This is a genomic window from Streptomyces montanus (assembly GCF_005786655.1).
Taxonomy (GTDB): domain Bacteria; phylum Actinomycetota; class Actinomycetes; order Streptomycetales; family Streptomycetaceae; genus Streptomyces; species Streptomyces sporangiiformans.
Map to the genome: position 1 here is coordinate 222,009 of NZ_VBZC01000004.1, position 42,984 is coordinate 264,992.

39 protein-coding genes and 1 pseudogene (1 of these 40 cut by a window edge) are annotated in these 42,984 nt (G+C 70.8%); 15 read left to right on the forward strand and 25 right to left on the reverse strand.

What is annotated here, in order from left to right; translation table 11 throughout:
- On the forward strand, positions 1-1,362 hold the 3' portion of the coding sequence (locus FE633_RS04980) for a family 43 glycosylhydrolase (protein WP_138043826.1). It extends 84 nt beyond the left edge of the window; 1,362 of the gene's 1,446 nt are visible here — the last part of the coding sequence; its start codon lies off the left edge, out of view; its stop codon occupies positions 1,360-1,362.
- Between the two features lie 130 nt (positions 1,363-1,492).
- Here the strand turns inward: FE633_RS04980 and FE633_RS04985 are convergent, their stop codons facing one another.
- From FE633_RS04985 to FE633_RS05065, 17 genes are all read right to left on the reverse strand, one after another.
- Positions 1,493-2,395 carry an LLM class F420-dependent oxidoreductase gene (locus tag FE633_RS04985; protein ID WP_138043827.1) on the reverse strand — a complete coding sequence of 301 codons (903 nt, stop codon included), beginning with the start codon at positions 2,393-2,395 and terminating at the stop codon, positions 1,493-1,495.
- A 155-nt stretch (positions 2,396-2,550) separates the two neighbouring features.
- The gene (locus FE633_RS04990) at positions 2,551-5,535 is read right to left on the reverse strand and encodes an esterase-like activity of phytase family protein (protein ID WP_171059803.1); all 2,985 of its coding nucleotides are present in this window, start codon (positions 5,533-5,535) and stop codon (positions 2,551-2,553) included.
- A gap of 207 nt (positions 5,536-5,742) precedes the next feature.
- On the reverse strand, positions 5,743-6,669 hold the full coding sequence (locus FE633_RS04995) for an ABC transporter permease (RefSeq protein ID WP_246113416.1): 927 nt from the start codon (positions 6,667-6,669) through the stop codon (positions 5,743-5,745).
- 5 nt (positions 6,670-6,674) lie between these two features.
- Positions 6,675-7,796 (reverse strand): ABC transporter permease, encoded by a 1,122-nt coding sequence (locus FE633_RS05000; RefSeq protein ID WP_138043830.1) that lies wholly within the window; start codon positions 7,794-7,796, stop codon positions 6,675-6,677.
- Positions 7,793-9,442: an ABC transporter ATP-binding protein gene (locus tag FE633_RS05005; RefSeq protein ID WP_138043831.1), complete on the reverse strand. Its 1,650-nt coding sequence runs from the start codon at positions 9,440-9,442 to the stop codon at positions 7,793-7,795. Before FE633_RS05005 ends, FE633_RS05000 begins: the two co-directional genes overlap by 4 nt.
- A 19-nt stretch (positions 9,443-9,461) precedes the next feature.
- Entirely contained in the window at positions 9,462-10,556 is a 1,095-nt protein-coding gene (locus FE633_RS05010; RefSeq protein ID WP_246113417.1) for a BMP family lipoprotein, read from the reverse strand.
- A gap of 142 nt (positions 10,557-10,698) precedes the next feature.
- Complete coding sequence (deoD, locus tag FE633_RS05015) at positions 10,699-11,439, reverse strand: purine-nucleoside phosphorylase (RefSeq protein WP_138043833.1); 741 nt, start codon at positions 11,437-11,439, stop codon at positions 10,699-10,701.
- Positions 11,440-11,462: 23 nt separating this feature from the next.
- Positions 11,463-12,212 (reverse strand): glutamine amidotransferase, encoded by a 750-nt coding sequence (locus FE633_RS05020; protein WP_138043834.1) that lies wholly within the window; start codon positions 12,210-12,212, stop codon positions 11,463-11,465.
- Between the two features lie 114 nt (positions 12,213-12,326).
- On the reverse strand, positions 12,327-13,370 hold the full coding sequence (locus FE633_RS05025) for a LacI family DNA-binding transcriptional regulator (protein ID WP_138043835.1): 1,044 nt from the start codon (positions 13,368-13,370) through the stop codon (positions 12,327-12,329).
- Positions 13,360-14,757 carry an amidohydrolase gene (locus tag FE633_RS05030; protein WP_138043836.1) on the reverse strand — a complete coding sequence of 466 codons (1,398 nt, stop codon included), beginning with the start codon at positions 14,755-14,757 and terminating at the stop codon, positions 13,360-13,362. The genes FE633_RS05025 and FE633_RS05030 overlap by 11 nt, the downstream gene beginning before the upstream one ends.
- Before the next feature lie 78 nt (positions 14,758-14,835).
- Entirely contained in the window at positions 14,836-16,203 is a 1,368-nt protein-coding gene (locus FE633_RS05035; RefSeq protein ID WP_138043837.1) for an NAD(P)H-dependent oxidoreductase, read from the reverse strand.
- Positions 16,204-16,294: 91 nt separating this feature from the next.
- Positions 16,295-16,750: a transcriptional regulator GutM gene (locus FE633_RS05040; RefSeq protein WP_138043838.1), complete on the reverse strand. Its 456-nt coding sequence runs from the start codon at positions 16,748-16,750 to the stop codon at positions 16,295-16,297.
- A gap of 13 nt (positions 16,751-16,763) precedes the next feature.
- Positions 16,764-17,054 (reverse strand): hypothetical protein, encoded by a 291-nt coding sequence (locus FE633_RS05045; RefSeq protein ID WP_138043839.1) that lies wholly within the window; start codon positions 17,052-17,054, stop codon positions 16,764-16,766.
- Between the two features lie 40 nt (positions 17,055-17,094).
- Positions 17,095-17,466: a PTS glucitol/sorbitol transporter subunit IIA gene (locus FE633_RS05050; protein WP_138043840.1), complete on the reverse strand. Its 372-nt coding sequence runs from the start codon at positions 17,464-17,466 to the stop codon at positions 17,095-17,097.
- Positions 17,466-18,524 carry a PTS glucitol/sorbitol transporter subunit IIB gene (srlE, locus tag FE633_RS05055; RefSeq protein ID WP_138043841.1) on the reverse strand — a complete coding sequence of 353 codons (1,059 nt, stop codon included), beginning with the start codon at positions 18,522-18,524 and terminating at the stop codon, positions 17,466-17,468. Before srlE ends, FE633_RS05050 begins: the two co-directional genes overlap by 1 nt.
- Positions 18,521-19,189, reverse strand: a complete 669-nt coding sequence (gene srlA, locus FE633_RS05060) for a PTS glucitol/sorbitol transporter subunit IIC (protein WP_138043842.1) — start codon at positions 19,187-19,189, stop codon at positions 18,521-18,523. The genes srlE and srlA overlap by 4 nt, the downstream gene beginning before the upstream one ends.
- Before the next feature lie 730 nt (positions 19,190-19,919).
- Positions 19,920-20,870: a sugar-binding transcriptional regulator gene (locus FE633_RS05065; protein WP_138043843.1), complete on the reverse strand. Its 951-nt coding sequence runs from the start codon at positions 20,868-20,870 to the stop codon at positions 19,920-19,922.
- Between the two features lie 228 nt (positions 20,871-21,098).
- On the opposite strand from FE633_RS05065, the gene FE633_RS05070 reads away from it, so the two are divergent.
- The 5 genes and pseudogenes from FE633_RS05070 to FE633_RS48085 all read left to right on the forward strand — a co-directional run.
- Entirely contained in the window at positions 21,099-22,097 is a 999-nt protein-coding gene (locus tag FE633_RS05070) for a thiamine pyrophosphate-dependent dehydrogenase E1 component subunit alpha (protein ID WP_246113418.1), read from the forward strand.
- A complete protein-coding gene (locus FE633_RS05075) occupies positions 22,094-23,110 on the forward strand; it encodes an alpha-ketoacid dehydrogenase subunit beta (protein ID WP_138043845.1) in 1,017 nt (338 codons plus the stop codon). Before FE633_RS05070 ends, FE633_RS05075 begins: the two co-directional genes overlap by 4 nt.
- A 14-nt stretch (positions 23,111-23,124) precedes the next feature.
- Positions 23,125-24,354, forward strand: coding sequence for a dihydrolipoamide acetyltransferase family protein (locus FE633_RS05080; RefSeq protein ID WP_138043846.1), 1,230 nt, complete (start codon positions 23,125-23,127; stop codon positions 24,352-24,354).
- Positions 24,351-24,665, forward strand: coding sequence for a hypothetical protein (locus FE633_RS05085; protein WP_138043847.1), 315 nt, complete (start codon positions 24,351-24,353; stop codon positions 24,663-24,665). The genes FE633_RS05080 and FE633_RS05085 overlap by 4 nt, the downstream gene beginning before the upstream one ends.
- A gap of 45 nt (positions 24,666-24,710) precedes the next feature.
- Positions 24,711-24,884 (forward strand): annotated as a pseudogene (locus tag FE633_RS48085) (AraC family transcriptional regulator); the annotation flags it as partial.
- On the opposite strand, the gene FE633_RS05090 reads toward FE633_RS48085, so the two are convergent.
- The 4 genes from FE633_RS05090 to FE633_RS05105 all read right to left on the reverse strand — a co-directional run bounded on the left by FE633_RS05090 (position 24,845) and on the right by FE633_RS05105 (position 28,584).
- On the reverse strand, positions 24,845-25,798 hold the full coding sequence (locus FE633_RS05090) for a hypothetical protein (RefSeq protein WP_138043848.1): 954 nt from the start codon (positions 25,796-25,798) through the stop codon (positions 24,845-24,847). The pseudogene FE633_RS48085 and the gene FE633_RS05090 overlap by 40 nt on opposite strands.
- A 72-nt stretch (positions 25,799-25,870) precedes the next feature.
- Positions 25,871-26,086 carry a YbdD/YjiX family protein gene (locus FE633_RS05095; protein WP_246113419.1) on the reverse strand — a complete coding sequence of 72 codons (216 nt, stop codon included), beginning with the start codon at positions 26,084-26,086 and terminating at the stop codon, positions 25,871-25,873.
- The gene (locus FE633_RS05100; RefSeq protein ID WP_138043849.1) at positions 26,083-28,254 is read right to left on the reverse strand and encodes a carbon starvation CstA family protein; all 2,172 of its coding nucleotides are present in this window, start codon (positions 28,252-28,254) and stop codon (positions 26,083-26,085) included. Before FE633_RS05100 ends, FE633_RS05095 begins: the two co-directional genes overlap by 4 nt.
- A 108-nt stretch (positions 28,255-28,362) precedes the next feature.
- On the reverse strand, positions 28,363-28,584 hold the full coding sequence (locus tag FE633_RS05105; RefSeq protein WP_138043850.1) for a DUF3311 domain-containing protein: 222 nt from the start codon (positions 28,582-28,584) through the stop codon (positions 28,363-28,365).
- Positions 28,585-28,761: 177 nt separating this feature from the next.
- Here FE633_RS05105 and FE633_RS05110 point away from each other — a divergent pair, with 177 nt between their 5' ends.
- The 4 genes from FE633_RS05110 to lpdA all read left to right on the forward strand — a co-directional run bounded on the left by FE633_RS05110 (position 28,762) and on the right by lpdA (position 32,921).
- On the forward strand, positions 28,762-30,324 hold the full coding sequence (locus FE633_RS05110) for a sodium:solute symporter family protein (RefSeq protein ID WP_138043851.1): 1,563 nt from the start codon (positions 28,762-28,764) through the stop codon (positions 30,322-30,324).
- The gene (locus tag FE633_RS05115; RefSeq protein ID WP_138043852.1) at positions 30,321-30,965 is read left to right on the forward strand and encodes a SigE family RNA polymerase sigma factor; all 645 of its coding nucleotides are present in this window, start codon (positions 30,321-30,323) and stop codon (positions 30,963-30,965) included. Before FE633_RS05110 ends, FE633_RS05115 begins: the two co-directional genes overlap by 4 nt.
- The gene (locus tag FE633_RS05120) at positions 30,962-31,276 is read left to right on the forward strand and encodes a hypothetical protein (protein WP_138043853.1); all 315 of its coding nucleotides are present in this window, start codon (positions 30,962-30,964) and stop codon (positions 31,274-31,276) included. Before FE633_RS05115 ends, FE633_RS05120 begins: the two co-directional genes overlap by 4 nt.
- 220 nt (positions 31,277-31,496) lie before the next feature.
- Positions 31,497-32,921, forward strand: a complete 1,425-nt coding sequence (gene lpdA / locus FE633_RS05125) for a dihydrolipoyl dehydrogenase (protein WP_138043854.1) — start codon at positions 31,497-31,499, stop codon at positions 32,919-32,921.
- 1 nt (position 32,922) lies between these two features.
- On the opposite strand, the gene FE633_RS05130 is transcribed toward lpdA, so the two are convergent.
- A complete protein-coding gene (locus FE633_RS05130) occupies positions 32,923-33,309 on the reverse strand; it encodes a MazG-like family protein (RefSeq protein ID WP_138043855.1) in 387 nt (128 codons plus the stop codon).
- Positions 33,310-33,341: 32 nt separating this feature from the next.
- Positions 33,342-33,914, reverse strand: a complete 573-nt coding sequence (locus FE633_RS05135) for a DoxX family protein (RefSeq protein ID WP_138043856.1) — start codon at positions 33,912-33,914, stop codon at positions 33,342-33,344.
- Between the two features lie 213 nt (positions 33,915-34,127).
- On the opposite strand from FE633_RS05135, the gene FE633_RS05140 reads away from it, so the two are divergent.
- The gene (locus FE633_RS05140; RefSeq protein ID WP_138043857.1) at positions 34,128-35,120 is read left to right on the forward strand and encodes an aldo/keto reductase; all 993 of its coding nucleotides are present in this window, start codon (positions 34,128-34,130) and stop codon (positions 35,118-35,120) included.
- Positions 35,121-35,361: 241 nt separating this feature from the next.
- Here FE633_RS05140 and FE633_RS05145 read toward each other — a convergent pair whose 3' ends face one another.
- Positions 35,362-36,120, reverse strand: a complete 759-nt coding sequence (locus FE633_RS05145) for an SDR family oxidoreductase (RefSeq protein ID WP_138043858.1) — start codon at positions 36,118-36,120, stop codon at positions 35,362-35,364.
- A gap of 133 nt (positions 36,121-36,253) precedes the next feature.
- Between FE633_RS05145 and FE633_RS05150 the strand changes: the two genes are divergently transcribed.
- Entirely contained in the window at positions 36,254-37,963 is a 1,710-nt protein-coding gene (locus FE633_RS05150; RefSeq protein WP_138043859.1) for an alkaline phosphatase D family protein, read from the forward strand.
- On the opposite strand, the gene FE633_RS05155 is transcribed toward FE633_RS05150, so the two are convergent.
- Positions 37,950-39,095 (reverse strand): Gfo/Idh/MocA family protein, encoded by a 1,146-nt coding sequence (locus tag FE633_RS05155; protein ID WP_246113420.1) that lies wholly within the window; start codon positions 39,093-39,095, stop codon positions 37,950-37,952. The genes FE633_RS05150 and FE633_RS05155 overlap by 14 nt on opposite strands.
- Positions 39,096-39,190: 95 nt before the next feature.
- Between FE633_RS05155 and FE633_RS05160 the strand changes: the two genes are divergently transcribed.
- The 3 genes from FE633_RS05160 to FE633_RS05170 all read left to right on the forward strand — a co-directional run bounded on the left by FE633_RS05160 (position 39,191) and on the right by FE633_RS05170 (position 42,825).
- A complete protein-coding gene (locus tag FE633_RS05160; protein WP_138043860.1) occupies positions 39,191-40,597 on the forward strand; it encodes a Bcr/CflA family multidrug efflux MFS transporter in 1,407 nt (468 codons plus the stop codon).
- The gene (locus FE633_RS05165) at positions 40,549-41,727 is read left to right on the forward strand and encodes a serine hydrolase domain-containing protein (protein ID WP_138043861.1); all 1,179 of its coding nucleotides are present in this window, start codon (positions 40,549-40,551) and stop codon (positions 41,725-41,727) included. The genes FE633_RS05160 and FE633_RS05165 overlap by 49 nt, the downstream gene beginning before the upstream one ends.
- 108 nt (positions 41,728-41,835) lie before the next feature.
- A complete protein-coding gene (locus tag FE633_RS05170; RefSeq protein ID WP_138043862.1) occupies positions 41,836-42,825 on the forward strand; it encodes a small ribosomal subunit Rsm22 family protein in 990 nt (329 codons plus the stop codon).
- The last annotated feature ends 159 nt before the right edge of the window (positions 42,826-42,984 follow it).

Genomic DNA, 42,984 nt, shown 5'->3' on the forward strand with positions numbered 1-42,984 from the left:
GCCCCCGCCTCGCCCGCCGTGACCTTCACCAACCCGATCGCCGCACAGCGCGCCGACCCGCACATCTACAAGCACACCGACGGCTACTACTACTTCACCGCCACGGTGCCCGCGTACGACAAGATCGTGATGCGCCGGGCCACCACCCTCCAGGGACTGTCGACCGCTCCCGAGACGACGATCTGGACCAAGCACGCCAGCGGTGAGATGGGTGCCCACATCTGGGCCCCGGAGGTCCACTTCATCAACGGCAAGTGGTACGTCTACTTCGCCGCCGGTGCCTCCAACGACATCTGGAAGATCCGTCCGTACGTCCTGGAGAGCAGCTCCGCCAACCCGCTGACCGGCACCTGGACCGAGAAGGGCCGCATCTCCCTGCCGCTGGACACCTTCTCGCTCGACGCGACGACGTTCGTCGTGGGCAGCACCCGCTACCTCAGCTGGGCGCAGAACGACCCTGCCGTCGGCGACGGCACCAACATCTACCTCGCCAAGATGTCCAGCCCGTGGACCATCAGCGGCGCTCCCGTCATGATCTCGCGGCCCACCAACGCCTGGGAGAAGGTCGGCCACACCGTCAACGAGGGCCCGGCCGTCATCCAGCGGGGCGGCAAGGTCTTCATGACCTTCTCGGCCTCCGCCACCGACGCCAACTACTGCCTCGGACTGCTGACGGCGAACGCCTCCGCCGACCTGATGAACCCGGCGTCCTGGACGAAGAACCCGAACCCGGTCTTCACGAGCAACGCCGCGACCGGTCAGTACGGCCCGGGCCACAACACCTTCACCACGTCCGAGGACGGCAAGTCGGACATCCTTGTCTACCACGACCGCAACTACAAGGACATCAGCGGCGACCCGCTCAACGACCCCAACCGCCGTACCCGGTACCAGAAGCTGTACTGGAACGCCGACGGCACGCCCAACTTCGGCATCCCGGTCGCCGACGGCGTGACCCCGGTCCGCTTCTCCTCGTACAACTTCCCCGACCGCTACATCCGCCACTGGGAGTACCGGGCGAAGCTCGAGGCGAACGTCACCAACCTCGCGGACTCCCAGTTCCGCGTCGTCACCGGCCTGGCCGGCAGCGGCACCGTCTCCCTCGAATCGGCGAACTTCCCCGGCTACTACCTGCGCCACAAGAACTTCGAGGTGTGGGTGGAGAAGAACGACGGCTCGACCGCCTTCAAGAACGACGCGTCGTTCAACCAGCGGGCGGGCCTGGCGGACTCCGCTTCCGGCGTCTCCTTCGAATCGCTCAACTACCCCGGCCGTTACATCCGGCACTACAACAACCTGCTCTACGTCCAGCCGGTCAGCACCACCCTGGACCGGCAGGACGCGACCTACTACGCGGAATGAGGCAACGGCGGAGCAGCCGCTGACCGAACGGGCCCGGGCCCCCGGCCGTCCATACGGCCGGGGGCCCGGAGCCGGTGCGGGGCGTCCGCCGCCGCACCCGGTGAGGGGGGCGAGTACGGTGCCGCCGCTGTCAGGCCAACAGCCCGGCCAGGCGGCGCCATTCGGGGCGCGTGAGGGCCGACGGGCCCTGGTCGGTGACCACTTGGAAGGCCACGTGGTCCGCGCCTGCGGTGTAAAAGGCGTCGATCCGTGCGCGGATCCGGTCGTCGTCGCCCCAGGCGTAGAGCGTGTCGATGAGTCGGTCGCTGCCGCCGTCCGCGAAGTCGTCCTCGGTGAAGCCGAACCGCAGGAAGCTGTTGGTGTAGTTCGGCAGGGAGAGATACATGGCGAGGCTGTCACGGGCGAGCGAGCGGGCGCGATCCGGGTCTGTCTCCAGGACGACCTTCAACTCCGGTGCGAGCAGCGGGCCTTCACCCAGGATCTCGCGGGCCTCCGCGGTGTGCTCGGGAGTCACGAGGTACGGGTGTGAGCCGGCGGCGCGATCGCGTGACAGCTTCAGCATCTTCGGGCCGAGAGCGGCCAGGACCCGGCGCTCGGCGGGCACCCCGGCGGTGCCCGGGGCGTCCAAGGCGTCCAGATAGTCGACCATGGACGAATAGGGGCGCCGGTACTGGTCCGTCAGCTTGGCGTGACTCACCCCGAGACCGAGCAGGAACCGGCCGGGATGGGCCGATTCCAGCTCGGCGAAACGCGCCGCGGTGTCGGCGGCCTCGTACTGCCAGATGCTCTGGATGCCGGTCGCCACGGTGAGCCGCGACGTCGCCTCGATGAGCGGCACGGCGTGCTGCACCCCTGTGCTGCCGCCCAACCAGACGGCACCGAAGCCGAGTTGTTCGAGCTCGGCGGCGGTCTCGGCGAGTTCGCCGCGCTGTGACGGATCCTCCGAACGCAGCCCGACACTCCAGATGCCGTACCGTCCGACCGCCTCCTTGGGTGACCTGTCGCGAACCCCGCTCGTGATGTCGTCCACCATCGACTCCGACTCCCTCCGAAGGCTGTGCACTGTCGTACGAACGTGTCGCAGCAGCCCCAACCGATGACTGCTTTCGGATATTCCGTGACCGCGAGCGTGGCGAGGCTCCGCCCCTGGTGTCCGAGGACGGAGCGGAGCCTCAACAGGAGCCGTTCTCAGGGGAGTTCGGTCATGCGGTCCGTGCCCGGAGGGGCTACCGGGCTCTGGGCGGTGAGATAGTCGGTCAGTGCCGCGATGTCGTCGCCGCCGCCGACGGGGTTGGTGCCCTTGGCGAAAGTGGTGAACCCGTCGCCGCCCGCCGCGAGGAAGGTGTTGGCGGCCACCCGGTAGGTGGCGTCGGGCTGCAGCGTCCCGCCGTTGAGCTTGATCGACTCGGGATCGATGCGGTCGCCGACGGGGGCGCTGCCGGAGTACGAGTACGTCAGCCCCCTCGAGACGCCGAGGATGAGGGTGGGCGCCCTGGTTCCGGAGTCGTTGAACTGCTCTTCCAGGATCTTCTCGATCTGCGCCCCCGTCAGGTCGACGGTCACCAGCGTCCCGGCGAAGGGCTGGACGGCGAAGGCCTCCGCGTACGTGATCTCGCCGGGTGCCTCGCCGCCCGTCGACGAGGCGTACACCAGGTCCGCCCGCACCCCACCGGGGTTCATCAGGGCGATCTGTGCCCCGCCCTTCTCCGGAGCCGCGGTCGCCGCCAGCTGGGCGTCGGCGACCAGGTTCGCCAGGTCGGATTCGGCGTCGCGCGTCTCGGAGCGGGTGATGTCGGCGGTGACCTCGCCGACGATCCGGTTGGCCAGGGGCGCCGACAGCTCCTTCCACTTGTCGATGACCGTCGTCTGTTCGGCGTCCTTGGCGCCGGTGCGGGTGACGAGGTGGTTCATCGCGGCGACCTGGTCACGTACGACGTCCCCGGTGCGGCGGTCGACGGGCAGCCGGGTCTCGGTGACCACCCGGCCGAAGGACGAGGCCGAGGTGACCATGCGCGGCTCGCCGTCCGGGTCGGGCAGCGAGCAGATGTACGGCTGGTGGGTGTGGCCGGTGACAACCGCGTCGATCGCGGGGTCCAGATGCTTGGCGATGTCGACGATCGGGCCCGAGATCCCGTCGCACTGGCCGTAGCTGCCGGCCTGGATGCCGCCCTCGTGCAGCAGGACCACGATCGCCTCGACGCCCTGCTCGCGCAGTTTGCCCGCGGCGGCGTTGGCGGTCTCCACCTCGTCCAGGAAGCGCACCGACTTGATTCCGGACTGGCCGGTGACCTCCGGGGTGCCTTCCAGGGTCATCCCGATGAAGCCGAGCTTGACCCCGTCCACCTTCTTGATCCAGGTGGGGGCCAGGAGGGGCTCACCGGTGGTGCGGTCGGTGACGTTGGCGGCGAGCCAGGGGAACTCGGCGCCGTCGTACGGCTCGTCCTTGATGTAGCAGCCGTCCTTCGGGTGGCAGCCGCCGTTCTGCATGCGCAGCAGTTCGTCGGTGCCCTCGTCGAACTCGTGGTTGCCGACGCTGGTGACGTCAAGGTGCAGTTTCTCCATGGACTCGACGGTCGGTTCGTCGTGGAAGAGACCGGAGAGGAAGGGGCTGGCGCCGATGATGTCGCCCGCCGCGACGGTCAGCGAGGCATCGGTGCCCTCCCGGAGCTGGCCCAGCCTGGCGGCGAGGTACTCCGCGCCGCCGACCGTGGTCGACTTCGGGTCCAGCTTGGACCCGAGGTTGGCGTCACGGCCGGTGGGCGGTTCCAGGTTGCCGTGGAAGTCGTTGAAGGACAGCAGCTGGACGTCGACGGTGGACGACGTCCTCGGCTCGGTCGGGAAGTCGTGGGTGTACGAGGTCCAGAGCTTGACGTCCTTGCTGTCCGTACGGCCGTTGCCGTCGAGGTCACCGGCGGAACCGGAGGTGGGAAGGGCCTTCAGGTCCCGGGCGTTCACGGCGCCGTCGCCGTTGACGTCCGGGGTGCGGGTGGCGAGGAGCCCGGGGCGTACGGACAGCAGGTGGAACTTGGTGACGCTGCCGTTGAAGCCGAAGTTGTCGTCGGCGACGAGGACGAGGGAGCGGGAGCCGTCGGGCAGTTTCGGACCCCAGGTGATGCCCTCGACGTTGTCGGCATCGGTGCCGGAGGTGGTGAAGTCGTACAGCAGCTTCTTCGGCATCGGCTTCTCGGAGCCGGAGATCTTCTCCTTGCCGTTGACGTCGGTGGCGCCGATGGTGCTCGTCCAGTAGAGGCGGATGGAGAAGCCGACGCCGGAGGCGAAGGACCGCTCGACGGTGAGGTAGTCGGTCTCGTTGATCGCGAGGATCTCCGAGACTCCCCGGTCGGCGGAGTAGGTGCCGACGGGGGCGGGCAGCGGTGCGGTGGGCGCGTCGGAGATCGGGTCGACCTCGTAGACGTGCTCGGCCTCGGCGGCACCGGTCTCGCGGTCCATCACCAGCAACCGGGACGGGCTCTTGGCCGTCAGCCCGGCCGCGGGACCGTCCTGGACGAGGGCGTTCTCGGTGATGGTGACGGCCTTGCTGCCGTCCGGGGCGAGGGTCAGGCCTTCAAGGGCCTGGTTGTTGCGGACGCCCGCGGTGAGCGCACCGGAAGCCGACCTGACCGGTGCGTACGCCTTGGGCAGCGGCAGTTCGCGTACGTATCCGCCGGAAGCGGTGGCCTCACGGACGAAGGCGGGTTGTCCGGACGAGGAGGCGCCCTCGCTCGTCCACAGCAGGCTGTTGCCGTCCGGCGTCCAGCGGACCGCCTCGGGGTCGACGGCCTTGGCGGCGAAGGGTTCGCCGGTGGTGTCGTCGAGCACGGTCAGGGCGTCGAGGTCCGGCTTGTCGTGGGCGAAGGCAGTGCCGTTCAGTGGCAGGCGGAGGGTGTAGAAGCGCGCCTTGCCGTTCTCCGAGCGGTCGTCGCTGAGGGCGACGTACTCGCCGGAATCCCGGTCGTAGTCGATCCCGGACAGCCCACCGAACGGCATGCCGAACTCGCTCGTTCCGGCGGGCACGGCAAGGGTGTCGAGGAGTCGGATGCCGTGCTGCTCGGCGGAGTCCGGGGCGGGCTCCGCCGCGAACCCGTTGGCGAGGGTGAGCCCGCCGAGGAGTCCGGCGGCGGTGAGGGAGCCCAGGAGCGCGCGTCTGCGGCGTGTTCGGTGTCTGTGTCGCATGGGCATGGTGTCCTTCCGGGAAGGGGCGGGTTGCGGGGGGCAGGGGCAGGGGCAGGGGCAGGGGGCGGCAGGCCAAGCCCTCGGCCGTTCATCGGGGCGTGACTGTGCCGGGTCATCGGGGCGTGACTGTGCCGGGCGTGGGGGAGTGGCCACGGGTTCCTGTAGTCCAACCGGCAGGCGGGACCCGGTGGTTGAGCGGAAGCGGGGTCAGAGCGAGGGGGCGGTCTCTTGCGTCAGGCCGCGGCGCTTGCGGCGCCACGCGTACAGGGCCAGCGCCACCAGCGTCATCGCGTACGGAATCGTTGACACGAGCTGTGGCGGAACGTCCAGCGTGCCGAGCTGTACGGCCAGGGCCTCCGCCGCGCCGAAGCCGAGGGCGGCGAGGAAGACGCCCCAGGGCCGCAGTCCGCCGAGGAACACGGCGGCGAGGGCGATGAAACCGCGGCCCGCCGTCATGTCGCGTACGAAGAAGGACACGTACCCCATGCTCAGGAAGACCCCGGCGAGTCCGGCGAGCGCGCCGCTGAGGGCGAGTCCCGCGTACTGGACATGCCGGACCGGAATCCCGACCGACGCCGCCGCGTCCGGCATCTCGCCCACCGCCCGCAGATGGAAGCCGAAGCGCGTGCGGTAGAAGAGCCAGGCGACGAACGGAGCGGCGAGGAACGCCAGCCAGGTGACCATGTTCTGACCGCTCAGCACCTCGCCCACCACCGGGATGCTCTCGATGCCGGGCAGCGTCACCGTCGGCAGGCTGCCGCTCTTCAGGCCGGACGTGCCGCCCTTGTCGTCGAGGAGGGAGTAGACGGCGTACGCGGTGCCGCCGGAGGCGAGCAGGTTGAGGCCGATGCCCGCGATGATCGCGTCGGCGCCCAGCTCCAGGCGCAGCGCGGCGAGCAGCAGACCGAGGAGCACGGCCACTGCGACCCCGCACAGCGCGCCGACCGCCACCGAGCCGCTGTACCCGGCGACCAGCGCCCCGGTGCAGGCGGCGGAGAGCATCTGCCCCTCCAGGGCGATGTTGCTGATCCCGGCGCGCTCCGCGACCAGTCCGCCGAACGCGGCGAGCAGGTACGGGGTGGCGACCCGCAGCACCGCCGCGAGGAAGGCGCTGCTGAAGACGACGTCGATCATGGAGTTCACCGGACACCCGCCTGCCTGCGCGCGATACGGCGCTTGAGCAGGTCCGGCAGGGCTTGGGCGGTCACCAGCAGCACGATGACCGCCTGGATGACCACCACGATCTCGGTACCGACGTCCGTCTGCTGTTCCATGATGTCTCCCCCGGCGCGGAGGTAGGAGTAGAAGAGTCCTGCGACCACGACGACCAGCGGGTTGTTGCGCGCCAGCAGGGCGACCACGATCCCTTCGAAGGCGAGGCTTCCGGCCAGGCCCGGTTCGAGCCGCCCGTACACGCCCTGCACGAGGTGCGCCCCGGCGAGGCCCGCGACGGCGCCGCCGATGACGAAGCTCCACTCGATGGCGCGGGGCACACGGATGCCGCCGTACTCGGCGAAGTCGGGGTTGGAGCCGGTCATCCGGATGCGGTAGCCGAGCGGGGTGCGGGTGATGAGCAGCCACAGCGCCATGGCGGTGAGCAGCATCAGGAAGAGGCCGATGTTGGCGCGGCCCAGCGGGATGCCGAACCAGTTGCTCAGCGGTGTGAGGGCGGAGTCCTGCTGGATGGACCTGGAGTGCACCGCGCTGCTGCCGGGCTCCTTCAGCGGGCCGTTGACCAGATAGTCGTAGACGCGTACGACGATGGCGTTGAGCATCAGCGTGGCCACGATCTCGTTGGCGCCGAGGCGTGCCTTCATCGCTCCCGGTACGAAGCCCATCCCGGCGCCCGCCGTGGCCGCGGCGAACAGGGGGACGAGCACGGCGGCGACCGGCGGCAGCGGCAGGAAGACCGCGACCGCCGCCGCGGCGAGCGCGCCCGCGTAGACCTGGCTCTCGGCGCCCAGGCTGATCTGCCGGGCGCGGAAGGGGATGGCCACCGACAGTCCGAGCAGGGTGAGCGTGGTGGCGTCCTCCAGCCAGCGGCCGACGCGGAAGGAGCGGTCCAACGGGCCGGTGAGCATGGCCTCGTACGCCTTCACCGGGTCGTTGCCGGTGACGAGCATGACGAGGAAACCGATGGCGAGGGCGGCCAGGATGGTGGCCAGCGTCATGCTGAGGTCGACGGCCAGGTCGCGGCGCCGGGTGACCCGGTACTCGCGGCGGTCCTCGCTCTCGATCAGCGTCATGGGCGTGGTGGTCATATGGCGGACGCCTCCCCGGAGCCGGCTTGCCCGGAGCCGGCCTGCCCGACGTCGGCCGGCTCGACGTCGGCCGGCTCGACGTCGTCCAGCCCGGCCGTCAGCTGCTCCTGGTCGTGGTGCTCGACGCCGAGCATGTAGAGACCGACCCGCTTCTCGGTGAGGCCGGCGGTGTCGTCGAACCGGCCGACCAGGCGGCCGTCCTTGAGGACCAGCAACCGGTCGGAGAGGGCGAGCAGTTCGGTCAGGTCGGCGGAGATCAGCAGCACGGCGGCGCCCGCGTCGCGCGCGGCGACCAGCCGCTCGTACATGAACCGCATCGCACCGACATCCACCCCGCGGGTGACCTGTGAGGCGATCAACAGCCTTGGCCCGGCGGAGAGCTCGCGGGCGACGATCACCTTCTGCATGTTGCCGCCGGACAGCGCGCGCACCGGGACGGACGGATCGGGGGTGCGGATCGCGTACTCCTCGATCAGCCGCTCGGCGTGCGTACGCACCGCTCCTGGGTGCAGGACTCCTCGGCGGGAGAGGGGCGGGCGGTCGTGGCGGTCGACGACGAGGTTGTCGGCGATCGACTCGTCGAGAGCGGCGCCGTTGTACAGCCGGTCCTCCGGTACGTAGGCGATGCCCGCCCTGCGGTGACCCGCCACGTCGAGCCCGGCCGTGTCGGTGCCGCCGACGCCGACCGTGCCCGTGGTGGGGCGGCGCAGTCCGGCCAGGACCTCGGCGAGCTCGCTCTGCCCGTGGCCCTCGATCCCGGCCACGCCGACGATCTCCCCGGCGGCGACGTCGAAGCCGAGTCCGTGCAGGGACTGGCCGGTCGGGGCCTCGTACGCCAAGTCCCTTACGCGCAGGGTGACTTCAGCGGGGCGGGCGGGCGCACGGTCCACGTCGAGCGACAGGTCCCGTCCGACCATCATCGCGGCCAGCGAGCGTTCGGTGGCGTCGGCGGTGGCGACCGTCCCGACCAGGGAGCCGGCCCGCATCACGCTGACCTTGTCACTGATCTCCCGTACCTCGCGCAGCTTGTGCGAGATGAACAGCACCGTCATGCCGCCGTCGCGCAGCCGGCGCACGGCGGCGAACAGGTCTTCGGTCTCCTGGGGGGTCAGGACGGCGGTCGGCTCGTCGAGGATGAGGACGCGTGCCCGGCGGTGCAGGGCCTTGAGGATCTCCGTGCGCTGACGCATCCCGACCGACACTTCGTCCACCCGGGCCTTCGGATCGACGGCGAGTCCGGACTCCTCCGCGAGCAGGGCGGTCGTCTCGACGGCCGCCCTGGGGTCGACCAGACCGCGACGCCCCGGCTCGACGCCGAGGACGACGTTCTGGGCGACGGTGAAGGACGGCACCAGCATGAGGTTCTGGTGGACCATGCCCACGCCCAGGGCGATCGCCGAGCCCGGGCCGCGCAGCACCCGCGGCCGGCCGCCGATCAGGATCTCGCCGGAGCTGGGTTGTTCGAGGCCGTAGAACATCTTCATCAGCGTGGACTTGCCGGCTCCGTTCTCGCCGACGACCGCGCGGATCTCGCCCGACGGGACCTCCAGGTCCACACCGCGTACGGCGCGCACGCCGTTGCCGTAGGTCTTGGTGACCGCGCGGGCGGCGACGGCCGGTCCGGCCTCAGCCCATGATTCGTTCATCTCGCGAGCCGCTTTTCGGCTAGAAGGCGCTGGGGACCGTGACGGAGCCGGACTTGACCTTGTCGGCGGCTTCCTGGAGTTCGGTACGGGTCTTCTCCGGCACCAACTCCTTGAAGTGGTCGTCGTCCACGTAGCCCACGGCGTCGTCTGCGAGACCGACGGTGTCGACGGCGCCGTACTTCAGGGAGTCCTTCCGGTCGTCCTGCGCTGCCTTGTAGAGGGCGTTGCCGACGTTCTTGAGTATGGAGGTGACGACGGTGTCCTTCTGGGCCTGATCGGTGAGGGTCTGGTACTGGTCCGAGTCCACGCCGAACGTGTACCGCTCGGCGCTGACGGCCGACTCGAAGGTGCCGAGCCCGGAGAGCCCGGCGACCGGCCACACCAGTGCGGCGCCCTGGCCGTACATCGCGGTGGAGATCTCCTTGCCCTTGGCCGGGTCGCCGAACGGCTTGTCGCCGCCCACGTACTGAACGAGCACGTCGGAGTTCCTTCCGCCCGCTTCCTTGAATCCCGCCTTGAAACCGACGACGAAGTCCTCGATGACCGGGATCTTCACGCCGGGCATGACGCCGACCTTCTTCTGGGATTCGGCACCCTTGAGGGATTTCTCGGCGACGAGCTTCTCGGCGAGGAATCCGGCGAGATAACCGCCCTCGTTCTGCTTGAACGTCACGGAGTAGACGTTCTCGCACTTGTTGGAACAGGTACCGTTCTTGCCGGTGTAGTCGACCGGGGCGTCGAAGAGCCAGAACTTCTTGTCCGGGAATTGCGGGGCGAGTTCACCGATGTAGTCGGTGACCTCGAAGGTGCCGGCCGCCAGGATGTCGTAGTCGTCGGCCGAGGCGGCGTCCTCGAAACCGGGCTCCCACTTCGTGCGGTCGGAGCCCAGCTCCACCACCTTGAGCTCGTAGCCGAGGTCCTTCTCGGCCTTCTTCAGCCCCTCGTAGGCGGAGTCGAAGAACGACTTGTCTCCCAGCCCGCCATTGATCACCAGTTTGATGCGCGGTTTTCCGGACGCCGCGGCTCCGGAGTCCTCGTCCCCGCCCGATCCTCCGCACGCGGTCAGTGCGATGGCCCCCGCCGCCACGAGGGCGGCGCTTCTTCCGATTCGCATCATCGATCTCCCGATCAGTGAGTCGCCGATCATTGCTGCTTGCCTTTGCTGCTTGCCTTGGTATGCGCTGCGTTGACAGTAGGAATTGCAAAACGTTTTGGCTATGCCGCCGGGTTGCGATCTCATTTCCTCCCGGAGAAATTCAGACATCGCCGAGCAGAGCCGCCGCGGCGATGCGCACGGCCCGGTCGAAGCAGGTCTCGCGCTCCTCGGCGGAGAGGGCCTCTCCCGTGCGGACGTGGTCGGAGGCGGTCAGCACGGCGAGCGCCTCGCCGCCCTCGGTGGCGGCCACGGCGTACAGTCCCGCCGCCTCCATCTCCGTGGCGAGCGTGCCCCTGTGCTCCAGCGCGTCGATGAGGGCGGGCCGGTCGAGGTAGAAGTGGTCGCTGGTGAACACCGGGCCGATGTGCACCGCACCCCTGCCCTGGTGTCCCGCACCGCCGTCCTGGTGCCCCGCCGCGTCCGCGGCCAGGCGCAGCAACCCGTAGGAGGGCGTGAGCGAGAGGGTCACGCCGTCCACGAGGACGCGGCTGATGCTGGAGTCGGTGTGCGCGGCCGAGGCGATCACCACGTCCCGCACGGACACCGTCAGCGGGATCGCCCCGGCCGTGCCGACCCGTACGATCCTGCGCACGCCGTAGTGCCGGAACAGCTCCGTCGCGTAGATCGACACGGACGGGATGCCCATGCCGGAGGCGAGGACCGACATTGGTTCGCCCCGGTGGGTGCCGGTGTAGCCGAGGACGCCCCGGACGTCGGTGACCAGCCGGGCGTCCGCCAGGAACGTCTCGGCGATGCGCCGGGCCCGGCGTGGGTCTCCGGGCATGAGGACGAGCGGGGCGAACTCGCCCGGCGCGGCGGCGATGTGGGGTGTGCCGGTCATGGGGACGCGGTGCTCCCCGGCCGTCACAGGTCCGCTCCCGCGAGCCAGCGCACCAGTCGGTCCCACAGCTCGGCGTATCCGTCCCAGGCCAGGAACGGCGGCGGTGCCCAGTGCGGGGCCACGTCGGAGGTGAAGGCAGCGGTCCTGCCGGCGCCGTGACCGCCGACGACGAGCAGCGGGTGCCCGGCGCACTCGGCCAGCAGCGTCGCCCCGTGTCGCGGCCAGACCTCGTTGAGGCCGAGCAGCGCGGGCCAGGACCGCTCCAGCCCCCGTACGATCCCGTGGTCGGCGACCACCTTGGGCACGGCACCGGACGGGAGCTCCACCCGGTCGTCCCGGTCGGCCATCGACACCGGCAGGGCCACGGCGAGCGGCGACTGCCCCCATCGGGCACGGGCGTCGATGCCGCTGAAGCTCAGGTAGCCGCCCACCATCAGCACTCCGCCGCCGCTCTCGACGAACCCGCGCACCAGCTCCGACCGGTCCGGGGCGGGAACGGAGCGGCTGAAGGTCTCGGGCGGGAGCTGGAAGCTGTTGGCGCCCACATCGCTGATGACCACGACGTCGTACGCGCCGAAGCCCTTGGCGGAGTCCGGCACCCGGCGGGAGATCTCGTGCGCGGGGACGTACGTCACCTCGTGGCCGCGTGAGCGCAGCGCGTCGAGAAAGACGCCTCCGCCCTCGGTGTACTCCGCGGTGTGGAAGGCGTCGAAGCCCTTCTGATGGACCGTGTACGTGAACCAGGACTCGCCGACGACGAGGACTCTGGGCATGGCGAACCGCCTTTCGGACAGGGCAGGTTGGGGCCGCGGGGACGGGGACACAGCCGGTCGGCACGGCGTCCTTCGTACGCGCGGCGGAGAGCGGAGGGAAGGGGTGGGGGCGGGTCAGCGGTCGGCCGGTGCCGTGCTGCCGCGCACCTTGAGTTCGACGGGCAGGGTGTGCCGGGACGCGGGCGGGACCTCGCCCCGCGAGACGTACTGGAGCAGTTGCGCGGTGGCGGTGCGGCCCACGTCGTACGCGGGCTGGTGGACGGTGGTCAGGGGCGGGTGGGCCAGCGAGGCCGCGCGGATGTCGTCGAAGCCGACCACGGAGATGTCCTCCGGCACCGACAGGCCCGCCTCCCGCAGGGCGGTGAGGGCGCCGAACGCCATGAGGTCGTTGGCCGCGAACACGGCCGTGCAGTCGAGGCCGCCCTTCTCGAGGAGTTTGGCGACGAGGCGGTATCCGGAGGCCTCCTTGAAGTCGCCGACGCGTTCGACGACTTCGCCCTGGAAGGCCCGGACAAAACCGTTCGCCCGCGCGGTGCCGCTCATCAGGGCGCGGGGACCGGTCAGCATCAGCGCCCGGCGGTGGCCGAGCGCCCGCAGGTGCTCGCCGACCAGCCGCCCGCCCGCCTCGTGGTCGGCGGTGGCGATGAGCGCGCCCTCCAGGCCCTCGACCTCCTCGTCGGCGAGCGCGATGGGGAACTTGCCCATCAGCGCCTCCAGTCTTCGCCGTGACGGCGGCGACCCCGAGGCGTACACCATGCCGTCGATGAACCGGCTGCGGATCATGCCGAGGTAGCGGTCCTCGCGGTCGGCGTCGAACTCGGTGTTGCACAGGATCAGCCCGTAGCCCAGATCGTGGGCGGCGTCCTCGGCGCCCTTGGCGAGCTCGGCGAAGAAGGTGTTGCTGATGTCGGGGATCAGCAGACCGATCACCGAGGTGGAGCCGGCCTGCAGGCTGCGGGCGAGCGATGCCGGGACGTAGCCGAGGCGGTTGACGACACCGCGCACCCGCGCGGCGGTCTCCTCGCTGACCGGCCGGTTGCCGCTGAGGACATGGGAGACGGTGGTGGGGCTGACGCCCGCGGCGGCGGCCACGTCCTTGATGGAGGCGGGCCTGCGGACGGGCGACTGGCGGTCGGCGGTGTACGGCTCAGGGGTCATAGTGCTGCACCGCCCTTCCGTGGGAGGTGTCGAGGATCCGCGCCACCCGGGCATCGGCCTCGTCCAGCAGCGTGGGCTCGTCCACGGTCAGCAGCCGTCCGTCGCACATCAGGACCCGGCCGTCCACGACGACCGTCCGTACGTCGCCGGCGCGAGCGCTGTAGACGAGTGCGGCGCGCGGGTCGTGCAGCGGACGGCAGTGCGCGCCGGACAGATCGGTGAGGACGATGTCGGCCCGCATGCCCGGCTCCAGCGCACCGATCCGGTCCTGGAGGCCGAGTGCGCGCGCCCCGCCGCGCAGGGCCAGCCGCAGGGTGTCGGAGACGGTCATCCAGGTGGCGTCCCGCACGGCCTGCTTCTGGGTGAGGGCGACGAGCCGGAGCGCCTCCCACACGTCGAGGGTGTTGTGCCCGGCAGCGCCGTCCGTGCCGACCGCCACGGTGACGCCCGCGGCGAGCAGGTCGCGGACGGGAGTCAGTGGGGACAGCGCGTGCTTGAGGTACACCTTCGGGCAGTAGGCCACGGCGGTCGTGTCCGCGTGCCCGGCGAGCAGCGGAAGGTCGTCCTCGACGATTCCGCAGCCGTGCGCGATCAGTGCGCCCGCGTCCAGCACCCCGGTCTCGTGCAGCACCCGGATCGGGGTGATGCCGCGCCGCTCCAGGCTGGACCGCGTCTGCTCCAGGTGCTCGGCGGCGTGGATGTGCATCCGCACCCCGAGCCTGCGGGCGTGCCCGGCCAGGGTCCGCAGATCGGTGTCGTCGACGGTGTACGGGGCGTGCGGGCCGAGTGAGACGCTCACCCGGCCCTCGGCACCGCCGTGCCACTCCTCCGCGAACCGCACGGTGGACTCCAGGGCCTCCTGGCCCCGGCTACTGAAGTACGTGGGCGCGATGTCGGCGCGCAGGCCGGTCTCGGCGACCGCCTCGGCGATCTGCTCGGGGAAGAAGTAGTGGTCGGCGAAGGTCGTGACACCGGAGCGGATCATCTCGGCGCAGGCCAGCCGGGCGCCGGTCCGTACGTCGGTGGGGGTGAGGTTGCTCTCCATCGGCCAGACGCGGTCGTTGAACCATCCTTCGACCGTCACGTCCTCGGCCGCGCCGCGCATGAGCACCATCGGACTGTGCGTGTGTGCGTTGATCAGGCCCGGAACGGCGAGCAAGCCGCGCCCGTCGATCACGTCCGGCCGGTCATGCGCCACGGTCCCGGTCGGCCGTACGCCCTGGGTCGGCCGTACGCCCTGGGTCGGCCGTAGGTCCTGGATGACGCCGTCCGCCACCACGATGTCCCGCGCCCGCAGGATCTCGCACTCGCCCTCCGGCGGAACGCGCAGCACATCGCAGCCGGTCACCAGGAGGCGGCCCGCCGACGCGGGCGCTCTGTCGCTCATGGCGCACAAGCTAGATATCCAAAACGTTTTGCACAACAGTTCCGCCGTGGGGCCCCTGAAGCGGCCCCACGGGGCGGGTCAGGTCCCCAGTGGAGCCGCGAACGCCGACTGCGGGGCCGTGCCCGGTGCCGCGGTCGGCAGGGGCAGGAGCGCGTCCAGGGTGCTGCCCGCCAGCAGGAGGTCCTGGAGACGCCGCAGTGCGGCGATGACCGTGTCCTGCTTGATGTCGACGTCCCGCGTGGTGAGCGGGGAGCCGGCCGGTACGTCGCGGAGCACGCGTGCGCCCGCGGCCAGGCCCAGGGGGACCATGCCTTCGGCGGCCGCCGTCGCGGCGTGGTCCGTCACGCCGTACACCGTGCTGCCGCCGATGCCGTCGAGGAGTTCACCGGCGCGCAGATCGCGCTTGGCGCAGGCGACGACCTCCGCGGTCCAGGTCGTCGGGGCGAGGCTCGGCCGCCTGGTCAGGACGGCTTCGGCGATGGTCAGTGGCGCTTCGACGCTGGCGAGGTGGTACGGCCGGTAAAAGGTGTAGTAGGGGCCGGAGCCCATGCTCAGGTAGTCCATCTCCGCCACCACGACCGGGTCGTCGCACTTCGCCACGACGAACACTCCGGGTGCCACCGGGCCGGTGCAGTAGTCGACGACCCCGGCGGCGTCGAGGATGCCGCCGTCGGCCTTCGGCCGGAACACCTCGGCGAGTTCGGGCACCGTCGTCCTGGGACCGTTGAAGCCGCGGCGGCTCACCCGCAACCCGGTGGCGTTGGCGAGGGCGGCCATCTCGATCATGGTCTTCGAGCCGTCGACGAAGCTCGTCAGCATCTTCGGGTTCATGTTCTTGGCCGCGGCCTGCGCGGCAAGGCCGTCCGGTGTGGCAGTCGGGTCGAGCGGGTTGTTCTTGCCCTTGCCGGCGCAGGTGACCGTGAGGCCGAGATCGAGTGCGTAGTCCACCAGCCGCTTGCACTCGACCGGTTCGTCGCCGCGGCAGACGGTGTAGACGCGGCCCATTCTGCGGGCCAGTGCGGAGAGGAGGAGGCCGACCGTCACATCGGTCTCCACGTTGAGCAGGGCGATGTCCTTGCCGCTCAGCAGACCGTTCAGAGCCACGGCCGCACCGACCTCGGGGACCCCGCTGGCCTCGACGATGATGTCGAGGTCGAGCCTGACCAGGAGTCCGGCGTCTTCGAGGGCCACCGGCCGGCCTTCGGCGAGGGCGGCATTGAGCTTGTCGACGTCCGGGGTGGACACCACGTTCTCGCGTCCGGTGCGTCGGAACGCGGCGTCCGCCCGACCCGGGGCGATGTCGGCGATCGCCGCCACCTCCATGCCGGGGATGCGGTTGGTCTGAGCGACAAGGCCGATGCCCATCTGCCCCGCACCGACGAGTCCGACCCTGATGGGCCGTCCCAACTGCCGCTGCCTCTCGATGATCTGCGGGAGATATGCCATGGCTGTGTGTGCTCCTCAAGAGATGTGGGGTGTGCGCGACGGGCCGGGCGGCCGAGCGTGCACAGGCGGTGCCCTGTGTGGCCTGGGTGCCCTACGCACCCGGCCGGGCCCGCTGGACGAAACCGAAGAGGCCCTGCGGTCGCAGGCCGGACGGGACAGGCTCCGCGGTGCCCCCCGACCGCATCCGGCGGTAGCGGTCGCGGGCGTCCTCGAGTGCGCGGGCCGTGGCGGTGGAGGTGGCGCGGGACGGTGCGGTGCGCAGGTCTCCGGCCAGCCGTGGCCGCTCGCGGAACCGGGCGAGGACCGAGGCCCCCTCCATGACCAGGGCCCGTTCGACCGTCTCGTCGGACGTACGCACGAGCAGCAGCACCACGGCTCCGCGCAGTCCGCCGGTGGCGCGGCCGGAGACGAGGACGACACCGGTGCGGTGCTCGTCGCCCGCCACCCGGTTGACCGTCCGCATGTAGTAGCGGTGCTGCGCGATGCTGGTCAGCGTCGTCAGGACGAAGGCGCCGAGCAGCAACAGTGCCAGGGGAAGGAATTCCATGTCGTTCCTCTTCTCAACGGCTCCGGTGATCCTGGGAATTGTCAGGGCCAGGTGAGCGGCGGGAGCGGACCGCACGGGCGGCGGCCGCGTTGCGAATGCGTTCCGGGTTCCGGCCGCGCAGCCGGACGGCCCCGCAGTCCGGGCACATCGAGGCCGTCACTTCCGTGGTCACCTCGGTGGTCCCGAGGCGGTACGCGAAACGGGGGGAGCCGAGAAGGGGCAGCGCCATCGACCCTTCGACCAGTGTTCCGCCGCAGTCACCGCAGATGTCCTGGCGCTGGTCTCCGTGTTCCTGGCTGTGCATCGGTTCTGTCCCTCCACGGCTCCGCCGTCGTGTGTCGTCGTCAGGCTCGTACGAGCTTGAGCTCGGCTCCCGGTTCCGGGACGTCGAGCGGACCTTTCGCGTGCAGGGCCCCGGGCAGCAGCCCGGCGGCGGGATCGGGATCGGTGTAGACGACCAGGTGACCGAGCTGGAGCAGGTTCTCGTGGGCCCGCTCGCCCACGGCGGTCAGGGTCATCCGGGTTTTGCCGAGCCAGAGTTCGTCACCCGGCCGCATCTCCAGCACGGGATCGTCGGCGGGCCGATGGACGACGCTCAGGCTCTCCAGATCACCGGGCAACGGCTCGCCGAAGAGGATGAGGACTCCGCCGCGGATGAGTTCCTCGGCCTCGTCACCGATACGCAGGACCGTGCTCTGGTAGTAGGGCTCGTTCATCAGTACATCCCGAAGCTTGCGAGCCAGGCGAGGATCACCGCGAGCGGCGAGGTGATCAGGCGGCTGAGCAGCACCGCCGGGGTGCCCACCGCCACCGTTTCGGGTTTCGCCTCGCCGAGGGCGAGGCCGACGGGGATGAAGTCGCAGCCGACCTGGCCGTTGATGGCGAACAGGGTGGGCAGGGCGTACTCGACGGGGATCGTTCCCGCCGCGATCTGAGTTCCCATCAGTACGCCGATGATCTGGGCGATCGCCGCTCCCGGCCCGAGGATCGGGGACAGGAAGGGCAGGGCCACCACGGCGCCCAGGGCGATCAGACCGAAGGGATTGCTGGCCAGCGGCTTGAGGCCCTCACCCATCTTCTCCGCGACGCCGGTGTAGATGACGAAGCCCAGCAGCAGGCTGACGTACGCCATGAAGGGCAGGATCGTGCTGATCGTGAGAGTGATGGCCTGACGGCCGGACGACAGCAGGGTGTTCACCGCGTAGCCGATGCCGGAGCTGAATTTGATGAAGGCGTCGGACACCTTGGCGAACCGCCCGCCGCTCTCCTCCGGTGGCGCGGGCCGGGACGGCGAAGCCTTGACGTCCGCGTCGAGGGCAGCCGAATCGGCGGCGGTTGCCGTGCCGGCGGAGGGTGTCGTGCCGGCTTCGCCTTCGCCGTCCTCCTGCGCCAGTACGTCGTCCGGGGACACGGCGGAGACGAAGATGTCCTCGGTGATGAACTGTGCGAGCGGCCCGCCCGGAGCGCCCGGATAGACGTCGATCGTCGGGATGCGCTTGCGCGGGTACACACCGATCCGGGCGGTCCCTCCGCAGTTGATGACGGCGCAGACGACCTCCTCGTCCGGGACGGTGGTGCGGAAACCGTCGACGGCCTCGCCGCCGATCAGCTCGGCGATCCGTGCGGCGACCGGATGGATGCCTCCTCCCGTGACGGAGAGGACCTTGGTGCGCGTATCGGTGCGGCGCAGGGTGAGTCCCTCGCCCCAGCCGCCGGATCCTCTGCGGACGAAGACGGACGGGTACGTGCGCGGGTCGTGATCGATGGTCGTCATCGCGCTCCTCCTCCCGTCCCCGCGAAGGCGCTGCCGCCGCTGCCGGTGGTGAACTCCTCGTCGAAGGTGCGGAAGATCTCGGTGCGCCCGGTCCGCTTGATCAGGATCTGTGTGATCCGCTCGGTGACCACTCCTCTGATGAAGATGACCACGACGCCGATGACGAGGTAGTACAGCGCCAGCGGCACGGTGGACAGGCCCAGCTTCTGCACACCACTGGCGATGCCCAGCCAGACGAACAGCTCACCGGCGTTGGCGTAGGGGAAGAACGTGGTCACGGGGTGGACGAAGGAGACGGCGGAGTCGTAGAAGGCCGGCTTGTACCGCTCGGGCAGGAACCTGCCGAACGAGTAGCACATCGGGTTGGTGAGCATCAGCACCGCGAGGACGGGCATCACGCTGTAGCGGGTGATCCACCAGCGCGAGGACCACTGGACAGCCCTGGTCACCCGCTTCTCGCCGATGAACGCGACGAGCGCGTACATGAAGGTGAGCAGCACGATCAGGGTGGGGAGAATCCCTGTGACCAGCCCGGTGAACTGCTTGCCGGCCTCGTTGAACAGGCCTATGAAGTGGGAGCCGATCCAGACCGCGGCGCGAACAACGGGATTCTTCTCGTCTTCCGGCGTCGATGCGGCCAGGGTGACTGCAGCGAGGGCGATCATCTCGGTCCTCCTCTCTCTTTCTGAGCGGGTTGGGAGGCTTGAATGGGCCCAGGGCTCGTGCTGGAGCCTCGTTGGGGGGCAGCCCGTGCGGCGGTGAGGAGCGCGGACGAAAAGGGGACAGTGAGACTGGTGTGGCAGAAGGGACACCAAAGGGGTCCGAAAGCGGCGTTACGTTTGCACGCCTGTTCAAGGCTCCTCACGTCTGTTCGGTAGAGGTGTAGCACCCCGGGGCAGGCACGACAAGACATCGGATCCGTCGCCTTGCGAAAGGGCTTCGATTCGAGGGGGCCGGTCATGGGGGCGCGGGAGCCCGTACGCGCCAGGGTGAGCGGGCCCGGGCGGGAGTGTGCCCGGCGCAAAGAACCGCAGGTGGCAGGCGGTGGGGGCGTAGCCCGCCGTCGGTCGCCCGACGCGAGCGAAGGCCGGGTGGTCGCGGGCGGGCGGCGCTTCCCCGGCCTGTAGGGGCGCCAGTGCGTCGGGGGTACCTGCCGCGGACGGGAAGGCCGCTCCCGGCGCCATGTCGCCGCGACGGAAAGGGGCCCCGGGTGCCATGTCGCGATGACGGCAAGGGCCCCGGGCGCCATGTCGCCATGACGGCAAGGGGTCCGGGCGCCGTGCCGCCGCGACGGAACGGCCCTCGGTGCCGCGTCGTCACGGGAGGCCGCCTACCCGTTCGGCGACCTTCCGTGGCGAGCTGCGCCCAGGGAGCCGTGGGCCGCGCGGGGCTTCGTCAGGCGGACTGGGCCAGCAGGGCCTCGGCCAGTGGCTCGTCGCAGACCAGCGCGTCCAGGTAACGGCCGCGCAGTGCGCCGAGTACGCCCCGGGCCTTCTCCGCTCCCGCGGCCAGCCCGACGACCGTACGGATCCGGCGGAGGTCGTCGAGCGACACGGCCAGCACCCGGTCCTCGACGGCGCCGCGCACCGGGTTGCCGTCCTCGTCGAAGTAGCGGGCGCAGACATCGCCCACCGGCTTCGCCTTCTCGAATGCCGCCCGGTCGCGGCGACTCAGCCGCAGTGAGTCGATGAGTGCCTCCGACGAGCCCACGCCCGCCGCTCCCACGCCCACGAACGCCAGGGACGACTTGCGGCCGGCCTCCAGTACGGAGCTGATGGAGGGCTCGGCCATCAGTGTGTCCCGGGAGGCCTTCGCCTCCAGCAGGGCGGGCGCGTGCAGACGCCGGAAGGTCGCGCCGAGCCGGTCCGCGAGGTCTCGTACCAGCTCCTCACCCATGATCTCCGAGGCCACCGAGGACAGCCCGCCGACCAGAGGGAGTACCTCGACGGGAATGGCGCGGTCGGAGTGAACGGCCCGCACCATCGCCTGCAGGGTCCGCCCCCAGGACAGTGAGATGCCGTCGCCGGGTCGCGCCATGTCCAGCAGCCAGTCCGCGGCGAGTTCGCCCACCTTGGGCAGCACTTCCTCGTCGGAGCGGACGGCGGCCACCCGGCACGCGGTGAGCTTGAAGGTGCGGAGCAGCTCCTCCTCCAGGTCCACCTCGCGTCCGGCGGGATCGTTGATCCGGATCTCGACGATTCCCTGCTCCCGGGCGGCGGCCAGGATGCGTGAGACATTGGAGCGGCTCACGCCGAGCGCGCTGGCGACTTCCTGCTGCGAGCAGTTGTCCTGGTAGTAGAGCCGTGCGGCCTTCACCAACAGGTCGCGCTCGCGGGACGCCGGCATTCCCCCACCCCTCTCGCACAGCTGCTTCGTCACATCTGCCCAAATTCTTGCACAGCCGACCAGCGAGCGATGCCGCACATACGGACGGCCTCCGGCAACTTCCCCAACCCACCGGCGCGATGCCGCTTCCGCGTCGAGCGTCTGGACAGGGGGGACCAGCCGTGCAAACATCCTCACGTAAGTGATATCGATACGCACTTTTGTGCAGACCTCAGATCTGGAGGGCTCGTGGCCGAGAGCACGGCACCGACCGACGACGAGGATCTGGCCGCGCGCACCCTCGACACGCTGTGGAGAATCCGCCGCTTCGAGGAAGCCGTGGACGAACTCTTCGCCCGTGGGCTCATGCACGGCACGATGCATCTGTCCGTCGGCCAGGAGGCCACCGCGACGGGAGCATGTCTCGCCCTGCGACCGGACGACCTGATCTCCTCCACGCACCGAGGCCACGGTCACTGCATCGCCAAGGGCGCGGACCTGAACCGGATGATGGCGGAACTGCTGGCGAAGGAGACCGGCTACTGCGCGGGACGCGGCGGCTCCATGCACATCGCCGATGTGACCACGGGCAACCTCGGCGCCAACGGCATCGTGGCCGGCGGCATCCCCATCGCCGTCGGCGCGGCGCTCGCCCAGCGGCTGCGCGGCACCGACCGGGTCGCCGTCAGCTTCTTCGGTGACGGCGCCGCCAACGAAGGCGCCTGCCACGAGGCCATGAACATGGCCGCCATCTGGCGCCTGCCGGTCGTGTTCTTCTGCGAGAACAACCGCTACGGCATGTCCTTCTCCACCGAACGGGCCTTCGCGGTCAAGGAGATCAGCGAACGCGCCGCCGGCTACGGCATGCCCGGAGTGACCATCGACGGCAACGACGTCGACGCGGTGTACGCGGCGACCCGTGACGCCGTCACACGTGCCCGCTCCGGTGAGGGCCCCACCTTCATCGAGGCGGTCACCTATCGCTGGAAGGGCCACAGCAAGAGCGACCAGAACCTCTACCGCACCAGGGACGAGATCGAGGAGTGGCGCGCCCGCGACCCGATCAGCCGCTTCGAGCGAGCGGCCACCGCGTCCGGCGCACTCACCGAGCGGGACGTTGAGGAGATACGCGGCCACGCACGGGACGCGGTCCGCGCCGCCGTGGAGACCGGGCTGGCCGCTCCCGATGCCCGGCCCGGCTCCCTCCTCGACGCCGTGTACGCCACGCCCGCGGGGAGTGCGTCATGACCCTCGCACCAACGAGCGACGCACCGCCCGCCACCCGCGATCTCACCTACGCCGAAGCCATACGCGAGGCACTGGCCCAGGCGATGGACGACGACCCGGACGTCTTTCTGCTCGGCGAGGACATCGGCGTGTACGGCGGGGCGTTCGGCGTGACCGGCGACCTCGTGCACCGCTACGGCACGGACCGGGTGCGGGACACGCCCATCTCCGAACTGGGCATCGTCGGCGCGGCGGTCGGTGCCGCACTGGTGGGCATGCGCCCGGTCGTCGAGATCCAGTTCTCGGACTTCACGTGCCAGGCGATGGACCAGATCGTCAACCAGGCAGCGAAGATCCACTTCATGCTGGGAGGCGCCGCGCACGTACCGATGGTGCTGCGCGCCCCGGGCGGATCCGGCACCGGTGCCGCCGCCCAGCATTCGCAGAGCCTGGAGGCGTGGTTCGCCCATGTCCCGGGACTGAAGGTCGTGATGCCCGCAACTCCCGCGGACGCCAAGGGACTTCTGCTCGCAGCCGTCGACGACCCCAATCCGGTCGTCGTACTCGAACACAAACTGCTCTACAAGCGGTCCGGGCCCGTTCCGGAACGGCCGTACCGCGTCCCCCTGAGTCAGGCCGCGGTACACCGCGAGGGCAAGGACCTGACCATCGTCGCCACCGGGGTCATGGTGTCCCGGGCCCTGGCGGCGGCGGACCGTCTCGAGGCCCAGGGCGTGACGGCCACAGTGGTCGACCCGCGGACGCTCAAGCCTCTGGACAGCGACACCGTCCTGGCGGCCGTGAAGGCCACCGGCCGTGTCCTCCTGGTCCAAGAGGCCCCGAACACCTGCGGGTTCATGGCCGAGGTGGCGGCGCTCATCGCCGGCTCCGACGCTCTGTACACCCTGCTCGCGCCGATCGCGCGACTCGGCGGCCTCGACGTACCGATTCCGTACGCACCGCAGCTGGAACGTGCGGCGGTCCCTCAGACCGAGGACATCACCGCCGCCTCTCTCGAACTGATGAAGCACTGAGGGAGAGAGCACCGATGCACGACATACCTCTCGTCATGCCGAAGATGTCCATGACGATGACCGAGGGTGAACTCGTGGCCTGGCAGGTGAAGGAGGGCGACACGGTGGCGGCCGGACAGGTCGTCTGTGTCGTCGCCACCGACAAGGTCGACATGGAGGTCGAGGCACCCGGCGGCGGAGTCATCTCCCGGCTGGCCGCCGAGCCCGGCACCGTCGTCCCCGTCGGAGAGCCGCTGGCACACATCACCGGGGAGTCCGAGGACCTGCTCGCGGGGCTGCTCCCGCTGAACGGACTGACCCCGGAGAACGGACTGACGCCGGAGAACGGGCTGCCCCCGGAGAACGGACCGTCCGCGCACCGCCCCGTATCCGGGGACCCGCCACGCGAGCCGGAGGCCCCACCCCACCCCGCGCGAGTCCTGGCCCTCCCCGGCGCTCGCCGCCGTGCCGCCGAGCGCGGCCTGAGCCTCGACTCGATCACCGGGTCCGGCCCCGGCGGTGTGGTCACCGTGCGGGACGTCAACGGTGCGGACCCCATCCGCAACGAGGACCGGGTGGCACGCAGAAGACGGGCCGCCCGGGCCAAACTCACCGAGCGGTTGCTGGACGGCGCCGCGATACCGCAGTTCACCGTCTGGCGAGCCCTGGACCTCGACCTGCTCGCGCGAATGAGAGAAGGGCGGGGGCTGTCCTGGACGACGCTCCTCCTGCGCGCACTGGCCACCGCGGTGCGGGACAACCCGGTCTTCGCCCAGAACACGTACGACACCACCACCCACCCCCACGTGGTGCTCTCCCTCGCCGTGGACAGCGTCCACGGCCTGCTGACCCCGTCGTTCACCGACCCGGACCGAAGCACCGCGGACGAACTCGACGCGGAGGTCCGGCAGACCGTGGACCGCGCCCGGCGAGGCCGGATCGACCCGCCCCACCTCGTCCCCGGCTCGGTCGTCCTGGCCAATCTCGGACCCCTCGGCGCCGAACGGTTCACGGCTCCGGTCACCCCTCCTCAGGTCGCGGTCCTCACCGTGGGCGCGATCGAGGCGCGAGCCGTCGTGTCCGGCGGCGGCATCCACATCCGGACGGGGTGCACCGCGGGTCTCACCGTCGACCACCGGGTGGCCGACGGGGCGGCCGGAGCCAGGTTGCTCGGATCGCTGGCCTCCGCCGGGGCCGATCCGGAACGGCTGTTGCGGCCGTTGCCGGACAGCGAACGGGCCTCGCCGAAAAGGAGCAATGAATGATCGACACGGAAACCGAGACGTCCTATCTGGTCTGCTCGTGCGGCGGGGAGCAGCTCCATCGCCTGACGTATGTCCACGGCTGTCTGCTGACCATCACGTGCGAACAGTGCGGCAAGACCACCGAGATGCCCAGGGAGCTGGTCCTGGGACAGTACGCCCGGGACTTCCGGTGCCGCCTGTGGCGGCTGCCGGCCAAGGTGCGTTCGGGGGTGTCCGACCAGCCGGTGCACTTCCTGCTCACCCTGCCTCTGAAAATGGTCGGCAAGGTCGACCAGACGCTGAGGGAGGTCAAGCTGATCTCCCGCTCGTGACCCCTATGCCGCTCCGTACGCCGCCCATGGTCCGAGCAGGAACCCTTGTTCCGCGTCCAGGCAGACCCTTTGCCCACCGTCGCGGGCCGCGTCGGCTACTGCACCCCGTATGCCTTCTCGCACGCGTTCAGCCGGGAGTTCGGGACCCCGCCGGGGCGGTACCGGGCGGAAACTGCCTCTCACGTCGGGCGACGGTCGGCCGACCGGTCCCGCCAATAGCGGAACGTGCCCTCCGGATCCGGCAGCAGGTCCCACGGATGGTGCGTCATATGGCGGCCGATGCGGTGGAAGACGGCGGCGGCCTCGGCCTGGCGGCGGATTCGGGTCAGGGCGAAGGCGAGCACGTTGAGGTCGGCGACCGCTTCGGCGTGTGGTGCCGCGGGGGTGTGGAACCAGCCGGTCAGGGCCGCGTCGACCTCCCCGGCCGCCCGCGGCTCGTGCCAGTGGCCGCCCGCTCCGACCGCGGCGAGGGGGTCCTGCCGCAGTCGGTGGGCGACGAGTTCGACGCGGGCCGCGACGGGCAGCAGGACGAGGGGCGACCCGTACGGTGCGCGGGCGGCGCCCTGTTCGGCGAAGTCCATCATGTCGGGGACCGTTCCGTGGCCGCGCGGGGACAGATAGCGCAGCAGTCGGTGATAGGCGGTCCTGTTCCACGGGGCGCGGTCGACGGCCTCGGTCCACACCGGCACGACGTACCGGGCGGGAGCCGCGAACGCATCCAGAAGGGACAGCAGCGCCAGCCAGGGAGTGGGATCCTCGGGGCAGGCCCGCGCGGCCCGCAGACATGCCTGTTCGGCCCGGTGCGCGGCGGCCCGCCCTTCGGCCGGGGCGCGTTCCGACAGGGCGAACGCCTGCAGGACCAGCGCGTCCGCGTCGTCGGGCCGGTCGGCGATCCACCGCTGAGGGACCGCCGGGGGCAGGCTCCCCGCCAGTACGGAGATCCGGTGGACCCGACGGTCCCAGTCGCGCCCGGTGGCGCGCAGCAGTGCGGCGACCGGCTCCCAGAGGGGTCGGGTCCGGCCCGCCCCGAGGCCGTGCAGCTGCTGGGCGGGGCGCAGTTCGGTCAGGGTGACGTGCAGTGCGCGGTCGTCGAGTTCGGGCCGGGTCAGCAGGGAGGGTCGGCGTCTCAGCATCTCGGTCTCGGCAAGAGGGCGGGCAAAGGGCGCCTTTGCCCGCCCCGCGTCGGTGGTGCCGCGTGCCGTCTTTCAACAGCAGCGGCTCTGTGGGTGGTTCTCCCGGTGGTGCGTCCGCAGGACCTCGTACTCGCGACGGCTGGGCACGGGAGCGTGCGGATGCCGGCGCCGGTGCCGGTCGCAGTATCGGTCGTAATCCGCCTCGCCGGTCAGCTCGCGCAGATACCAGCGCACGGTCCGCGCCCAGTGCCGGGCGGTGCTGAGCAGGCTCCCGTGCCGGCCGTTCACGAACGAGCTCCCACCAGCGGTTCGGCGGCCTGCTCCGGGATGTCGATACGGGACTCGACGAACGGTGCCTCGGTCGTCGGCAGCGGGACGGGGGACCGTACGGCTCGTACGCACACCACCGCCGCGTTCACGATCACCACGGCGACCAGTAGCAGGAACAGGGCGATCAGCACGCCGTCGACCGTGGAGTTGGTGACGACCGTGTGCATGTCGTCGAGGGTCTTGGCGGGCGGCAGGACCTGTCCGGCGTCGATGCCGGCGGAGTACTTGTCCCGCTGGGCGAAGAAGCCGACGCGCGGGTCGTCGGAGAAGATCTTCTGCCAGCCGGCGGTGAAGGTGATCGCGACCACGAAGGCCAGCGGGATCCCCGTGACCCAGGCCCAGCGCAGCCGGCCGGACTTGATGAGCACGGTGGTGCAGACGGTGAGGGCGACGGCGGCGAGGAGCTGGTTGGCGATGCCGAAGAGCGGGAAGAGCTGGTTGATTCCGCCGAGCGGGTCGGTGGCGCCGGTGTAGAGGAAGTAGCCCCAGGCGGCCACGACGAGTCCGCTGCACAGCCAGATGCCCGGCTTCCAGTTGACCCGGCCGATCGGCTTCCAGACGTTGCCGAGCATGTCCTGGAGCATGAAGCGTCCCACCCGGGTACCCGCGTCGACCGTGGTCAGGATGAACAGCGCCTCGAACATGATCGCGAAGTGGTACCAGAAGGCCTTCATCGCCGTGCCGCCGAAGACTCCGGAGAAGATCTCCGACATGCCGACGGCCAGGGTCGGCGCCCCGCCCGAGCGGGCGATCAGCGTCTGCTCCTCCACGGCCTTGGCCGCCTGCGTCAACTGGTCGGGGCTGATGGTGAAGCCGAGGCCCGCCACCGCGTGCGACGCGGACTCGGCCGTCGTACCGAGCAGTCCGGCGGGCGCGTTCATCGCGTAGTACAGGCCGGGTTCGAGGGTGGCCGCGGCGATCAGCGCCATGATCGCGACGAACGACTCCATCTGCATGGCGCCGTAGCCGATCAGCCGGACCTGGGACTCCTTCTGGATCAGCTTCGGAGTGGTCCCGGAGGCGACCAGCGCGTGGAAGCCGGAGAGCGCGCCGCAGGCGATGGTGATGAAGAGGAAGGGGAAGAGGGATCCCGCGAAGACGGGGCCCGCTCCCGAGGAGGCGAAGTCGCTGACCGCGTCCGCGCGCATGACGGGGGCGGCCACGACGACGCCGACCGCGAGCAGCGCGATGGTGCCGATCTTCATGAAGGTGGAGAGGTAGTCGCGCGGCGCGAGCAGCATCCACACCGGCAGGACGGAGGCGACGAAGCCGTACCCGACCAGGCAGAAGACCAGGGTCGTCGGGCTGAGGGTGAAGGCGTCGGCCAGCGAGGACTCCTGGACCCAGCTGCCGCCGACGATCGCGAGCAGCAGCAGTGCCACACCGATCAGGCTGGTCTCGACGACCCGGCCCGGCCGGATCCGGTGCAGCCAGAAGCCCATGAACAGGGCGATGGGGATGGTCATGGCGACCGAGAAAGTGCCCCACGGGGAGTGGGCGAGGGCGTTGACGACGACCAGGGCCAGCACACCGAGCAGAATGATCATGATGGCGAAGACCGCGATCAGGGCAGCGGCCCCGCCCGCCCGGCCGATCTCGTCGCGAGCCATCTGCCCGAGCGAGGTGCCGTCCCGCCGCATCGACAGGAACAGCACCACCATGTCCTGCACCGCCCCGGCGAAGATCACCCCGGCCACGATCCACAACGTGCCGGGCAGATAACCCATCTGCGCCGCCAGCACGGGCCCCACCAGCGGTCCGGCTCCGGCGATCGCGGCGAAGTGGTGGCCGAGCAGCACCCGGCGGTCGGTGGGCTGGAAGTCGACGCCGTCCTCGAGCCGTTCGGCCGGGGTGGCCCGTCGGTCGTCCGGCTTCAGCACCCGGCGGACGACGAAGCGGGCGTAGAAGCGGTAGGCGATGGCGTACGAGCCGAGGGCGGCCAGCACCAGCCAGACGGCGGAGATCTCCTCGCCCCGGGCGAGCGCGAGAACACCCCAGGCGACCGCTCCCACCAGGGCGACGGCGGTCCACAGCAGGATCGACCGCGGAGTCATACGGGACGAGGCGGAGGGCGGCGGGCCCTCCGGTGTCGGGGGAGCGGATTCGGGCAGGGCTGACGTAGACATGGCGGCTCCTCACCGTGGCGGTGGTGTTGGTGGTGTCGAGCGGTACGTGCGCGTCCGCGTGCGGGGTCGGGTGAGTTCGGCGAGTTCGGGAGTGGGCGGGCGCGCGGATCAGGGATCGTGGCGGTCGTGCCTGCTCAGCGCATACGCGGCGAGCAGGCAGAGGCCGCACCCCGGCACCCAGGCGAGCTGGTACCAGTAGAAGAACGGCGTCCCCGCGAGCCGCGGGGACGCACCGGCGTACCAGGGGACCCACAGCAGTCCGGCGGCGGGCGCGAGGAGCAGTACGGCGATCGCGACGCGCCGTAGCCGGTGAAGACCAGTGGGTGCCATGCCCGGCTCTCCTCTCCCGCTTGCTGTAGGTCTGTGCAAGAGTTGCCCGCCGGCCGGAACCGGTTGACAACGAATTTCCAGAAGATTTCCCGCCGGTTTTCCGTCGTCCGTGTCATCCGGACGGGCCACCCGCGCAACTCTCCGGCGAGGGCTCAGGCACACCAAGGACGGTGACCCATGGCCGATGGCGCCATGACCGCGACGTTCCTCGCCGTGACAGGCGGAGCGTCGCTGCTCGCCGTCACCGCGCGCCGTCTGCGTCCCACCGACCGGCTGCCGTCCCTGGAGGGCTGGGCGCTGGCCGACCGGAGCCTGGGCCCCGTCTGGACCTGGATGCTGCTCGGCGGCACGATCTTCACCGCGTACACCTTCACGGCCGTACCGGGACTGGCGTACGCGAACGGGGCGCCCGCCTTCTTCGCGGTGCCGTACACGGTGATCGTCTGCCCGCTCGCCTTCGTCCTGCTGACCCGCCTGTGGGCGGTGGCCCGCCGCCACGGCTATGTCACCGTCGCCGACTTCGTGCGCGGACGGTACGGTTCGCCGCCGCTCGCCCTGGTGGTGGCGCTGACCGGGATCCTCGCGACGATGCCCTATCTGGCGCTGCAGCTGCTGGGCATCCGCGCGGTGCTCACCGCCGGGGGCGTCTACACACGGGGCGCGAGCGGCGATCTGGTGATGGTCGCGCTCTTCACGGGGCTCGCTGTGGCGACGTACCGGCACGGGCTGCGCGCGCCGACCGTCATCTCCGCGTTCAAGGCCGTGGCCGTCTTCGTCTCGCTCACCGCCGTGTGCTGGCTGGTTCTCGCACGGCTCGGCGGACCCGGCGCGGTCTTCGACCACGCGGCGCAGCGGCTCGGCGGGACGGGCGCGGCGGACTCCGCCCTGCTCCTGTCGCCCGAGCAGCAGCCCGCGTACGCCACGCTGGCCCTGGGCTCGGCACTGGCCCTGCTGATGTATCCGCATGTACTCACCGCCGGGTTCGCCGCCGACGGTCCGCGCACCCTGCGCAAGGTCTCCGTGGCCCTGCCCGCCTGGACCGGGCTGCTCGCCCTCTTCGGCTTCCTCGGCATCGCGGCACTCGCGACGGGCGTACGGGCCCCCGAGGGCGGCGCCGAGACGGCTGTACCGATGCTGGTCGACCGGCTGATGCCGGGGCCGCTGGCCGGGCTGGTGTTCGGGGCGATCACCGTGGGAGCGCTGGTTCCGGCGGCCGTGATGTCGATCGCGGCCGCGACCTGCTTCGTACGCAATGTGTACGTCGAGTACGTCCACCCCACCGCCACGCCCAAACGTCAGGTGCGCATCGCCAAGGCGGTCTCCCTCACCGCGAAGGTGGGGGCGGTCGCGTTCGTGTTCGGGCTGCGCGACCAGGACGCCATCAACCTCCAACTGCTCGGCGGCGTATGGATCCTGCAGACCTTCCCCGCCGTGGCACTCGGACTCTTCACCGGCCGGCTGCACCCCCGGGCGCTGCTGGCCGGGTGGGCCGTGGGCATGGCGGCCGGCACCTTCCTGGTGGTCCGCGAGGGGTTCTCGTCCATCGTGCCCTTCGGGAACGGCGACCAGCCGCTGGAGATCTACGCCGGACTCGCGGCCCTGCTGCTCAACCTGACCGTCGCGGTGGCCGGCACCGCGGCCCTCGAACGCTTCGGCGTCCCGCGCGGCGCCGACCTCACCGACCTACCGTCCCGCCTGACCGCCAGGCGGCGCCCCGAGACGGGAGCGAGCAACCCGTGAGACGCAGACACCACACCCCCGTGACAGTGGCGCAGGCTGCTCCGGCCGCTGTCACCGAGCCCCTCGTCCCGCAGCAGGTCACCGGCGACACGGCGATGTCCCCGCCCGCCGACGGCGAGGTGCTCTCCCCCTCGGTGAGCGATCCGGCCGAACTCGAACGGGAGGCCGCGCTGGCCCGCCTCTTCGAGCTGCACTACGCCTCGATGCTGCGCCTGGCCGTCCTGCTCGGCGCGGACGACCCGGAGAACGTGGTGGCCGAGGCGTACTACCAGATCTACCGGAAGTGGCGGCGCCTGCGGGACGAGGCGGCGGCCGAGGCGTATCTGCGCTCCACGGTGTGCAATCTGACCCGGATGCGCATCCGCCACCTCCAGGTCGCGCGCAAGCATGTCGAGAACCCGCCGAGCGAGGTCGTCGCCTCCGCCGAGAGCACGGCGCTGCTCCACGACGACCAGCGCGTACTGATCGACGCCCTGCAGCAACTGCCCGCCCGGCAGCGCGAGGCGCTGGTCCTGCGGCACTGGCTGGGGCTGAAGGAGAGCGAGATAGCCGCCGCGATGGGGATCTCCTGCGGATCGGTCAAGACACACACCGCGCGCGGCATCGCCGCCCTGACCCAGGCGATGGAGGCCCGGCGATGAACGACACCTCCCCGGACCGGACGGAACAGGACCCAACGGAACAGGACCGGACGGAACAGGCGCTGCGTGAAGCACTGGGAACGCTGGCGGGCGGGGTGCAGGCCGCGCCGGACGCCTACCGCACGGCCCGGGGCGACTGGTTGCGCCGCGAGCGCCGTCGCCGTCTCGTCCTCGCCGTCCTGATCGCCGTCGTCTTCACCCTCGCCACACTGATCGGCCTCTGGGTCCTCAACCAGACCCCGTCCCACCCGAGCGTCATCTTCTCGAACGCGGTCGCCTCCGGCGGAGGACCGGGCTCCTGGGCGCCGTGACCAGGACTGGCCGGCTGAAGATTTCAGCCCCTCCGGCGTTTGAGGAGCGGGGTCTGGGGCGGAGCCCCAGGGATGGGAATGGGTAGGGGCGGCGGGGGCGAAAACCGTGGACAGCACCCCCGGCGTGCCGGACCGGCCCGACTGATGGAGCATGCTGTGTTGAGGCCAAGGGCGGTCCGGTGACGCCGAATCGCCACCCCTCATCGGAAAGGAAGCCTCCATGGGCGAGCAGGGCAGCGAGCAGGGCGAGCGTTTCGACGTGGTCGTACTCGGAGCGGGCCCCGGCGGCTACGTCGCCGCCGTCCGCGCCGCCCAGCTGGGCATGCGCGTGGCGGTCGTCGAGGAGAAGTACTGGGGCGGCGTCTGCCTGAACGTCGGCTGCATCCCCAGCAAGGCCCTGCTGCGCAACGCCGAGCTGGCGCACCTCGTCACCCGCGAGGCCAAGACCTTCGGCATCAAGGTCGAGGGGCAGGTCTCCTTCGACTACGGCGAGGCGTTCCGGCGCAGCCGGCGGGTGGCGGACGGCCGCGTCAAGGGCGTCCACTACCTGATGAAGAAGAACAAGATCACGGAGTTCAGCGGCCGCGGCACGTTCCGCGACCCGCACACGCTCGACGTGACCCTGTCCGACGGCTCCACGCAGACGATCGGCTTCGACCACTGCATCATCGCCACCGGCGCCACCCCGAAGCTGCTGCCCGGCACCCGCCGCACCTCGCGCGTGGTGACGTACGAGGAGCAGATCCTCGCCGAGGACCTGCCCCGCTCCATCGTGATCGCCGGCGCCGGCGCCATCGGCATCGAGTTCGCGTATGTGCTGCACAACTACGGGGTGAAGGTCACCGTGGTGGAGTTCCTGGACCGCGTGGCCCCGCTGGAGGACGCCGAGGTCTCCGCCGAACTGGCCAAGCAGTACCGCAAGTTGGGCATCGACGTACTCACCTCCACCCGGGTCGACTCGATCGACGAGTCCGGCCCGCAGGTCCGCGTCACGGTCACCGGCAAGGACGGCGCCCAGCAGGTCCTGGAGGCCGACAAGGTTCTGCAGGCGATCGGCTTCGCGCCGAACGTCACCGGCTTCGGCCTGGAGAACACCGGCGTGACCGTCACCGAGCGCGGCGCCATCGACGTCGACGGCCGCTGCCGCACCTCCGTCCCGCACATCTACGCCATCGGCGACGTCACCGCGAAGCTGATGCTGGCGCATGCCGCCGAGGCGATGGGAGTCATCGCGGCCGAGACGATCGCGGACGCCGAGACCATGGAACTCGACTATGTGATGATCCCGCGCGCCACCTACTGCCAGCCGCAGATCGCCAGCTTCGGCTGGACCGAGGCGCAGGCCCGTGAGCAGGGCTTCGACGTGAAGGTGGCCAAGTTCCCGTTCACCGCGAACGGCAAGGCGCACGGCCTGGGCGATGCGACCGGCTTCGTGAAGCTGATCAGCGACGCCAAGTACGGCGAGCTCATCGGCGGCCACCTCATCGGCCCCGAGGTCACGGAACTCCTGCCCGAGCTGACCCTGGCCCAGCAGTGGGACCTGACCGTCCACGAGGTGGCCCGCAACGTCCACGCCCACCCGACCCTCGGCGAGGCGGTCAAGGAGGCGGTGCACGGACTCGCCGGGCACATGATCAACATGTGAGCTACGCCGGGTGCGGCCCCTGCCGGGGAGGCCTGCCCGGCCCCAGCGAGCGCTCCCGCACGCGGTCGAGGTGTGCCGTGAAGACCTCGCGGGCGTCGGGCGTGAGCGTGCGCAGGGCGATCGCCGCGGTGATGATCACGTCGCACAGCTCCGACTGGACGTCGTCCCAGGTGTGGCTCGTGCCCTTGCGGGGGTTCTGGCCGGTGGCGCCGATGACCGCCTGGGCGACCTCGCCGACCTCCTCCGAGAGCTTCAGCATCCGCAGGAGCATGGTCTCTTGAGGGGGACGGGCCGGTTCTGCCCGTACGAGCCACTCCTGGAGGTGGCCCGCCGCCTCCCACAGGTCGTCGTCCGTGGTGGAGGCCGCCGCCGCGTCGTGATCGCTCATGGCGGCCAGCCTGCCATGCGCCCAGGCCCCTCTTATTCGTCTTCGTCGTACGGCGTCCCCTGCTCGTCGAACAACTCTCCCTGCTCACCTTCCTGCTGCCGCTGAAGCCGCTTGTTGCGCATCCCCACCACCGTCAGAGCCGCGGCCGCCGTGGTGGCCAGCGCCGCCGGGACCATCCATCCGCGGTTGGCCGTGTGACCGAGGGCGTGGTCCAGGGAGAGTCGGCCGGGGCCCGTCACGGCGAGGCCCGCCGCCGTGAGGCCCAGGCTGGCCGCGTGCTCGTAGCCGCCGCTCTGGGCGAAGAACCCGTTGGGCACGTGTACCGCGGAGGCGCCCGCCATCGCGCCGGTCGCGGCAGCTCCGGCAGCCGGTGTCGCCAGGCCCAGGGCGAGGAGCGTGCCGCCGCCCGTCTCCGCCAGGCCCGACGCGACCGCGCTCGCCCTGCCGGGCTTGTACCCGACAGACTCCATGAACTCGCCGGTGCCCGAGATCCCGCCCCCGCCGAACCAGCCGAAGAGCTTCTGCGTCCCGTGCGCCGCCAGCACCCCGCCCACGCCGAGTCGGAGCAGCAGCAGTCCCAGATCACGTCGGTCGAAAGCCGTCACGGTTCTCGTCACTCCTCGAACGGTCCTGTACGTCGCACACATCGCACACATCGCACGCACTCGCGCACATCTCGTACGTCCCCGTGTGCCCACGGTCGCACCGAACAGTCGCCCGAGCCTCTGCCCGCCGCCGTTCGAGTGGCGGGGGGAGATCAGCAGTTTCCGCGCCCGCTCTTGCCTTCGTGTGCGCTCCAGCTCATAGCGTCCACCGGCATGGAGAACATCGAGTACAGGACACTGGGCCGCAGCAACATCGAGATCAGCGCTCTGGGTTTCGGCTGCTGGGCCATCGGGGGTGAGTGGCAGTCCACCGACGGGCAGCCCCTGGGCTGGGGCAAGGTCGACGACGAGGAGTCCGTACGGGCGATTCGGCGCGCGCTCGACCTCGGTGTGACCTTCTTCGACACGGCGGACGCCTACGGCACGGGACACAGCGAGCGCGTGCTCGGCCGAGCTCTCGGCAAGCGCCGTACGGACGTCGTCGTCGCCACGAAGTGGGGCAACCTCTTCGACGAAGCGACCCGCACGCGGGTGGGCCAGGACGACACGCCCGCGCATGCCCGCCGGGCGCTGACCGCATCGCTGAAACGCCTCGGCACCGACTACGTCGACCTCTACCAACTGCACATCTCCGAGGCCGACGTGGAGCGTGCCGCCCAACTGCGCGACTCCTGCGAGGAGTTCGTGCGCGAGGGACTCATCCGCGCGTACGCCTGGAGCACCGACGACCCGGAGCGGGCCGCCGTCTTCGCGCAGGGGCCGCACTGTACGGCCGTACAGCACCGCCTCAACGTGCTCCAGGACGCACCCGAAATGCTCGCGCTCTGCGAGGAGTCGGGGCTCGCGAGCATCAACCGCAGCCCGCTCGCGATGGGGCTGCTGACGGGCAGGCGCGCCGCCGGTCAGCCACTGGAGGCCGGGGACATCCGCAACGCCCCGCCCGCCTGGCTGCCGGGGTTCTCACGGGGTGAGGGTGCCGACCCCGAGTGGCTGGGGCGCGTCGACGGCCTGCGCTCCGTGCTCACCAGCGAGGGCCGCACGCTCGCCCAGGGCGCCCTCGCCTGGCTGTGGGCCCGCAGCCCGCGCACGATCCCCATCCCGGGCTTCCGCTCGGTCGCCCAGGCGGAGGAGAACGCCGGGGCACTCGCCCAAGGGCCGCTCACCGCTGGGCAGTTGACCGAGATCGACGACATCCTGGGGCGCTGATCCGCCCGTCCCTCGTTGTGGGGCAGCCGTTCCGGGGCCCGGGTCGTCCCGCGGTCCCACGCGGGATCCCTCCCACCCGTACGGCCCGGAACGGCTGCCGCCTTCCCCCCTCGAGTGTGGCCAAGGAAGCGCTGTGTTGTGCTCCAAGTGTGAAGTTCTCGTGGAGAGGGACTGAGCATATGCGCGCCACCGGCCGGAATGGAGCGGAAGCGAGCAATCCGCTTGTGCAGGTTGACGGAGGTCAGCCCCGGCCGATGAACGGCATCGTGGTCGCGAGCACCGTCGCGAACTGCACATTCGCCTCCAGCGGGAGTTCCGCCATGTGCCGCACGGTACGGGCCACATCGGCGACGTCCATCACGGGTTCCGGAACCACTTCCCCGTTCGCCTGCAGGGCTCCCGTCCGCATGCGCTCGGTCATATCGGTCGCCGCGTTGCCGATGTCGATCTGACCGCAGGCGATCCGATAGGGGCGGCCGTCCAGGGACAGTGACTTGGTGAGGCCCGTCAGCGCGTGCTTGGTCGCCGTGTACGCGGCCGACCGCGGGCGGGGCGTATGGGCCGAGATCGAGCCGTTGTTGATGATCCGGCCGCCCTGCGGATCCTGCTCCTTCATCTGCCGGAACGCCGCCTGCGCGCACAGGAACGCGCCGTCGAGGTTCGTGCCGACCACATGGCGCCAGGCGTCGTAGGGCAGCTCCTCGAACGGGACGCCGCCCGGCCCGAACGTGCCCGCGTTGTTGAAGAGCAGATCGAGCCGGCCGAACCGCTCGCGCACGGCGGCGAAGAGTCCGGCCACGTCATCGGGGTGTGAGACGTCGGCGCGTACACAGAGGGAGGCCCCCTCGTCCGCCAGGGCCGCCGTCTCCTCCAGCCGTTCCGCGCGCCGGCCCGCAAGCGCCACGGACCAGCCGCCGCGCAGGAGTTCCACGGCCACGGCGCGGCCGATGCCGGACCCCGCACCGGTGACCACCGCGATCTTCGTTTCCTTGTCGTTCATGGCCTCGCAGCGTACGTGAGGGCCTGCCACGCGGAACTCATCCATCCGACATCTTGCTGTTGTGTACACGACGGGCTGCCGTCGACGCCTGCCACTCCAATGCCATATACAACAACCGCCAGGGGAGGGCCAGATGACACCCGCAGCTCATCCGACACCGTCGCCGCAGCACGCCCCTTCGCAGCACGCCCCTTCGCGACCCATCCCGTCGCAGTACACCCCTTCGCGCCACGCCCCCGAACTCCGCGCCGCCGCCCGTCACCTCGGTCGCCGCCGCTTCTTCACCGTCACCGGCGCGGCCGCCGCCCTCGCCTTCGCCACGAATCTGCCGACCGCGGGCGTGGCCGCCGCCGCGGAACTCGACGCGGCGAAGATCACCGAGAATCCCTTCACCCTCGGCGTCGCTTCCGGCGACCCGCTGCCCGGCTCCGTGCTGCTGTGGACGCGCCTCGCGCCCGCCCCGTTCCAGGCCGACTCCGGCCTGCCCCGGCAACGTGTCACCGTCCAGTGGGAACTGGCCCACGACGCCAAGTTCCGCCGGATCGCCAGACGAGGCGCCACCGACGCGCACCCCGAGTTCCACCACACCGTGCACGTCGAGGTGGGCGACCTCGCCCCCGACCGCGTCTACTACTACCGCTTCCGCACGGGCAGTTGGATCAGCGAGACCGGCCGCACCCGCACCGCGCCCGCGACCGCGGCCCGCGTCGCCGACCTGACGCTGGCCGCGGTCTCCTGCCAGGCCTACCACGACGGGTACTTCACCGCGTACGGCCATCTCGCCGAGGACGACGTCGACGTGGTCTTCCACCTCGGCGACTACCTCTACGAGTACGCGGTCAACTCCGTCGGCGGCGCCCGCAACTACACCGACCGCACGCTGCCAGACCTGTTCAACCGCGAGACCGTGACCCTGGAGGAGTACCGCCTGCGGTACGCCCTCTACAAGTCCGACCCCGATCTGCGGGCCGCGCACGCCGCGCACCCCTTCGTCGTCACCTGGGACGACCACGAGACCGAGAACAACTACGCGGACGACATTCCCGAGAACGACGTGCCGCCGGAGGAGTTCCTGCTGCGCCGCGCCGCCGCGTACCGCGCCTACTGGGAGAACCAGCCGCTGCGCCGCCCCCAGCGGCCCGAGGGCCCCGACATGCAGCTCTACCGGCGGCTGCGCTGGGGCCGGCTCGCGCAGTTCGACATCCTCGACACCCGGCAGTACCGCACCGATCAGGCGAACGGCGACGGCTGGCAGACGCCCACGCCCGAGTCCGAGGCCGAGTCGCAGACGCTGCCCGGGCTCACCCAGGAGCGCTGGCTGACCGACGGCTGGAAGCAGTCGAACGCGCTGTGGAACGTCGTCCCGCAGCAGGTCGTCTTCGCCCGCCGCAACAACGCCGCCGCCGGCAACACCACCCTCAGCATGGACTCCTGGGACGGCTACCCCGCCTCCCGGGAGCGTCTCCTCGCGGGCGCCGAAGCGGCCGGTGTGGAGAACCTGATGGTGCTCACCGGCGATGTCCACGTGTCGTACGGCTTCGACATCAAGCGTGACTTCGCCGACCAGAACTCCCGCACGATGGGCACGGAGATCGTCACCACGTCGATCAGCAGCGGCAAGGACGGTGCCGCGCGGCCGGCCAACTGGGCCGGCTATCTGGCCGCCAACCCGCACATGAAGCACTACAACGGGCAGCGCGGCTATGTGACGGTCGCCCTGGGGCAGAGCGCGGCGAACGTGGACTTCAAGACGGTGGGCGCGGTGACGACGCCCGGGGCGTCGATCACCACGGCCGCGTCCTTCGTGACCGAGGTGGGGGAGCAGGGGCTCAAGCCGGCGTAGGTGCTCCGCTGAGAGAACCGGGGTGCTGCGGGTGGTTTGCCGACTGCGGGCCGGTCGTGGCTGGTCGCGCAGTTCCCCGCGGTCCTTCCGGGGCGTCGTCGACTTCGCCGGGATAGCGGACGCCGATGCGGTCCCGTACCGCGTCGAGCGTCCGCATCACGGCGAGGGTGCCGTCCAGCGGGACGAGCGGCGACTCGGTCTCGCCGGCGCGCAGACAGCGCATGACCTCCCTGGCCTCGTGCTTGAGGCTGGAGCGCGGGCCGTGTGCCGGGTCGGCCGCGAACTCCTCCGCGTCGCGGCCGTCCCGGTGCAGCACGAAGCGGTCGGGGTAGAAGAAGCCGGACGGAACGTCGATACGGCCCCCGGACCCGGTGACCGAGGCGGAGACGGACGTACCGCCGACGAGTGAGCAGTGCAACGAAGCGAGAGCGCCGCTCTCCCAGGAGAGCAGCATTCCCGTCTGGAGATCGACGCTCTCCTCGGAGAGCACCGCTCGCGCCATGATCTCCGAGGGCTCCCCGAGCAGCAGCTGCGCGAACGACACCGGATAGACGCCGAGATCGAGCAGCGCGCCGCCGCCCTGCGCCCGGTCGCGCAGCCGGTGCGTGGGAGGGAAGGGCCCGGACAGCCCGAAGTCGGCCTGCACCGAACGGACTTCACCGATCGCCCCGTCGTCGATCAGGTCCTTCATCCGCCGGATCAGCGGGTTGCAGTACATCCACATGGCCTCCATCAGGAAGCTGTCGCGCTCCTTCGCGAGGGCGACCAGTTCCCTCGCCTCGCGCGTGTTGAGCGTGAACGCCTTCTCGCACAGCACGTTGCGCCCCGCCTCCAGGCACAGGCCGGCCGCGGCCCGGTGCGCCGAGTGCGGTGTCGCGACGTACACGACATCGACGTCCTCGTCCCGCGCGAGGGCGTCCCACTCGCCGTACGCCCGGGGTATCCCGAAGCGGTCCGCGAAGTTCTTCGCCGACTCCTCGGTCCGCGAGGCCACCGCGACGACCTCGGCGTCCGGCAGATCCACCAGATCCGCCGTGAACGCCGCCGCGATACCTCCGGTCGCCAGCACACCCCAGCGCACGCGTCCCCCGTCTCGGCGCCGCTCGTCCGGGGGCACCCCCATCTCCGCCATCCCGACCCTCGCTCCCTGTTCAGGCGGTCCATCCGCCCGACCACCGTGTCCGAGCTGAGAGCATAGGTGGCGGATTCAACGGACAGGAGGGGCACATGCCCGAGCAGGGCAGCACCAGGCGGGACCAGGACGGCCTGGAAGGTCACATATCGGGTCACATATCGGGACAGGCGTCGGGGCGTCTGTCAGGCCATCTGTCGAGCGGCGCGGCGACAGCGGGGCCGGCGACTCCCGCGGCCGCACGGGACCCTTCGCCGGGCGCGAATCCACCCGGCGGCGCCCGCCGTTCGGCGGGGCTGCTCGTCACCCTCACCCTCGGCGGGCTCACCGCGGTACCCCCGCTGTCCATGGACATGTACCTCCCGGCGCTCCCGCAGGTCACCGACTCGCTGCACGCGGCCGCCGCCACCGTGCAGTTGACGCTCACCGCGTGCCTCGCCGGGATGGCACTCGGTCAGTTGGTCATCGGGCCGATGAGCGACAAATGGGGGCGAAGACGGCCGTTGATCGCCGGGCTGCTCGTCTACATCGTCGCCACCGCCGTCTGCGCGATCGCGCCCACCATCGAGCTGCTCGTCGCGTTCCGGCTGCTCCAGGGGCTCGCGGGCTCGGCCGGGATCGTCATCTCGCGGGCCGTCGTACGAGACCTGTACGACGGTACGGACATGGCGCGATTCTTCTCCACACTCATGCTGATCGCCGGGGTCGCGCCGATCGTGGCGCCGCTCATCGGCGGGCAGGTGCTGCAAGTCACCGACTGGCGGGGCGTCTTCTACATCCTGACGGGCGTCGGGATCGCGCTGACCGCCTTCGTCTGGCGGCTGCTGCCGGAGACGCTCGCGCCCGAGCGGCGGCACGGCGGCGGCGTGGCCCAGGCCCTGCGCACCATGCGCGGCCTGCTCTCGGACCGCCCCTTCACCGGCTACATGCTCACCGGCGGCTTCGCCTTCGCCGCGCTCTTCGCGTACATCTCCGCCTCGCCGTTCGTGATCCAGGAGATCTACGGCGCCTCCCCGCAGACGTACGGCATCCTCTTCGGCGTCAACTCGATCGGCCTGGTGGCCGTCAGCCAGGTCAACGGCAAGATCCTCGTCGGCCGCGTCAGCCTCGACAAGACGCTCTCCGTCGGCCTCGCCGTGATCACCTGCGCCTCGGCCGCGCTGCTCCTGATGGCCACCGGCGTCTTCGGGGAAGTGGGCCTCGTCCCCATCGCCGCCGGCCTGTTCGTCCTGATGTCCGCGATGAGCCTGTGCATGCCCAACACCAACGCGCTCGCCCTCACCCGCGCCCCGCACGCCGCGGGAAGCGCCTCCGCCCTGCTCGGCACCTCCTCCTTCCTCGTCGGCGCGATCGCCTCCCCCCTCGTGGGTATCGCCGGGGAGCACACGGCCGTCCCGATGGCCGTCGTCCAACTGGCGTGCGCACTGGTGGCCGTCGGCTGCTTCATGGGACTGTGCCGTCCGTGGCAGAGGCAGGCGGACGAGAAGGGAGCAGGCAGCTGAGCGCGCCGAGACTGCGCCCCGGCACACCGGAACGTGCCGGGCTCGACCCCGACGAACTGGCACATCTCGTACGGCAGGTCCACGAGCTCACCGACGGGGACCGGCCCTGGGCCGCGGGGGCCGTGGTGGTCGCGGGGCGCGGCCCCGTGATCGCCGCCGAGGAGGCGGCGGGCTGGGCGGTGCGGTACTCCGCGTACGACGAGGAGGCGGACCGCGGCATCGAACTGCCGCTCAAGGCCTGGGTGCCGATGAGCGTGCACACGCCCTTCGATCTGGCGTCCCTCACGAAACTCTTCACGAGCGTCGCCGCCGTGCAGCAGCTGGAGCGCGGCACGCTCGGCATCGACGCGCGCGTGGCGGCGTACCTGCCGGACTTCACCGCGGCGGCCGACCACGGCATCACCGTACGGCAGCTGCTCACCCACACCTCCGGACTGCGGCCCGAACTCCCGCTGTACGACTGTCCGAGCGGCGCGGCACGGCTCGCCCTGCTGCGGGCGGAGGAGCCCGTGACGGAGCCGGGCGGGGCGTACGGGTACTCGGACCTCAACATGCTGCTCCTCCAGCACATGCTGGAGCGGATCACCGGGCGGCCGCTCGACGTCCTCGTACGGGACGGGATCACCCGGCCGCTCGGGATGGCGGCCACCGGGTTCGGACCGAGGCCGGGCGCGGCCGCCACGGAGGACCAGCGCAAACCCTGGGCCAAGGCGGACCGCGGGATGCTGCGCGGCGAGGTCCACGACGAGAACGCGTGGGCGCTCGGCGGCGTCGCGGGCCACGCCGGCCTCTTCTCCACCGCCCGTGACCTGGCCGTCTTCTGCCGCACGCTGCTCGCGGGCGGCTCCTACGGCACCGCTCGTATCCTCGGCCCCGACATCGTCGAACTCCTCCTCGCCCCACCCGGCCTCGGCTTCATGGTCGACCAGCCGTGGTTCATGGGAGGTCTGGCCGGTCACGGTGCGGCGGGCCATGCCGGATTCACGGGTACGTCACTGGTCCTCGACCCGGCGACGGACACGTTCCTGGTGCTGCTGGCGAACGCCGTGCATCCGCGGCGCCGGGGGCCGGACAGCGGCCCGCGGGCGGCGGCGGGGACGCGACTGGCCCGGGCGGTTCGCGGTGCGTGAGCGGTGCGCGAGCGGTGCGCCGGCCGTGCGTGAGCGGTGCTCTCGTCTGTGATCGACGCTCACGTCCCGTGGCGTCTGGCGGCGTCTTGTGGCCCGTAGACTCCTCGCGTGAACGCCCCTGTTTCCCCAGCCGAGACCCTGCGGGCGGCCCTGGCGGGGCTGCTGGACGGGGTGCCGCCGAAGGCGGCCTCCCAGGCCGTCGAGCGGCTGATCTCCCACTACCGCGGCACCACCCCGACCGACGCCCCCATCCTCCGTGACCGCGCGGACGTGGCCGCGTACGCCGCGTACCGGATGCCCGCGACCTTCGAAGCGGTGTGCTCCGCGCTGGACGCCTTCGCGGACGCCGTGCCGGACTGGGCGCCCGGCAGTCACATCGACGTGGGCGGTGGGACGGGGGCGGCGACCTGGGCGGCGGCCGCGACCTGGGGCGAAGTGCGGGCGGTGACCGTGCTCGACTGGGCGGAGCCCGCGCTGGCCCTCGGGCGTGAACTCGCCGCGCAGAACCCGCTGTTGAAGTCCGCCGAGTGGCGCCGCTCTCGTATCGGAGCGGCGCTCACGCTCGAGAGCGCTGATCTGGTGACGGTGTCGTACGTCCTCGGCGAGCTGACCGATGCCGACCGTGTCTCCGTGGTCGACGCCGCCGCGGCCGCCGCCCAGGCTGTCGTGGTCGTCGAGCCCGGCACCCCCGACGGCTACGCGCGCGTCATCGCCGCCCGCGACCGCCTGATCGACGCCGGTTTCCGCGTCGCCGCCCCCTGTCCGCACAGCGCCGCCTGCCCCATCGTGCCCGGTGAGGACTGGTGCCACTTCTCCGCCCGTGTCAGCCGTTCCTCGCTGCACCGGCAGGTCAAGGGCGGCTCACTGGCGTACGAGGACGAGAAGTTCAGCTATGTCGCCGCCACGCGCTTCCCGGTGACTCCGGCCCCCGCCCGTGTGGTCCGGCGGCCGCAGATCCGCAAGGGGCAGGTACTTCTCGATCTCTGCGAGGCGGAGGAGCGCCTGCGCCGCGAAACGGTGACGAAGCGTCACGGTCCCCTCTACCGGGTGGCTCGCGACGCGGACTGGGGCGACGGGTGGCCCCCGGCGGTGGGGTAGCGCGCGTGCGGTGGGCTGGGCCGGGCTTTGTTCGCCCCCGCCGCCCCTACCCGTCCCATCCTTCTGGGGCTCCGCCCCAGACCCCGCCAGGGGGCTCTGCCCCCTGGACCCCCGCTCCTCAAACGCCGGAGGGGCTGATTTTCAGCCCGTCCGGCGTTT

Excerpts from the sequence above, each read along its gene's own strand:
- FE633_RS04985 (WP_138043827.1), bottom strand. The coding sequence starts at position 2,395 with ATGGTGGACGACATCACGAGCGGGGTTCGCGACAGGTCACCCAAGGAG.
- FE633_RS05025 (WP_138043835.1), bottom strand. The coding sequence starts at position 13,370 with ATGACCCCTGAGCCGTACACCGCCGACCGCCAGTCGCCCGTCCGCAGG.
- srlA (WP_138043842.1), bottom strand. The coding sequence starts at position 19,189 with ATGATCGCCCTCGCTGCAGTCACCCTGGCCGCATCGACGCCGGAAGAC.
- FE633_RS05005 (WP_138043831.1), bottom strand. The coding sequence starts at position 9,442 with ATGAACGAATCATGGGCTGAGGCCGGACCGGCCGTCGCCGCCCGCGCG.
- FE633_RS05035 (WP_138043837.1), bottom strand. The coding sequence starts at position 16,203 with ATGGCATATCTCCCGCAGATCATCGAGAGGCAGCGGCAGTTGGGACGG.
- srlE (WP_138043841.1), bottom strand. The coding sequence starts at position 18,524 with ATGACGACCATCGATCACGACCCGCGCACGTACCCGTCCGTCTTCGTC.
- FE633_RS05085 (WP_138043847.1), top strand. The coding sequence starts at position 24,351 with ATGATCGACACGGAAACCGAGACGTCCTATCTGGTCTGCTCGTGCGGC.
- deoD (WP_138043833.1), bottom strand. The coding sequence starts at position 11,439 with ATGACCGGCACACCCCACATCGCCGCCGCGCCGGGCGAGTTCGCCCCG.
- FE633_RS05140 (WP_138043857.1), top strand. The coding sequence starts at position 34,128 with ATGGAGAACATCGAGTACAGGACACTGGGCCGCAGCAACATCGAGATC.
- FE633_RS05130 (WP_138043855.1), bottom strand. The coding sequence starts at position 33,309 with ATGAGCGATCACGACGCGGCGGCGGCCTCCACCACGGACGACGACCTG.
- FE633_RS05045 (WP_138043839.1), bottom strand. The coding sequence starts at position 17,054 with ATGCACAGCCAGGAACACGGAGACCAGCGCCAGGACATCTGCGGTGAC.
- FE633_RS05090 (WP_138043848.1), bottom strand. The coding sequence starts at position 25,798 with ATGCTGAGACGCCGACCCTCCCTGCTGACCCGGCCCGAACTCGACGAC.
- FE633_RS05020 (WP_138043834.1), bottom strand. The coding sequence starts at position 12,212 with ATGCCCAGAGTCCTCGTCGTCGGCGAGTCCTGGTTCACGTACACGGTC.
- FE633_RS04995 (WP_246113416.1), bottom strand. The coding sequence starts at position 6,669 with ATGATCGACGTCGTCTTCAGCAGCGCCTTCCTCGCGGCGGTGCTGCGG.
- FE633_RS05080 (WP_138043846.1), top strand. The coding sequence starts at position 23,125 with ATGCACGACATACCTCTCGTCATGCCGAAGATGTCCATGACGATGACC.
- FE633_RS05120 (WP_138043853.1), top strand. The coding sequence starts at position 30,962 with ATGAACGACACCTCCCCGGACCGGACGGAACAGGACCCAACGGAACAG.
- FE633_RS05160 (WP_138043860.1), top strand. The coding sequence starts at position 39,191 with ATGCCCGAGCAGGGCAGCACCAGGCGGGACCAGGACGGCCTGGAAGGT.
- FE633_RS05155 (WP_246113420.1), bottom strand. The coding sequence starts at position 39,095 with ATGGCGGAGATGGGGGTGCCCCCGGACGAGCGGCGCCGAGACGGGGGA.
- FE633_RS05040 (WP_138043838.1), bottom strand. The coding sequence starts at position 16,750 with ATGGAATTCCTTCCCCTGGCACTGTTGCTGCTCGGCGCCTTCGTCCTG.
- FE633_RS05030 (WP_138043836.1), bottom strand. The coding sequence starts at position 14,757 with ATGAGCGACAGAGCGCCCGCGTCGGCGGGCCGCCTCCTGGTGACCGGC.
- FE633_RS05100 (WP_138043849.1), bottom strand. The coding sequence starts at position 28,254 with ATGTCTACGTCAGCCCTGCCCGAATCCGCTCCCCCGACACCGGAGGGC.
- FE633_RS05065 (WP_138043843.1), bottom strand. The coding sequence starts at position 20,870 with ATGCCGGCGTCCCGCGAGCGCGACCTGTTGGTGAAGGCCGCACGGCTC.
- FE633_RS05110 (WP_138043851.1), top strand. The coding sequence starts at position 28,762 with ATGGCCGATGGCGCCATGACCGCGACGTTCCTCGCCGTGACAGGCGGA.
- FE633_RS05145 (WP_138043858.1), bottom strand. The coding sequence starts at position 36,120 with ATGAACGACAAGGAAACGAAGATCGCGGTGGTCACCGGTGCGGGGTCC.
- lpdA (WP_138043854.1), top strand. The coding sequence starts at position 31,497 with ATGGGCGAGCAGGGCAGCGAGCAGGGCGAGCGTTTCGACGTGGTCGTA.
- FE633_RS05000 (WP_138043830.1), bottom strand. The coding sequence starts at position 7,796 with ATGACCACCACGCCCATGACGCTGATCGAGAGCGAGGACCGCCGCGAG.
- FE633_RS05105 (WP_138043850.1), bottom strand. The coding sequence starts at position 28,584 with ATGGCACCCACTGGTCTTCACCGGCTACGGCGCGTCGCGATCGCCGTA.
- FE633_RS04990 (WP_171059803.1), bottom strand. The coding sequence starts at position 5,535 with ATGCGACACAGACACCGAACACGCCGCAGACGCGCGCTCCTGGGCTCC.
- FE633_RS05150 (WP_138043859.1), top strand. The coding sequence starts at position 36,254 with ATGACACCCGCAGCTCATCCGACACCGTCGCCGCAGCACGCCCCTTCG.
- FE633_RS05050 (WP_138043840.1), bottom strand. The coding sequence starts at position 17,466 with ATGAACGAGCCCTACTACCAGAGCACGGTCCTGCGTATCGGTGACGAG.
- FE633_RS05010 (WP_246113417.1), bottom strand. The coding sequence starts at position 10,556 with ATGCGAATCGGAAGAAGCGCCGCCCTCGTGGCGGCGGGGGCCATCGCA.
- FE633_RS05075 (WP_138043845.1), top strand. The coding sequence starts at position 22,094 with ATGACCCTCGCACCAACGAGCGACGCACCGCCCGCCACCCGCGATCTC.